The following is a 54,082-nucleotide window of genomic DNA, read 5'->3' on the forward strand; positions in this document are numbered from 1 at the left end:
GGCGCCTTCTTATCGGCCATTTCCACGAGGCTGACTTGTCGCTCATTGCCAAGGGCGTGACGTTCTCTGCCAGGGCCTGACGAGATATCTAAGTGAATGTTTTTACAAGCTTTAGCGCGTAAGGCACGTCTCTAAATGGTGAGAGTTTTGTTAGTTAACGCTGTAGGAAATTTCGTGAGAAAGCCGTTAATCGCGGCGGCGAGAACATTGGCTGCGGTCTGTTGATGGGTGTGGGCGGGGAGAGTTTTTCGCGAGCACGCTCGCCCCTACAGAGGAGCGGCTGCGGCGGGCTCAGGGCTTGTTCTGTTCCAGCGGGCGCCAGTCGAAATGCTGGCGTTCGCCGACGCCATTGAAGTCGACGCGATAGGTGTGTTGCTTGCCGCCGATATCGCAGATGCCGATCAGGTCGTGGTTGTGCTGTTCGCGGGGTGGAGGAAGCTGAATACGCACGGTGCCGTGACAGTTCTCGTAGTTGCAGGGCGCGGTGTTGCGGTACAGCAGGTAATCGCCGCTTTCGTCCCGTTCGACCCAGCGCCCATCGATGAAACGTGCCTGGTCCGGTGGAATGCTGGCAGTGGCCATCTTGCGTTTGCCATTGCCCAGGATCAGCCCGCCCATGGCGATGGCCAGGATGAAGTAGGCCAGGACCTTCGATTCGACGCTGAAGTAGGAAAGGATGCCCAACGCATCGGCCACGATCGACATGACCGCCAGCGCCAGCGCCGGCAGCGACAGGAAAAACGCCACCGTGCCTTTGACGACGCTGCCCCGGCTCACTCGTTCGACACTTTTGGGGTCGATGACAAACTGGATGCTGCTGCGTTCGGGCGCTTGATTCTGCGCAATGTTGATGTGGTTGGCGTCGCCGATGGAGCCAATGTTGATGCGGTTGCCGTCAGACATGAACCTGAGCCCTCTCCGGTGATGGGTGGGTCGCGCTAGCTACAAGATTATGCCGAGATAAGCGTCGGTGCTTGAAAAGATCAGTGCACGCCCCTCCATCACCGGCTATTAATAGCCATCTTCACTCAAGGACCCGAGCCTCCATGAAATTCGACACCGCCTACTGCATCGGCCTCGACGACAAGCTGTCGATCTATGACGTGCGCGACCTGAATTTCGACGAGACCACGGCCTTCGACTCGGCCAAAGAGCAGTTCCAGTGCCCCAACGATGCCTGTCGCGCCGTCTTCGCCGCGGACAATCAGCTCGGCACGTTCAATGCCAAGAATGTCAATTACATCCGCACCCCGCACTTCAAGAACCTGCCCGGCACCCGCCACATCGAGGGCTGCCTCTATGCCAGCAACAAAGCCTCGGCAAGCGCAAAGGACAGCGCCGAGGCCGAGGATGATCGCGAGGAGCATTTTCCCTCCGAGTTGCTGCTGACCCGCCGCGAATATGTACGCAGGCCCGCCAATCCCGCTGTGGATAGCCAGGCGCCAAGGGCTGCGACGGCAGCCCCCTCCTCCGGCCCGCACCCGTCTCATCCGCCCCAGGCCGACACCCCGGACAAGACCAGCGTCTTCGCCCACCCGGTGGAGTGTTTTGTGTCGAACATCGACGACAAGGAGCTGCTCAAGCGCATGCCGTTGAAAGTCGGCGAGCACAGCGCCTCCTATGCCTCGTTTTTCAAGAAAATTGAGTACCTGCAAGACAACAAGGGCCTGATCTACTGGGGCAAGATCAAGGAGATCAAGGACTACACCCAGAGCTTTCGCGTCGACTTCGAACAGAAGGTCTGGTTCAAGCAGGCGGACGAGGCCAAGAAGAAGCCCTATTCGGTGAATGTCTACCTGAGCAAGAAGCTGATCGAGAATTACCGCAAGCGCAAAGCTTTCCTCGAAGAGATCAAGCATGCCATCGACAGCGGGCAGGAGCTGTACTGCTTCTTCTATGGCGTGACCCCGGAGCTGAAGCAGGTGCCGAGCAAGAAAACCCCTGAACAGACCTTCGGGGTCTTCAGCGCCAATATCGAGAACCTCGACCATTTCATCATTCGCGAAGCGCCGGGGTTGGCAGCAGGCTAGCCCTTAGCGGACCAGCATGCTGAACAGCACCAGCGTCAACAGGCCGATGTACACCCGCGCATGCAGCCGGTCGGGAATACGCCCGATCCATGGCGATGCCAGGCGCATGCCCAGCAATGAACCAAGGGTCAACAGGGCAAAGGCCAACAGGTCGACGTAACCGATAAACCAGGGCCCCAGGTCGCCTTGGCTGAAGCCGGCCAGGGCCATATAGGTCAGGGTGCCAGCCAGGGCCACCGGCAAGCTCAGCGGGTTGGCCATGGACGTGGCCAGGGTCATGCTCAGGCCACAACGGCGCAGCAGCGGCACGGTCATCACACTGCCACCGACCCCGAGGAATGTGGCGATGGCGCCGATGCTCAGGCCGCCGCCCAGCGTTTGCGCCGGCCCCAGGCGACGCGGCACGCGGGTGCCAGCCTGCTGCAGAAAACCGCGACGCAACAGACAGTCGGCAATGGTCAGCGCCAGGTAGGCGACAAAGGCATAACGCATCACCTCGCCGCTCACCGCCGTAGCCAGGACCGCCCCAGCTATGGCCCCCAACCCGATATAGGCCCCCAGCGGCCACAGGTAATGCCGGATCAGATTGCCGGCTCGCAGGTGTTTGCCAGTGGCCATCCCCGCATTGACGATCATCACGCAGGTCGAAGTGGCGACCGCGATATGCATGGCCGACTGGCCGCTGGCCGGATCAGCGCCGTGGCCGCCAAGCAGCATGTGGTACAGCAACGGCACCACGACAAAACCGCCGCCGAAGCCGAACAGCACCGCACTGATTCCGCTCATGCAGCCGAACAAGACCAACCACAGATAAAACATCGAAGACACTCCGTGAACAGAAGAGCTCGACGATAGAACGCCAGGGCTTGGCCGGCTTCAGCAAGTCAGCCAATACTGTTTGCATTTACGCCACTTCCTGGACGCCCGCCGCTATGCGCAACACCTCGATCGATCTGCTGGACCACACGCCCCGTGCCGTGGTGGCGATCGGCAACGATTACCCCTCGGGCCATCTGCTGCCCAGCCATTGGCATCGCCGCGCGCAACTGCTGTATGGCGCCACCGGGGTGATGCAGGTAAGTACGCGCCAGGGTCGCTGGGTGGTGCCGCCGCAGCACGCCGTATGGATCCCGCCGCTAGTGGCGCATGAGGTGTTGATGCTGGGCGTCAGCACTCGCAGCCTGTACATCGAGCCGGCGGCAATGCCGGCGCTGGGCGATGAATGCCAGGTGATCGGCGTGTCGCCGCTGATGCGTCAGTTGCTGATGGAGGCCGTGGACCTGCCGCTGGAATATGACCAGGGGGCACGCGATGGCGCGCTGGTCAGCCTGCTGCTGCACGAACTGGCCCGCACCAACCGCCTGCCCCTGCATATCCCCCTGCCCGAGGCGCCGCGCCTGCTCGCCCTGTGCCAGGCCTTCCTGCAACGGCCCGACGCCCATCAGGCCCCGGTTCAATGGGCGCAACAGCTGCACATCAGTCTGCGTACGTTCAACCGTCTGTTTCGCCAGCAGACCGGCATGAGTTTCGTCCAGTGGCGCCAGCGCGCCTGTGTGGTCAAGGCCCTGGCCCGCCTGGCCGCCGGCGAGACCGTCACACGCATTGCCCTCGACTTCGGCTACGACAGCCCTGGCGCTTTCTCCACCATGTTCCGCCGGGTGCTGGGACAAGCCCCCACGGCGTACCTGGCGATGGAGACCTAGGTATCGGGACAAGCCTTGTCACGAAGACATTGAGGCGATCGTCCAAATGGGTTTGCTCCGCAAGCAAAACAACTGTACAAATAAACAGTATTTTATCGAGTCACCTTTCCCAACTTCCGGAGAAAACCCATGGCCTCACTCGCGATGAAAGTCACCCTGGAACGTATCGCCCTCTTCCAGTTCACCCCGGAACACTGCCTCCAGGCCCGCGCCATGCTGGGCTGGAACCAGGAGCAGCTGTCCCGGGAGTCCGGCGTCTCGGCAGCCGCCATCCGGCGTTTCGAAGCCGGCGGCGAATTGCTCGACGTCACTCGCCTGGCCCTGGCGTTTCGCCTGGAGGCGGAGGGCCTGGTGTTCTTCCCCGGCTTTGCTCCGGGGCGCGGCATGAACATCAAGGGCGCCACGCCCAACCCGATGGAGCGGCCCGACTACACCCTGATCGAATGATCCAGGGCATCCAGGACCTCGTCCTGCAACGCCAACACCGAACGATGAGTGGCATCGAGGCGGATCACCGGGCAACCCAGTTCGGTGATCCAGCTTTCATGCCGGCGCAGGCTACGCGTACCTTGGCCACCGCAGTCATAGCCAGCAGCCCAGGCGAGGAAGGCCTGGGTAGCGGCATGGCGTTCACCGCCCTCATGGATATGTTCGCCGTAACGCTGAAACTCGCGCTGGCGCAAGCGCTGCAAGCGGATCTCGGGGTCGAGCCGCAGGAAAACGGCATGGGTGAAGGTCGGAATCATCGGGTCGCCCCAGCCACACAGCGAACCTGACAACACCCAGCTGTCCAGCCCCGCCACCTGCTGCTGCAACAACCGGATACGCTCGGCGCGCGGGCGTCGAAGGCTGAAGGGTTGCTCGCTGGGGCACCAAAAGAAGTCGTCCGAATCGAAATGAGCGATAGCCAGTCGCTGGGCCAGCGCTTGGCCCAAGGTCGTGGTACCGGAGCCGGATGCTCCAAACAGATGCAGCCGATAGGCCATCACACAAGTCCGCAGGTAACGGGGGAGTTTTCTAGATACTCCCCAGGTGCCGACACGACAACCCGGGCATGATCGGGGCCGATGAAGGGCCTACAGATCGCTTGCGGCCACCTGCTCGCTCGCCGGGTCGACTTCCATCCACCAAGCGTGCCCACGCTGCGGCTGCGCCAGGTTGAAGGCTTCGCCCATTTGTGGCGTGGCGATGGCGATACTGCGTTCCCAGGCCAGCGACAGGATGCGGTCGAACGGCTCATACCAGGCATGCATCGACAGGTCGAACGTGCCGTTGTGAATCGGCAGCAACCAGCGGCCCTTGAGGTCGATATGCGCCTGCAGGGTCTGCTCCGGCTGCATATGCACGCCCGGCCATTCGACGTTGTAGGCACCGGTTTCCATCAGGGTCAGGTCGAACGGGCCGTAACGCTCGCCGATCCGCTTGAAACCGTCGAAGTAGCCGCTGTCGCCGCTGAAGAAAATCCGCGTATCGCCGTCGATCATCACCCAGGACGCCCAGAGCGTGCTGTTGCCATCGAACAGGCCGCGGCCGGAAAAATGCTGCGAAGGCGTGGCGATGAAACGGATGCCGTCGATTTCGGTGCCTTCCCACCAATCCAGCTGGCGCACCTTGTCGGCCGGCACGCCCCACTTCACCAGGGTATCGCCCACGCCCAGGGGGGCGAGGAAATGCCGGGTCTTGTCCGTCAGCTTGAGCACGGTCTGATGGTCGAGGTGATCGTAATGGTCGTGGGACAGGATCACCGCTTCGATCGGCGGCAGTTCGTCCAGGCTGATGGGCGGTTGATGAAAACGCTTGGGACCGGCCCATTGCACCGGCGATGCGCGTTCGGCAAACACTGGATCGGTGATCCAGAACTTGTCGTGCAGCTTCAACAACAGCGTCGAGTGCCCCAGGCGGTAGACGCTCTGGTTCGGTGCCGCCAGCAGCTGTTCGCGGCTCAACGGTTGTACCGGGATCGCTCCTACCGGCCGGGTGTTACGCGGTTTGTGGAACAACATGCGCCAAAAGATGCCCAGCGTCTTGCCCAGCCCGGCCCGCCGGACCGGCGAGTGATTGCGGAAGGCGCCTTGTTCCTGCAAGGACGTTTCGGCACGCGAAGCATTGGCTGCGCGAGAAGAGAGAGTGGCCATGAATCAGTGACTCCAAGGAACCGGCAAGGCTCCGGTGATTCTCTGCGGGACGAGAAAGGCCAATGCACGCAAGCGTCAGCCAACCATCATTATTTGCGCCTTGAACTACACTGCACAGTGTAGTTTTTCTAGATTGCAACAAAGCCGGGACTAAGTAAACTGCCCCGGATAACTGCCAACGACCGTCCTCGAACCTAACTTATGACAGCTCCAAAGCGCCTGACCGACCTCAAACGCCAAGCCATCATCCAAGCGGCGATTACCGAATTCCACGCCAGTGGGTTCGATATCACCAGCATGGACAAGATCGCGGCGACGGCCGGAGTTTCCAAGCGCACGGTGTACAACCATTTCCCCAGCAAGGAAGAGTTGTTCACCGAGATCCTGCACAAGTTATGGGCCAGCATCAGGGCGCGACCGGACATTCTTTACCGTCCGGGATTAAGCCTGCGTGAACAGTTGCGCGAGTTGTTGATGGCCAAGCTGCAACTGCTGGCCGACGACAATTTCCTCAACCTGGCACAGGTTGCCATTGCCGCCACCCTCCACTCCCCCGAGCGCGCCCAGTACATGGTGGCGCGCATGGGCGAGCGCGAGGAAGGCCTGATGGTGTGGATTCGTTCGGCCCAGGCGGACGGCCAGCTCAAGCCGCTCGACCCGGATTTCGCCGCCCAGCAGATCCACGGCATGCTCAAGGCCTTTGCCTTCTGGCCGCAGATCACCATGAACCGGCCGCCTCTCGACGCGGAAGAACGGTACCGTGTCGTCGAATCCGCGATAGACATGTTCCTGGCTACCTATCAGGCCTGATCCCCCTCTCGACAGCGAATCCGCCGTGCTGCAACGGTGCTGATCGACCGCTCTGCAATGGGCGTTTGCGTACGCCCGTGCCATTAAATGGCCTGCAAGGACACTGATTATTCTTCCTGGAATAAATGACAATGTTCGCCGCCTCGCCCGCGGAAGGACGGCGGCCAGTAAAAACATCACAAGGTATTTCAATACCGGCTGACACGGAATTTTATGGATAACCAACAAGGCAAAGGGCTGTCGTTTGCCAAACGTATTTACCTGCCCAGGGTGGTCGGGATGGGAATCGGCTGCCTCAGCGTATTCGCCGGCCTGTACCCGGTGCAGCAACCGTCCTGGGTCTGGGCGCTCCTGCTGTTCAACGGTTTTCTCTGGCCGCACCTGGCGTACCTGATCTCGACCCGGGCCGCGTTTCCCTACCAGGCTGAACGCCGCAACCTGTGGTGCGACTCGCTGTTCGGGGGCATCTGGGCGGCAGCGATGCAGTTCAATCCGCTACCCACGGTGACCATCCTGGCGATGATGGCCATGAACAACCTTGCGGCCGGAGGGCTGCACTTGTTCATCCGCGGCTTTTTCGCCCAGCTCGGCGGTGTGCTGCTCGCTTGGTTGCTACTCGGCCCGGCCTTCACCGGGCACACCACTCAGTGGCAGATCTATGCTTGCCTGCCCATGCTGATCCTCTACCCAATGGCCCTGGGCATGGTCTGCTACCAGTTGGCGATCAAACTGTTCGAACACAAGCATGCCTTGCGTGCATTGAGCCGCACCGACAGCCTCACCGGCTTGCTCAACCACGGCGCCTGGAAAGATCTGCTGCACCTCAAATTCACCAAGTGCCAGCAGCAACGCTGCCAGGGCACCATTGCCTTGATCGACATCGATCATTTCAAACGCATCAACGACAGCCACGGGCATATCCTGGGCGATACCGTGCTGCATCAGTTGAGTTGCGACCTCAAGCACAACCTGCGCCAAGGCGACCTGACCGGTCGCTATGGCGGCGATGAGTTCTGCGTGATCCTCCCCGCGACCTCGCTCCAGCAGGCCCGCGAAGTCATGGAACGGCTACGTGAGGTCTTCAGCCACTATCGCCATCCGGACATACCGCAACTCAGGGTCAGCCTGAGCATTGGCCTGGCCGCCTGGCACCCGGGGCTGAGCGATGCGGCGATGTGGCTCATCGAAGCCGACAAAGCCTTGTATGCCGCAAAAAACTCCGGGCGTAACAAAGTCGCAAGCGCCAGCCAGGAAAGCCACGCCTTCCTCGCCGCAATGAATGACTCCTGAGAAGTTGTACAAAAAAATATTCTGTATAAATTTACTCAGCATCATTCAGTTCATTTCGGAATAATTGTTCTTAACGCTATTCAAAAAACCAGATAAAACCCTTCGGTCACAAAAAATAAACCCTCTACACTCAAAGTCACAGTGTCTTTCCAAGTGTTCAGCAAGGGTCTATCCCAGATACCCAAACGTACGCACGTATCACTTAAGCGTTTATCTGCCAGTCATGGAATGCTGGTATTGAGCGGAAAATGCCGAGGTCCCTTGGCTTTCGGCATTCAGGCGCGCAACAGGGACTGCCTTCAGGTTTTTCCCACGGAGTACCGGCCATCATGCTATTTAGCCGCCAGAATAAAACGATCGACGCCTTGCAACACACCATCGCCCAACAAGCCAGCCTGCTCGATGCCATCGAACGCTCAATGGCGGTGATCGAGTTCGACCTGGAGGGCATAGCCTTGCGGGCCAACGACAATTTCCTCAAAACCATGGGCTATCGCGCAGAACAAGTCGTCGGCCATCACCACCGCCAGTTCTGTCGCCCCGAGTTTGCCCGCAGCAACGAATACCGCGAACTCTGGGCACGCCTGAAAAACGGCCAGTTCGAAGCGGGCACCTTCGAACGCATCGATGCCAAGGGGCAATCGGTATGGCTGGAGGCCAGCTACAACCCGATCAAGGATTCCGACGGCAACGTCGTCAAGGTGGTGAAATACGCCCTCGACGTCACTCTGAAAGTCCAGCAGGAGAGCGAGTCCAAAGGCAAGTTGCATGCGATTGACCGCGCCATGGCGATGATCGAATTCAATCTCGACGGCAGCATCATCACCGCCAACCAGAACTTCCTCAATCGCCTCGGCTATACCCTCGCCGAACTCAAGGGCAAACATCACCGGATTTTCTGCAAGCCCGAGCTGGTGAACAGCAGCGCCTATCAGGATTTCTGGCGGCGTCTCAATCAGGGCGAGTTCTTCAGCGGCCAGTTCGAGCGCATCGACAAATACGGGCAATCGCTGTGGCTCGAAGCCAACTACAACCCGGTGTACGACGCCGCCGGGCGCTTGTGCAAAGTGGTCAAGTACGCCTCCGACGTCACCGCGATGGTGGAAAAACATGCCCAGGACGCCCAGAGCGCAACCCAGGCCTATCACATCTCGGTCGAAACCCGGCATGTCGCCGAACAGGGCACCGAGGTGATCCAGCAGGCGGCCAGCGAAATGCGCCAGATTGCCGCCAACATCGAAGCGTCATCGACCCTGATCGCCAAGCTCGGCGAGCGCTCCGAACAGATCACCGCGATCGTCAACACCATCCGGGCGATCGCCGACCAGACCAACCTGCTGGCGCTCAATGCCGCGATCGAAGCCGCGCGCGCCGGCGAACAGGGACGCGGCTTTGCCGTAGTCGCCGACGAGGTCCGGCAACTGGCCGCCCGTACCAGCGGTTCGACGGCGGAAATCTCCGAGATGATCGACATGATCCAGACCGAAACCCAGCAGGCCATCAAGAGCATGGACGGCACCCGGGACCGAGCGGCCAAGGGCGTCGACCTGGCGGATCAGGCCGGCACGGTGATCCTGCAGATTCGTGACGGTACCAGCGAAGCGGTACAGGCCGTGAGCATGTTCGCCAACGAGCGTGCGGCGTTCTGAACCGGCGTTTCTGAATCGATGCCAGGGAAGGCGTCGACGCCGACAGGGCTCTATAGTGACCGGCAGTTCCCCTGCCCCGAGTCCGCCATGAACCCAACCCCGTCCGAAACAACCTCTCCCGCGCCTGTCGACCACCTGCGCTTTCACCGTTCCCATGCCCATCTGGCCCCGACCTTCGGCAACGACAGCTTCGCCCTCAAGGCCGAAGCCTTTGCCCGGTTTTTCGGCACGCCGGCCTTTCTGGGCGCACAAACCCTGATCGTGCTGGTCTGGGTCGGCCTCAACCTGAACGGCGCGACGCACTTCGACGTCTACCCGTTCATCCTGCTCAACCTGGCCTTCAGCCTGCAATCGGCCTACGCCGCACCGCTGATCCTGCTGGCCCAGACCCGCCAGGCCGCGCGCGACAAAGCCCAGACCGACGCCGATGCCCAGCATCGCGAAGCCATTGCTGTCGCCAACAGCGAACGCCAGGCCCAAGCCGCGCAGCATGCCGCGCAACTGCTCGAACTGCTGGAGCAGAACACCCGCCTGACTGAAATGACCAAGCAACTGACCGAGCGCATCGAGAACCTGACCAGCGAAATGCACCAGCACTTTGTGCTCAAGGATCAACCACCGGCGTAACTCACTGCGGGGCGCGAAGGCGCAGGCTCAATTCGTCGAACAGCGTCACCACCGCACGCAGCGCCCGACAATCGGGCCGGGTCAGCAACCAGAGCGCGGTGTCGCAGCCCGGCAGCGGGTCGCTCAAGGGTTGCAGGTCGTGGCTGCGATCGAGGAGGAAATCCGGCAACACCGCCACGCCCAGTCCGGCTTTCACCAGTTCGCTGACTGCCAGCATGCTGTTGCAGCGATAGCCCGGTATCACCCCCGGCAACGCCTGGCGGCGCCAGGCCACTGTGGCGTGGTCCGGGAGGAAATCGTCCGGGGCGATCCAGGTCAGCTCGGCCAGCTGTGCAGCGGCCGCCGACCGGGCATAGCTCGGACTCGCGCAGACCCGGTAGGACACCGCACGCAATTGGCGGCCCACCAGATGCTCGGGCGGCGAACGGGTCAGGCGCAGGGCAAGATCGGCGTCGCGCCGGCTGAGGTTGGCGAAATCGTTGGACGTGCTGAGCTCCAGGGCCAGCGCCGGGTAACGCGACATGAACTGCGCCAGTGCCGGCAACAGCACGCCCTGCAACACCGAATCGGTACAGGTCAGGCGCACCGTGCCGCTGACCACCGCGCCACCCTGCTCCACCCCGACCCGCGCCGCGTCCAATGCCTGTTCGGCGCGCTCGGCCTGCTCGGCCAACGTACGGGCCAGGCCCGTGGGCAAGTAACCGGCGCGGCTCTTGTCGAATAGCTGCTGGCCCAGCGCGGCCTCCAGGCGCCGCACGGCACGGAATACCGTGGACACATCCACCTTCAGCAGCGCCGCCGCACGGGCCAGGGAGCCGCCGCGCACCAGGGCGAGGATCAGCGACAGGTCGGGATAGTCGAGCTGATAGTGCACAGCTGCATTGATCACTTGGATAAACGCCAATATTGAATGCGTGGGCGCCAATCTATAGTGGCCTTCGCCGATCGACAAGCGCCGGCCCATAGGGAGACGTCCATGCCTCATCTCGCACCCACCCTGCACATCGCCCTGGTGGGCGACTACGACCCGCACGTCACCGCGCACCAGGCCATTCCCCTGGCGCTGCAAATGGCGGCCGAGGAAACCAGCCTCAAGGTGCACTACCAATGGCTGGCCACCGACAGCCTGGCCAGTAGCGAAGCGCTGCAGCCTTTCGACGGGATCTGGTGCGTGCCTGCCAGCCCCTACCGCTCCATGGACGGCGCCCTGCGTGCCATCCGCTTTGCCCGCGAACAGCAGCGGCCCTTCCTCGGCACCTGCGGCGGCTTTCAGCATGCGGTGCTGGAATACGCGCGCAACGTGCTGGGCTGGGCCGACGCCGAACATGGCGAAACCCATCCCGAAGCCGAGCGTGCCCTGCTCACCCCGCTGACCTGCGCCCTGGTGGAAGCCACCGACAGCATCCGTCTGTGCGCAGGCAGCCGCATCGCCGCCGCGTATGGCGAGCACGTGATCAGCGAAGGGTATCGATGCCGCTACGGGGTCAACCCGGCGTTCGCGGCGCAACTGCTCAAGCACGACTTGCACCCCAGCGGCTACGACTCGGCCGGCGACCTGCGGGCGGTGGAACTGCGCGACCAGCCATTTTTCGTCGCCACCCTGTTCCAGCCGGAGCGGGCCGCGCTCAAAGGCGTGGTCCCGCCCCTGGTCAGCGCCCTGCTCGCCGCGTGCCTGGAGCGACGCGCATGATCGCCCGCACTCCGGAGCCGCCCTACTACGCGGTGATTTTCAGCGCACAACGCAATGCCCCGGACCCGGCCTACGAGCAGGCCGCCGAGCGCATGGTCGAACTGGCGCAGCAGCAACCGGGATTCCTCGGCATGGAGTTCGCGCGCAACCCGGACGGTTTCGGCATCACCGTGTCCTATTGGCAGGATCAGGCTTCGATCCTCGCCTGGAAGCAGCACGCCGAACACCGCATCGCTCGCGAGCGCGGGCGCAGCGACTGGTACGCGGCGTGCCAGACCCGGGTGTGCAAGGTCGAGCGCGCTTATCTGTTCGAGGGCTGAAAATCTTATCGCAAGCACACTCGCGCCTACAGGATGAACACCGTCCTGTGTAGGAGCGAGCGTGCTCGCGATAGCGTCAGCCCGCCCCCCTACAGTTCGCGGACCAGGTTGCGCTGCGCCGAAATTTCCGGCAGGTCGCTGCGGCGCATGTACACGCGCAAGGGTTCGCTGATGTTGATGCGCTCGTCGATGTTCTGTTCCAGCAGCAACTGGATCAGCTCGCGCTTGAGCACCATGAGCTGGCCTTCGGCGGCGGCCCAGACGAACTCGCTGGCGGGAATGATGGCGTCGTCGGCGACGTCCATGCCGAAGGAGTCTTCGCTGAACCGCACGATGTGCTGGCCGCTCTTGCGGTTGAAACCGACAAAGCCCTTGAGCTGGTCGGCGGCCTGGCAGATGAGTTCGGATGTGATACGCATGGTAAACCTCACTGGAAGTCCCGCGGGACAGGTGATCGATGGTTTACACGCCGGGCAAGGGTGGAAATGTGTGGCTGGCTTCCCTCTGCCGGGGAAACTTCAGGACGCAAGCGTACTGCAAAGCGCCCGGCAAAAGCGTCGGAAAATTTGCCGCATGCGCAGATTTATGTCGGTTTCGCGATAGCACAACGGCCCTTCAATTGTTAAAAGGTAATCCTTTGAAAACCGCTCTCCACGAAAGGACCTCGACCATGCCTGCCACCTTCACCAAAAGCGCCCTGTTGCTGAGCCTGATGCTTGGCCTGAGCCAGGCACAGGCCGCCAGCCCGAGCCCCACCGCGCTAGCCATCAGCCAGGGCATCCCGCACCCGGCGGTGATCGCGCACCGCGGCGCGTCCTTCGATGCGCCGGAGTCCACCGCCGCCGCCTACAAGCTGGCCCGCGACCTGGGTGCCGACTACCTGGAAATGGACCTGCAACGCAGCAAGGACGGCGTGCTGTTCGCCCTGCACGACAACAACCTGCAACGCACCACCGACGTCGCCAGCAAGTTCCCGGAGCGCAAGGACAGCCCGGCCAACGCCTTCACCATGGCCGAACTGAAAACCCTCGATGCCGGCAGTTGGTTCAACCAGGCCTATCCCGAGCGGGCCCGCCCGAGCTACGTCGGCCTGAAGATCCTGACCCTCGACGAAATCATCGACATTGCCCAGAGCAGCCCGCAGCACAAGCCGGGCCTGTACATCGAGACCAAGGAACCCAAGCAGTTCCCTGGCATCGAGCGCGACCTCAAGGAAAAACTCCAGGACCGCGGCTGGCTCAGCCCGGCCGGTTCCAAGCTGGCGAAAAGCGAGCTGGCGGTAGGCCAGGGCAAAGGCAAAGTGGTGTTGCAGACGTTCGAGAAGAGCAGCCTGGAACTGCTGCAGAAAGAAATGCCGAAAGTGCCGAAGATTCTCCTGCTGTGGGTCGGCGAAGGCAGCATCGAACCCAAGTCCAAGGTGACCTTCGCCGAGAGCGGCGAGAAAACCAAGGCCGCCTACTACGCCAAGCAAGAGCCCAAGGACGAAGCCGAATTCAAGCAATGGGTCGACTACGCCAAAGCCCAGGGCGCTATCGGCACCGGCCCTTCGGCGTTGCTGACCGAGCTGGGCGACCAGAGCTATTCGGACCTGGTCAAGCCCTGGATGAACCAGTACACCCACGACCATGGCTTGCTGGTGCACGTGTACACCATCGACGAACCGGTGGACTTCAAGAAGGTGCTGGACGCTGGCGTCGACGGCATTTTCACCAACCGCGCCGCGGAGCTGCTCAAGTACGTCAAGCGCCCGGCCAGCGCCAGCGTGACCCAGTTGCTCGAGGCCAACGGCTACTGAGCCCACCGCCGTGCACACGCCCGAGTGGACAGGCCAGTTGTGGCTCGGGCCTGACTACGGACTGATCCAGGGGGAGTTGGGGCGCACCGCGCCCCATGCCCACTACGCCCACCAACTGATCCTCGCCCCCGACACACCCGTCACCGTCAGCCTCGACGGCCAGCCCTGCACTGCCCGGCAAGTGTTTATCCCGGCCCTGCAACGCCATGCGATCCTCGATGCGCCTGGAACCCTGTTCACCCTCTACGCCGAACCGCTGACGATCGACGCCCAAGACCTGCAACGCAGCCTGCTAGGCGTCGAACTATCGCTACCGGCGCTGGCCGAGGCACTGCGGCGCTGCCCACGCCGGACCTTGCAGGATCGACGCGTGGAAAAGGCCCTCGCCGCCCTCGACCGGCAACTGACCGGCAAGGTCTCGGCCAGTGCCCTGGCAGCCCACGCGCACCTGTCCCTGAGCCAGCTGGAACGGCTGTTCAGCGGCCAGCTCGGGTTGCCGGTGCGGCGCCTGGTGCTGTGGCGGCGCCTGCGCCTGGCGATGGGCCTGGTGCTGGCGGGCCAGGCGGTCACCGAGGCGGCCCACGGTGCTGGCTTCGCCGATTCCGCGCACTTCTCCCGAACCCTGAAATCCCTGTTCGGCGTCACGGCGCGCCAAGCCCTGCAACGCATCGAACTGCACCTGCTGGACTGACTCAACGGCGCAACGGCAAGGGCACCGGCGGTTCCTCCTGAACGGCTTGCCTGCTGAAAGGAGCCAGCAACTGTCGCCCGTAGGACTGCGGATAATCCGGCTGGCTGCCGATGCCCAGGTCGCCCTGGCGGATCGGGTAGGCCGAGGAGTAGAACACCGTGCCGAGCAGCCAGTCCCAGACATTCAAGAACAGGCCGAAATTCACATTGCCGGCGGTGCCGTACTTCATGTGGTGAAAACGATGCATCGGCGCCCAGGCGAACACCCAGCCCAGGGGACCGGGCCGCAGGTCGACATTGGAATGCTGCAACAGCAGCTGGATAGCGATGGCGAACGCCAGCAACTGCGCCACCGGCAACGGGATGCCCAAAAACACCAGCGGCAACAGCCCGGCGCTGGCTTCCAACAATTGATGCAGCGGGTGCTTCATCAAGCCGTTGAAACCGTACAAGCGCTCCACGCTGTGATGCACCGCGTGCAAGCGCCACAGCCAGGGCAAGCGGTGGCTGAAGTAATGCGCCAGGGTCAGGCCACAGTCGGCGATGACAATCGCCAGCGCCAACTGCGCCCACAACGACCAGCCGCGCGGCCACAAGCCATCGAACGCCAGCAGGCTCACCAGCCCCGGCAACAGCAGCAGCCCCAGGGCGTTCAGGCTTTCGTTGACCAGTGCGTGCAGCACGTCGCGCAAGCGATCCTGCCGTGGACGGTTCCAGTCCACCTCGTAGGGCAACCACCACTCCGCGAGAAAGGACACCCCCAACGCCACGGTGAACACCAGCAGCAACCCGCCCGGGGCCAGCCCCGGCGAGCCCATGACCCACACACCCGTGCCGATGAAACCGAGAAAAAAGCCGGGGCCGTACACACCTTTGATCATGCGTTTCATCACTGCCTCTCCTGTTCGAGAGCACAGTTTGAAATACCCGAGGGCCAACGCAATTGAACAAACGGCGCAAAGCGTGCGCTGAATTAAGGGTGAATTAAGTTGCACCGGCTAATCTGAACCCACTTCAACGAATCACCCCAAGGAAAGACACCATGAAAACTCTGACTGCCCTGTTCGCCGCCACCGCCCTGACCCTGACCGCCGGCCTGGCCCAGGCCGACGTACGCCCGGACCTGATCCCGGGCCTGCTCAAGTCCGGCACCATCATGGACCTGGAAAAACTCAACCAGGCCGCGCTGGCCGTACACCCGGGCACCACCGCCGCCAACATCACCGACACCGAGCTGGAGCAGACCGCCGCCGGCGGCTACGTCTACCAGGTGGAACTGCGCGACGCCAAGGGCGTGGAATGGGACGTCGACCTGGATGCCAAGACCGGCAAGGTGCTGAGCAACAAGCAAGACCAGTAATTTTCCCCGCTACAAAAAAAGCCGCGCGGCCCACAGGCCCCGCGGCTTTTTCATTGCCCAACGCATCAGGCACTTAGGCGTGCCGTCACCTCGTTCAACTGGCCCGACAGGTCGTGCAGGTTGTGGCTGGCGCTCTGGGTGCGCTGCACGTTATCCAGGTTGGTGCTGGCGATGGTGGTGATCTCGGTCAGGTTGCGCGAGATGTCCTCGGCAACCGAGGTCTGCTCTTCCGCCGCCGTGGCGATCTGCCGGTTCATATCGCGGATGGCCTCGACCGCCTCGGTGATCCGCTCCAGCATCGCCCCGGCCTGGGTCACCTGCTCGACGCTGGCGTCGCTGCGCGCCTGGCCGCTCTCGATCGCGTGGGCGGCGTCCAGCGCGCCGGTCTGCACGCTCTGGATGATCTGGTTGATCTCGATGATCGACGCCGCGGTGCGTTGCGCCAGGCTGCGCACCTCGTCGGCGACCACGGCGAAACCGCGTCCCGCCTCGCCGGCCCGCGCGGCCTCGATGGCGGCGTTGAGCGCCAGCAGGTTGGTCTGCTCGGCGATCCCGCGGATCACTTCCAGCACCTTGCCGATGCGCCCGCTGTCGGTTTCCAGGCGGCGGATCACCTCGGCCGTATTGGCGATCTCGCCGCGCATCTGGGTGATGGTATGGATGGTGCCCTGCATCACCTGCTCGCCCTGCTGGGCCGACTGGTCGGCATCATCGGCAGCCCGCGCCGCGTCCGCCGCATGGCGCGCCACTTCCTGGGCGGTGGCGGACATTTCGTTCATCGCCGTGGCCACCTGGTCGGTGCGGTTGAACTGCTCGTTGGTGCCCTGGGACATCAGGGTGGCAATGGCATTCAGCTCGCCGCTGGCGCTGTCCAGGTCGGACGCGCTGCGCTGCAGGCGGCTGAAGGTTTCGGCGAGAAAGTCGCGCAGGGTATTGGCGGCGACCGCCAGCTTGCCCAACTCGTCCTGGCGCGTACTGGCCACGCGCTGGGCAATCCGCCCGCGGCTGAGTTGCGCCACATAGTCGATCAACTGGCGGATCGGCTCCACCAGGCTGCGGTTGACCAGCCACAGGCTCAACAACCCGATCAGCAGCCCCGAGGCCAGCATCACCAGAAGGCCGATCCAGACCGTGCGCTGCGCCCCGGCACTGATGGTTTGGGACTGCTCGCTGCCCTGTTTGCGCAACTCGTTCACCAGTTCGCTCATCTGCTCGCTGGTGGCACGGTCCACGCCCTTGACCGCGGCATCGCCGGCCGTCGGGTCGGCAGCGGCGGCGACAAAGGCATCGCGACCTTTCTGGTAGGCGCCGCCCAGCAGGCGGTGTTCTTCACGCAGGCGTTCGATCCGGCTCCTGAGCGCCGCGTCGATGCCGGGCTCGGTCGCCAGTTGGCCAAGAATGCCCTGCACATCGCGCTGGCGGTCCTCGAACTGCTGCCAGTATTTGTTCAGGTCGGCGCTCTGCTTGCCGCGCAACAGGACGTTTTTCCATTCCTGGACCTGGACCTTGAATTGCAGGTTGGCTTCATCGATCAACTGCGAGGTGCGCAGCGGCCCCTCGATCAACTCGCGATAACCTTGCACGCCATTGGACAGGAAGTGAAAACACGCCAGCGCGATCAACAGCATCGCCAACAGGCTGCCGCTCAACAGGGCCAGAACTTGCGCTCTCAGGGATTTTTGCAAGGACATCGAATGAGATCTCTCAACAGGGATAGAGCACGCCCGAGGCGGGCATGGGTAAACATCCGAACATCCCTGTCAGGCGCGCCGGGGCCAGCCGATCGCACAATTGCTGTATGCGTGATCGGCCTGCAAGAAGCTTTCTTTAGGGCCTCCGACAGCCGGTTGGAACGCCGGACAGGGCACTTCAAACTGTCACAAAATCGTCATGCGGCCTTGCGATGATCGGGCTCAAGTGAACCTGCGAAACCGCTTGCAGGCGCCTTCCCTCCAGCGAGCGTCCATGAACCACAGCCTCGACCATGCCCATCGCGATTCCGACCTGTTCGGCCTGCTCTACGGCTTTGCCTTTCGCCCCGGCGAACGGGGTCGTGAACTGGACTCGGCCAAGGCCCTGCAAGCCCTGCGACAGGCGGACGATAGCGACGAGTTTCTCTGGCTGCACCTGAACCTGGCGCATGCCGCTTGCGAACGCTGGATGCAGACCCACCTGGGGCTGCCGGAGGAGTTCTTCGAGGCGCTGCACGAAGGCTCGCGCTCGACCCGCATCGAACATGTGGACTCGGCCCTGTTGGCGGTGGTCAACGACGTGGTGTTCAACTTCGCCAGCATGGCCTCCTCGGACATCTCCACCCTGTGGGTCTGCGTGCGCAGCCGGCTGATCGTCAGCGCGCGCCTGCAACCGCTGCACTCGGTGGACAAGCTGCGCTCCTCGGTCAAGGCCGGCGAACGCTTTCGCTCGCCCCTGGAACTGCTGGTGCACCTGCTGCGCGACCAGGGCGAAGTACTGACCCAGATCGTGCGCAAGACCAGCCTCAACGTCGACCAGATCGAAGACCAGTTGCTGGCCGCGCGGATCTCCACCAACCGCGCGGAACTGGGAGCCATGCGCCGCGTGCTGGTGCGCCTGCAACGCCTGCTGGCACTGGAGCCGGGCTCGCTGCTGCGGCTGCTCAACCGGCCGCCGCAATGGTTGCAGAAGGAGGACGTCAAGGAGCTGCGCAAGTCCACCGAGGAGTTCGCCCTGATCATCAACGACCTCACCGCCCTCGGCGAGCGGATCAAGCTGCTGCAGGAAGAAATCGCCGCCAATATCAACGAGCAAGCCAACCGCACCCTGTTCACCCTGACCGTGGTCACGGTGCTGGCGCTGCCGATCAACATCATCGCCGGCTTCTTCGGCATGAACGTCGGCGGCATCCCTTTCTCCGCCGATCCGGAAGGCTTCTGGATCCTCGTCGCGCTGGTCGCCACCTTCACCGTCATCGCCGGCCGCTGGGCCTTTCGCAAGCGCCAGGATATGTAGGAGCGCCCTGTGACCGCTTCCACATGACTGCGCAGAGGGGCGCCGCTCTCGGGATCGCAGAGGTCCTGCGGATCTTGCGCAGCCTTCGGCAGCGGCTACTACATCGGTGTAGAGCGCCATCGCGTGGCAGATCTCAATCCCTGTAGCCGCTGCCGCAGGCTGCGCACGACCGCGTAGCGGGCGCCGCTCTCAGGGTCGCAAGAGGTCCTGCGGACCTTGCGCAGCCTGCGGCAGCGGCTACAGGGAAAGGCGAAGGGGATTTCGGATCGATGGTGCCGTCAATCGCCCAAACACTGACCTGACGCAGTCTCTCTGTAACATTTGGCAACGATCATGGGCGACACTCCTCCCCCCACAGGATTGTCCGGCAATGGCCACCCCTTCCCTGACCGCCTCAGCCTCCCCTTCGCCCGCCGCCGAAACCAGACCGCAGCTGGATAAGAAAAACAGCCCCTTCACCCTCGTGGTGTTCTTCGCGATCCTCGCCATGGGCCTGCTGTTCACCGCCTACAGCCTGATGCACGATATGCACGAACTGGGCACCGTGGTCACCACCTGGACCCCGTTCCTGCTGCTCGGCGTGGCGCTGCTGATCGCCCTGGGCTTCGAGTTCGTCAACGGTTTCCACGACACCGCCAACGCCGTGGCAACAGTGATCTACACCCACTCGCTGCCGCCGCATTTCGCCGTGGTCTGGTCGGGTTTCTTCAACTTCCTCGGTGTGCTGTTGTCCAGCGGCGCGGTGGCCTTCGGCATCATCGCCCTGCTGCCGGTGGAGCTGATCCTGCAAGTCGGTTCCTCGGCCGGCTTCGCCATGATCTTTGCCCTGCTGATCGCCGCCATCCTGTGGAACCTCGGCACCTGGTGGCTGGGCCTGCCGGCCTCGTCGTCGCACACCCTGATCGGCTCGATCATCGGCGTCGGCGTGGCCAACGCCCTGATGCACGGCCGCGACGGCACCAGCGGCGTGGACTGGAGCCAGGCCACCAAAGTCGGCTACGCCCTGCTGTTCTCGCCGCTGATCGGTTTCGCCTTCGCCGCCCTGCTGCTGTTGGCCCTGCGCCTGTTCGTGAAGAACCGCGCGCTGTACAAGGCGCCCAAGGGCAACACCCCGCCGCCGTGGTGGATTCGCGGCATGCTGATCGTCACCTGCACTGGCGTGTCCTTCGCCCACGGTTCCAACGACGGCCAGAAAGGCATGGGCCTGATTATGCTGATCCTGGTCGGCACCCTGCCCATGGCCTATGCCCTGAACCGCACCATGCCGGCCGACCAGGCCCTGCAATTCGCCGCGGTGGCCGAAGTCACCCAGCAGGCGCTGGTGAAGAGCGCCCCGCAGCCGGCCCCGGCCGACCCGCGCGCGGTGCTGTCCGAGTACGTGCGCAGCAAGCAAGACACGCCGCAGCTGGTGCCGGCCCTGGCGGCCCTGACCGGGCATATCGGCGATGAAGTGAAGGGCTACGGTTCGCTGGCCAAGGTGCCGGCCGAAGCCATGGGCAACGTGCGCAACGACATGTACCTGAGCAGCGAGACCATTCGCCTGATGGACAAGAACAAGGTCGGCAACTTCGACGCCGATACCAGCGGCAAGCTGCAACTGTTCAAGCAGCAGATCGACAACGCCACGCGCTTCATTCCGCTGTGGGTGAAGATCGCCGTGGCCATCGCCCTGGGCCTGGGCACCATGGTCGGCTGGAAGCGCATCGTGGTCACCGTCGGCGAGAAGATCGGCAAGACCCACCTGACTTACGCCCAGGGCGCCTCGGCGGAAACCGTGGCCATGCTGACCATCGGCGCCGCCGACATGTTCGGCCTGCCGGTCTCTACCACTCACGTGCTGTCCTCGGGCGTGGCCGGGACCATGGTCGCCAACGGCGGCGGCCTGCAGATGCAGACCATCCGCAACCTGTTGATGGCCTGGGTGCTCACCCTGCCGGCGGCGATCCTGCTGTCCGGCAGCCTGTATTGGCTGTTCACCCAACTGTTCTGAGTGCAGCCCTGTAGGAACGAAGCTTGCTCGCGATAGCGTTCGATCGGACAACGCGTATTTCAGGCCGCTGCGCGGATCGCGAGCAAGCTTCGCTCCTACACAAACTTCGCCCCCTGTAGCTGTTTCTTCCGCACGACCGCGCAGCGGGCGTCGTTCTCGGGATCGCCGGAGGTCCTGCGGACCTTGCGCAGCCTTCGGCAGCGGCTACAGGGTCGGCGCAGGATCGGGAAGCCTGCGCCGACTGGAAAGCCCCCACTGCAACACGAACGCCAGCACCCCGGTCAGCGGCGCGGAAAAACTCGCCAGCCCGCCGCCCGCCCACATCAGCACCAGGCCCAGCGCCGTGCCGCCGAACCAGGCACTCAGCCCCGCCGCGTTGAACGCCGCGACGCGCTCGATGGCTGCCGCCTCATTACGCCCGAACAGGATCTGCGCCAGCGCCACGCCGACCCAGGCGACGACGAAAATACCCTGGTAGGCCAGCGCCTTGAGCAGGTAGGCGAACACGTCCGCGAGCATCAACCCGTAGACAATGATCCCCACCACCACGGCCCACATCAGGTAGGAACCGCGCACGCCGAAACGACCGAAGAACGCCTGCATGTTCAGGGTCGCCAGGTAGTAGTTGGCGGTGTTGATCCGGGTCTGCGTGGCCCAGACGAACAACAACCCCCAGAGTCCCATCAACTGCAGGATCGCCATCACCACCGACACCTCGTTGAGCGCGCCTTCGTGGGGAATGCTGCTGACCAGGTAGATGCCCGCGGCGCCGTTGAGCAGGAAGGTCACCGCGTAGAACGGCATGCCGAAGTTCCAGCGGCCGTGGTAGGCGGCGTCCTCGGGTTTGCCGAAGCGCGCGTAGTCGAAGGTGAACAGCATCAGGATCCACACCCCCATGTACGCCACGAAGCAGTCCCACCAGCCCGAAGCCGTCGGGGTCGCCGGGCCGAAATCCAGCCATTGCGGCTGGTAGCCGTAACGCGCGATCGACAGCCCCACCGCCAGCAGCAAACCGCCCAGGTACACCGGCAACAGCACGCCGTTGAGCTTGTCCAGCCAGTGCTGCACGCTGCCCAGGATCAGCGGCACGCTGTACAGCACCACCAGCAGCGCGGCCAGTGGATACACCAGTTGCGGGTACAGGTGGTTGAGCGCCACGGCGATCACCGAGCCCTCGAATACCGCGTAGTAGATCGCCGTGGAAAAGAAGATCAACGTCGCCAGGCAGGCGCCGCTGCTGCCGAACAGCAACCGCGAAAACAGCGCCACCGACCAGCCGCTGCGCATGGCGAAACGGCTGAGCACGCTATTGACCAGGCCATAGCAGAACACCGACAGCAGCATGCCGATCAGGGCGTTGCGGGTACCGTAGGACAGTGCCAGCGACGCGCCGACCACGATGTAGAACATGGCGCTGCACACGGCCCACCAGGCCATGGTCAGCGACAGCTTGCCCATCCGCGCAGCCGCGGCGACAGGCAGATGGGCAGGGTCCTGCCCGGTTTGATTCGCTTGCGATAAAGCAGCCATAGACGTGAACTCCAGAACCAGTCGAAGGTTGTGGCGCGGGCAGCCGCCACCGCACCGGAATGCGGTGGCGACAAACCTCTTGGCATGACCCGCGCCGAGCGGCGGGCAGAATCAGGAAGGGAACAGCTTGCTCAGGCAGCCGAGCTTTTTCTTGTAGGAGCGCCGAGCCTCCAGCGCTTCTTCCAGGGTCACCGCGACGAAGCGCGCCTTCTGGTTGGGTTGCATCTGGCCGATCAGGTCGAGGTCGGCGCTGATCACCGTGCCGATCATCGCGTAGCCGCCGCCGGACACCGCATCGCGGTGCAGGACGATGGGCTCGAGCCCGGCCGGCACCTGGATCGAACCGATGGGGTAACAGCTGTCGACGATGTTCGACGGATCGGAACCGGCGCCGAACGGTTGCTCCCGCGGCTGGAAGCCCAGGGCGCTGCCACCCTTGAAGCGATAGCCGATGCGGTCAGCCTCCGAGCCCACGGTCCAGGGCTCGGCGAAGAAGCTGGCCTTGGCCGCGTCGGTCAGGCGCTCGTAGTACAAACCCGGGACCACCCGCAGGCTGATCTCGCCGCCCAGCGCTTGGCGCAGGGCCATGGGCAGGCTGGCCCCCGGCCGGCCCTTGCCGCTGGCGACGCCCACCGGCAACTCATCCCCCGCCGCCAGCCGCCGGCCCTGGAAACCGCCGAGGCCGCCCAGGGCGTAGGTCGAGCGGCTGCCCAGCACCAGCGGCACATCGATGCCGCCGGCCACCGCCAGGTAAGCGCGGGCGCCGGCCCTGGGAAAGTCGAAGCGCAACACTTGCCCGGCCTTGACCGCAAAGGCGGTGTCCAGGTGCATGTCCACGCCATCGACCTTGGGCGTCATGTGCGCGCCGCACACCGCTACCAGCGCATCGCTGGCAAATTCGAGCTCCGGGCCGAGCAGCGTGCACTCCAGCGCCGCCGCGCCGGCGGGGTTGCCCACCAGTTGGTTGGCGGCGCTCAGGGCGTACTGGTCCAGGGCCCCGGACGGCGGGATGCCCAGGTGGTAATAACCTTCGCGGCCCAGGTCCTGCACCGAGGTGGCCAGGCCAGGTTTGATGACCTTGATCATGCCAGCACCTCCTGCAACGACGTGGGGTAGCCGACCGGGTCGGCGAGAAACGCATCCAGGGAAAACTCCACCTCGCGGATACGCAGGTCGAAGCGCCCGGCCTCGACCTCGGCCACCGCATGGTCGTAAGCCTCACGGTCGATGGGCTTGAACTGCACGATGTCGCCCGGGCGGAAGAACACCATGTGCTGCTTGAGGTAGGCCAGTTGCTGCTGCGGGTCGTAGATCGGCGCCGGGGTGACGCCGAACATCTGGTAGCCGCCGGCGCCACGCACCGAGTAGATGCAGCCGAAGCAGCCGCCGTGGCCGAGGGTCAGCTTCGGCGTATCGGTGCGCGGTCGCAGGTACTTGGGCACCTGCAACTGACGCTCGCGCTCGACCATCTGGAACATGAACGGCAAGCCGGCGACGAAGCCCACCATCGACACGAACCAGGGCGCGCCACTGTGGGCGGCGATAAACGCCTCGACATCCGCCAGGCCGTTGATCCGCGCCGCGTACTCCAGGTCCGTGGCGCTCGGGTCCTGGTGGCGGTCGCGAAAACGCATCAGGGTTTCATGGGTCCAGGGGTCGTTGTACAGCACCGGGATCTCGATGATCCGGGTGTGCAGCGTACGCTCGGCCACCGCCTCGGCCTCGGCGCCGCGCACGGCGTCGAGCAGCGCCTGGGGAGCAATGCGGTCGGGGTCGAAACGGATCTGGAACGAGGCGTTGGCCAGGCACACGTCGAGCACCCCGTCGAGTTCCAGGCGTTCTACCGCGCGGGTCACCGCCATGCCCTTGAAGAAGGCTTCCAGGGACATGCTGTCGCTGACCTCGGCGAACAGGTGCTCGTCGGCGCCGAAGCTGTAGCGGATCGCGGCATTCATGCGGCACCTCCCATACGGCGCGCGGCCAACCAGGTTTCCAGGGTGCCGGTATGGAAATCGGCATGATGCAGCCAGGGTTCGGCGAGCAGCTCTCGGTGCAGGCCCAGGGTATTGGCCATGCCGGTCAGGGTGCTGTGTTCCAGGGCAACCCGCGCCCGGGCCAGGGCCTCGCCACGGTCGCGGCCGTGAACGATCAGTTTGGCCAGCAGCGAGTCATAGTACGGCGGCACGCGGTAGCCGGGGTACAGATGGCTGTCGACCCGCACCCCCTCCTCCTGCGGCCAGAGCAATTCTTGCACCACGCCGGGGCTGGGGAAGAAATCCCGCGCCGGGTCTTCGGCGTTGATGCGCATCTGCAAGGCCGCGCCATTGAGACGGATATCGCTCTGCCGCAAGCCCAGCGGCTCGCCGCCGGCAATGCGCAGCTGGGCCTGGACCAGATCGATCCCGGTCACCCACTCGCTGACCGGGTGCTCGACCTGGATCCGCGTGTTCATCTCGATGAAAAAGAATTCGCCGCTGGTCTCGTCGTACAGGTACTCCAGGGTGCCGGCGCCCTTGTAGCCGAGGGCTTCGCTCAGGCGTACCGCGCTGGCACACAGGGTTTCCCGCTGCAGGCCGTTGAGCACCGGCGACGGCGCCTCCTCGAAGATCTTCTGCCGCCGCCGTTGCAGCGAACATTCGCGCTCGAACAGGTGCACCGCGCGCACGCCGTCGCCCAGGACCTGCACCTCGATATGCCGGGCCTTGCCGATAAAGCGTTCCAGGTACAACGCGCCGTTGCCGAAGGCGGCCTGCGCCTCGCGCTGGGCCCGGGGAAATTCCTCGGCCAGTTGCGCGGCATTTTCCGCCAGGCGAATCCCGCGTCCGCCGCCACCGGCCGAGGCCTTGATCAGCAGCGGATAGCCCACGGCCGCCGCCGCTTGCAGCGCCGCCTCAAGCTCGAACAGCTCACCCGGCGAACCCGGTACCACCGGCACCCCGGCGGCCTGGGCGGTGCGTCGGGCTTCGGCCTTGTCGCCCATGCGCCGGATCGTCTCCGGGCTCGGGCCGACGAAGATCGCCCCCGCCGCCGCGACCGCTTCGGCGAACTCGGCGTTCTCCGAAAGAAAGCCGTAGCCGGGGTGCACCGCATTGGCGCCGCTGGCCTGCAAGGCGCCGAGCAGGGCCTGCACGTTCAGGTAACTCTGGTCGGCGCGGGCCGGCCCCAACACCTGCACTTCGTCGGCCAGGCGCGCGGCCATGGAGTCGACGTCCGCTTCGCTGCACGCGGCCACCGTGGGGATGCCCAGCGCCTTGGCCGCGCGGATGATGCGCACGGCGATTTCGCCGCGGTTGGCAACCAGCAGTTTATGGATGGATCGAGTCATGGGTCGGCCCTCACTGGTCGTCGAGCGTGGCAACGACCTGACCCGGCTCCAGCGGGTCGCCGTCTTGTACCGCGAAGGCCGTGACGCGACCGGCCGTCCCGGCGGTCAGTTCGGAAAACTGCTTCATGACCTCGATCAGGCCGATGACGGTGTCGGCGTCAACGCGCTCGCCAACCTCGACGAAGGGCGCCGACTCGGGCGTGGCCTTGCGATAGAACGTGCCCGGCAAGGGGCTGATAACGGAGTGTTCGGCCATGTCTGTTCCTCTTGGAATAGTTGTAGAAAGGCAGGCAAAAAAAGTTGGGCGAACCCCGGCGTCTGTGCGCCCGGTATCGCGGCTCGCTTCAACGCGGCGGGCGCACCTCGATCCCGGCCCGATCCAGGGCGGCGCGGGTGGCTTCCACCAGGTCCAGGGCCCCGGGGGTGTCGCTGTGCAGGCAGATGGAGTCGAACTCGATCTTCAGGTCCTCGCCCTCCACCGTGCGCACCACGCCTTGCTGGCAGGCCCGTACCACGCGGGCGGCGACCGTGGCTGGGTCGAGGGCCCGGACGTTGCGGGTAAAGACGATGGAACCGCTCAGGTCGTATTCGCGGTCGGCGTAGAACTCGCGCACCACCGGCTGGCCCAGCTCCCTGGCCACCTGCCAGATCACCGAACCGGGCATGCAATACAACAGCAGCTCAGGCTCCAGCTTGCGCAGGTTTTCCACCAGCAGCCGGGCGGCTTCTTCGTCCCGCGCCAGGTGCATGTAGAGCGCGCCGTGGGGCTTGATGTGTTGCAACGCCACACCCTGCACCCGCGCCAGTTCGCGCAGCGCGCCGAGCTGATAGAGCATGTCGTCCACCAGTTCCTGGGCCGGGGCATTGATATGCCGGCGGCCAAACCCCACCAGGTCACGGAACCCTGGATGGGCGCCGACGGCCACGCCCAGGCGCTTGGCCTGTTCGACGGTGCGGCGCATGGTGCCGGGGTCGCCGGCGTGAAAGCCGGTGGCGACGTTGGCCGAACTGATGAACGCCATCAGCTCGTTGTCGACGCCGTCGCCGATAGTCCAGGGGCCGAAGCTTTCGCCCATGTCCGAATTGAAATCCACTGCCTGCATCACTGTTGCTCCAACGTCTCGTGACTTCGTGCAGTGGAAATTACGGCGGCCCTTGACCCCTTGGGAAGATCTATTATCAGATAGACCATCTTCTGAAAAACAGATAATAGTCCCGTAGCCGCTGCCGCAGGCTGCGCACGACCGCGCAGCGGGCGCCGCTCTTGAGATCGCAGAAGGTCCTGCGGACCTTGCGCAGCCTTCGGCAGCGGCTACAGGTTTAGTGCTTCATTACCAGGAATTCGCGATGTCCCTCACCCTGCGCCAGGTCCGCTACTTCGTCGCCACCGCCGAGATCGGACAGATTTCCCAGGCGGCGATCCACCTGAACATCTCCCAATCGGCGGTGACCACGGCGATCAAGGAACTGGAGGCGATGCTCGGCGTGCAGCTGTTCCTGCGCTCGGCCCAGGGCATGAACCTGACCGACGCCGGGCGGCATTTCCTCAACCGCGCCTACGTGATCCTGCGCAGCGTCGACGACGCCCTGAACAGCCCGCTGCCGGACTACCGCGCCAGCGGCGTGCTGCACCTGGCGGCCAGCTACACGGTGATCGGCTACTTCCTGCCGCACCACCTGCAACGCCTGGAACACTGGCACCCGGACGTGACCATCGAGGTCCACGAACAAGAACGCCAGGCCATCGAACAGGGCCTGCTCGAAGGCCGTTTCGACATGGCCGTGGTGCTGACCGCCAACCTCACCCACCCGGACATCGTCTCCGAAACCCTGTTCAACTCCGAACGCCGGCTATGGCTGCCCAGCCATCACCCGCTGTGCGAGCGCGCCACCGTCAGCCTCGCCGACGTGGCCCAGGAACCCTACATCCTGCTGACCGTCGACGAAGCCGAACAGAGCGCCATGCGGTATTGGGAAAATGCCCGGCAGACGCCCCGGGTGCGGGTGCGGACCAGTTCGGTGGAAGCGGTGCGCAGCATGGTGGCCAACGGCAGCGGCGTGGCGATCCTCTCGGACCTGGTACACCGCCCCTGGTCGCTGGAGGGCAAGCGCATCGAAACCCTGACCGTGAGCGACCCGGTGACGGCCATGAGCGTCGGCCTGGCCTGGCACCGCGAACGCGCGTTCACCCCGGCGATGCAGGCGTTCCGCGATTACTTCCACGATGCCTTCCTGGCGCCGCAACAGCTGTCGGCAAGACGCTGACCTTGTAGCCGCTGCCGAAGGCTGCGCAAGGTCCGTATGACCTCCGGCGATCCCAAGAGCGGCGCCCGCTGCGCGGTCGTACGCAGCCTGCGGCAGCGGCTACAGGGATCGCAGTGCGATCAGGAGCAACCGCTGGCGGGGTTGCGTACCCAATGGCGGGCCGTGCCGGCGATACGCTTGGCGAGTTCGTCGATGGCCCGCTGATGGGCCTGGACCAGGCTCGACAGCTCGACGCTGGCCGGCTGGCTGATCCGACTGCTGCACGTCAGGCTGCGGCGCTCGACGCCGTCGCCGCGCAAGCGCAGGTTCCACACCACGTCGATCAGCGCATAGCGCCCCGGCACCGATTCGAAGCGGCGCACATCGGTCTGCAACGACAGCACCGGCTGCCCCGCCGCCTTGGGCAGGCCTTCGAGGTTGCGCGTGCCTAACTGCTGCTCCAGCTGGCTGGCCAGGGCGTCGTGGAACTCATCCACTAGCGGCGCGCTCCAGCGCGCGGTTTCCAGGATCGCCAGGGTGCCGCTGTCCTGGCGCACGACCAATTGCGGCTGGTCGACCTGCACCGGAATCCGTACCGCGGCCATCTCGAACTGCAGGCCCGCGGCCACGACCGCCGGCGGCGCCGGCTCGGGTGCCGGCGGCAGCAGCGTGTAGTAATGGGTCGGCGCCGAACTGCAGGCCGCCAGGCCCAGGGACGCGATCAGCAAGGCTAGAGTTTTTTTCATGGCTGGACTTCCGATTCAGGCTCACGAGAAGACGAGGTCGAGGATTTGTAGGCGTCCGGCTGGTTGTCCTTGAGCCGTCCACGGATCAACGCTTCGGGATGCCGGCCGAGGAAATCGGTGAGCACCCGCACCGAACGTGCGGTGCGCTGCACTTCGTCCATCGCCTGGCCCAGTTGCAGGCGCTGCGGCGAATCCTCGGAGAAGCTGTCGTTGGCCGTGACCAGGGTTTTCTTGGTCTGTTCCAGGGTGTCGCGCATCTCCGGCAGGACCTTGCCGTTGACATTCTGCAAGGTTTTCTGCATTTCGCTCAGGCTGCCGTTGAGGTTGTTGGCGATGGCATCGATCGGCAACTTGCTGATCTTCTCCACGACCCGTTGCAACTGCTCCTGCAACTTGTCGAGGCCGCCCGGCACGGTGGGAATCTCCAGCGGCCGGGTGGTCGGGTCGAAAGCCACAGGCTTGGCGTTGGGGATGAAATCCATGGAGATATACAGCTGGCCGGTCAGCAGGTTGCCGCTGCGTGCCTGGGCCCGCAAGCCGCGCTGGACGAAGCCGCCGATCAGGTAGCCGGCGCGGCTTTCGTCGGCACCGCTGATCTTCTCCAACTGTTCGTGCACCTTGCCCAGCCGCGCCGGGTAGATCACCACCCCGACCACGGTGGAGAAGGTTTTTTTCTGCGCGTCGTAATCCAGGTCCATCGACACCACCTTGCCGAAGTTCACGCCGAGGAACTCCACCGGGGCATTGAGCGCCAGCCCGCGCAGGGTCTGGTCGAAACGCATGCGCATGTAGTACGGGTCGCCGTCGGGCGGCGCCAGCGCGGTGTCCTGGTCGGCGAACAGCTGGTAACCGGCGTTCTCGTCGGCCGGCTTGGCGTTGGGGCTGTACTTGGGCTCGACGAAGGCGACGCCGCCGGCGAGGATCGACGACATGGATTCGGTGTTGACCTTCAGGCCGTTGGCGCCCAGGGTCACGTCCACGCCGCTGGCGTTCCAGAAGCGCGAGTCGGTGGTGACGAACTTGTCGTTGGGGGCGTTGACGAAGATTCGTACATCCACGCCCTTGCCGTCTTCCGACAGCTTGTAGGAAATCACCTGGCCGACCTCGATGCGCCGGTAATAGACCGGCGAGCCGACGTCCAGCGAGCCCAGGTCGTCGGTACGCAGGGTAAAGCGCTTGCCCTTTTGCCCATAGGTCACCGCGGGCGGCGTTTCCAGGCCGACGAAACTCTTCTTGCGCTTCTCATCCTGGCCAGCGTCGGCGCCGATGAAGGCCCCCGACAACAGGGTATCGACCCCGGACACACCGCCGGCGCCGATGCGCGGGCGCACCACCCAGAACGTCGAGTCGGCGGCGGTGAAGGACTCCGCCGACTGGTCGAGCTCGACCTTGGCCACCACCTTGCTGCGGTTCTTGCTCAAGGCGATGGACGTGACCTTGCCGATCACCACGTTCTTGTATTTGACCTGGGTCTTGTTGGCTTCCAGGCCCTCGGCGGTCAGGAAGCTGATGGAGATTTCGGGCCCGGCCGACAGCGACTTGTGCACCAGCATCGACAGGCCGACCAGGGCCGCGACTATGGGCACGATCCATACCAGCGAAACGTTGAACCGGCGTGTCCTGACCGCGGGCATGCCCGGCGTTACCGGCGCGCTTGAAGCGTTGGAACCTGGATGATCAGACATCTTCAACCTCTACGTCCCAGATAAGCCGGGGATCGAAACTCATGGCCGCGAACATCGTCAGGACCACGACCAAACCAAAGAACAGGATGCCCATGCGTGGCTCGATCGAGCTCAGGGCGTGGAATTGCACCAGCGCCGCCACCAGGGCGACCACCAGCACATCGAGCATCGACCAGTAGCCGATCACCTCGATAAAACGGTACAGCTTGGCGCGCTCGCGCATGGCCCAGTGACTGCGGCGCTGGCAGGTGACCAGCAACATGCCCAGGACGAAGAACTTGATGCACGGCACCACCACGCTGGCGATGAAGATCAGCAGGGCGATATCCCAGGAGCCGTGCTGCCAGAACTCCAGCACACCGCTGAGAATAGTGTTTTCACTGCCGCTGCCGAAGATCTGGGTGTACATCACCGGCAGCGCGTTGGCCGGGATATAGAGAATCAGGCTGGCCAGGAGAAAGGCCCAGGTGCGAGCCAGGCTATTGGGTTTGCGCGCATGCACCACCGCGTCGCAGCGCGGGCAGAAGTGCACGTCCTGCGTACAGGTCTGGCCGCAGGTATGGCACAGCATCAGGCCCACGTCGCGGGCATAGGGCGGTCGGCTCATCAGTAGCGGCCCTCCAGGTCGTCCCAGAGGCGGCGGATGCCCTTGCCGGAAATCAGGATGATCAGCACCGTCAACATCGACAGCGACCACAGCCCCAGGCCGGGGTGCACGTCGAGCATGCCGGCCAGCTTGACGATGGCCACCAGGATGCCCAGCAGACACACCTCCAGCATGCTCCAGGGGCGCAGGTGCTCCAGGGCGCGCATGCAGGCCTTGAAACCCGGCGCCGCGCGCCCGACGTTGGCAAACCCCAGGACCCAGCACAGCAGGGCGATCTGCAGGCCCGGCGCGAGGATGATGGCCAGCCCGCTGACCGCGGCGATCAGGCTGATGCGCCCCTGGGCCAGGGCCTCGACCGACTGCCAGAGGGTGGCTTCGTTGCTCAGGCCCTGGAGGCTGATACCGATCACGGGAAAGGCATTGGCGAAGACGAACAGCAGCGCCGCCGTGATCGACAGGGCGAACAACTGCTGCACGTTCAGGTGCTGGGCCCGCTCCAGCACGGCGCCGCAACGCGAGCATTGCGCCGTCTGGCCTTTGGCAAGCGGCACGGACTCGTAAAGCGAGTCGCAATGCTCGCAAATGATCCAATTAGGGGGACGTGTCATGGTTTTCGAGTCAGGTGACGCAGCGGTAGGCGCTGATCCATGGCGCATATTCTCTGCAAAAGTAGAGGAATGTGTCTAGTTTTACCTCAGGACTGCAAACGCTCTGCTGCGCCATAATGTAAGCCCCTTGTCGCCACTTCGACCATGAACGATTCAAAAATGCTCCCGGCTAAAAATCCGCGTTCGCCGAAACAACCCCGTGGCCACCAGCGGGTCACGGCGATTCTCGACGCCTGCGCGCGTTTGCTGGTCAGCCAGGGAGTGGCCAGCCTGACCATGCATGGCCTCGCACGCGAGGCCGGCACCTCGATCGGCTCGCTGTACCATTTCTTCAGCGACAAGCAAAACGTGCTCGACGCCCTGGGCCAGCGCCATATCGACGCCATCGAGCACATCAGCGCCAACCTCCTGGCTATCGATCCGGCCACCTGGATCGAGTCGAGCAGCCAGGGGGTGATCGAGCGGATGATCATGCCGATCATGGAATACCTGGAGACCCATCCCGACCTGTTGCAGATGATCAGCCCCGCCTTCGCTCCTGGCCAGCTCCAGGCCCCGCAAGTGCGCGAGCGGCTCCAGGACACCTACGCCCGGATGCTCGCCCTGCGCTTGCCCGGCGCCAGCGCCGAGCAGCGCGAAACCTACGTGACCGCGCTGCTCGGACTGCCCATCGGCCTGTTCCAGGCTGCTCTGGAGAATAGCCAGCTCAAGAGCATTCTGCTGTTGCAAGAAGTGCCGCGGGCAATAAAGGCCTACCTGGACGCCATCGAACACCTGCACGCCGGGCATTGAGCCCGGCGCTTTTCAGCTGGCGCGGTTGAGCGGGCGGCGCAGCACCAACCGCTCCCGAACCAGGTCGTAGCCCCAGTGGTAGACATAGGTGTACGGCAGGAAAAACAGCAACACGCCGATGTCCAGGATCAACGCCTGCAACAGGCTGACCTGCAGCCACCAGGCGATCAGCGGCACACTCGCCGCCACCAGGCCGCCCTCGAACAGCAGCGCGTGGACCACGCGGGTCCAGCCGTTGTGCGCAAGGCCCAAGCGTTTGAGCAGGCGGTCGAACAGGCCATTGAAGACCACGTTCCAGGCCAGGGCGATCAGACCGATCGCCAGGGTCGCCATGCCCATGTCGACAAAGGGTTTGTCCATGATCCAGGCCAGCAGTGGCGTACACAGGGCGAATGCCAGCAGCTCGAAGCCCACGGCCTGGCAAACGCGTTCGGTCAAGGATTTGGTGCTGCTCATGATCCGGCTTCCTCAAGTGAATGTGGTTGCCATGATCACCCTACAGATCGATACTTCATAATCATTAACCATCGATCAAGGCGATAGTTCATGGCCTCACACGAAGTACTGCTGGCCTTTGTCCAGGCGGCCACCCAGGGCTCGTTTTCCGCGGCCGCGCGCAAGCTCGGCAAAAGCCAGTCGACCATCAGCGCGGCGGTGGCGAGCCTGGAGATCGACCTCGACCTGCCACTGTTCGACCGCAGCAGTCGCAAGCCCACGCTCACTCCGCAGGGGCACGTCATGCTGCGCCGCGCCGAAGACATCCTGGCCGCCACCAGCCGCCTGGAAATGGCCGCCAGCCAATTGGCCCAGGGCGTGGAAGCCAAGCTGACGGTGGCCCTGTCCGACACCTATCAGTCGGATCGTTTCGAAACCTCGCTGAGCGCCTTCGAGCAACGCTATCCGGACCTGGAACTGGAATGCCTGATCGCCGAATGCGACGACCTGATCGAACTGGTGCAACGCGGGCGGGCGCAGATCGCCTTTGCGGAGATGCAACCCGACTACCCGGCAGACCTGGAGCACTCGACCGTGGACGAGCGCACGGAAATCGCCCTGTTCGTGTCACGCAACCATCCACTGGCGATGCTGAAAAATATCGATGAGGCGGGCCTGCAACAGCACCGCGAACTGCGTCTGGCGACCATCGTCAACCCGTACGAAAGCCGCGCCCGAGGCCGGGTATGGTCGGCGCCGAGTTACCTGATGCTGCTGGAAATGGCCCAGGGCGGTTTTGGCTGGGCGCCCTTGCCGCGCTGGCTGGTGGAGCGCTTCGGCGCCGGCAGCCTGGTGGAACTCGATGCCCGCGGCTGGCCGCGCGACGTCGCGGTCGACGCCCTGTGGTCGCGCCTGCATCCGCCCGGCCCGGCGGGGAGCTGGCTGTTGGGGCAGATGCTGGAATGACCGTCGGCGGACGCTACGCGTCCGTACGCAGCCTGCGGCAGCGGCTATAGGATTGAGGTACACCGCGCGATAACGCCCGCCACCGAACGATGTAGCCGCTGCCACAGGCTGCGCACGACCGCGCAGCGGGCGCCGCTTTCAGGATGAGGAATCAGAGGGCCTGGAGGCGCTTTTCGATAAAGCGCCGTTCGGGCTCTTGGCGGGTCAGTTCCAGGGCGCGTTGATAAGCCTGGCGCGCCTGCTCCAGCCGGCCCAACTGTCGACAGAACTCGGCCCGCGCCGAATGGGCCAGGTGATAATCCTGCAATTCGCCGCGGGCCAGGATCGCTTCGACCCGCTCCAGCCCGGCCAGCGGGCCGTCGCGCTGGGCGATGGCCGCCGCGCGGTTCAGCTCGATCACCGGCGAAGGCATGGCGCGCAGCAGCACGTCGTACAAGCCGACGATCTGTTGCCAGTCGGTTTCCCCGGGGGTCGCCGCTTCGGCATGCACCGCGGCGATCGCCGCTTGCAGGCAATACGGGCCAAAACGCCGGGTACCCAGGGCGTGTTCCACCAGGGCGCAGCCCTCGGCAATCAACCCGGCGTCCCACAAGCCGCGGTCCTGCTCGTCCAGCAGCACCAACTCGCCGCTGGCCGAGGTCCGCGCCGGGCGCCGCGACTCATGCAGCAGCATCAAGGCCAGCAAGCCCATCACTTCCGGGTCCGGCAGCAACTCCAGCAACAGGCGCCCGAGACGCATCGCTTCGCGGGTCAGGTCCTGGCGGGTCAGCTCGGCGCCCATCGACGCCGAGTAACCTTCGTTGAAGACCAGGTAGATCACCCGCAATACGCTGTCCAGGCGCTCGGGCAGCTCGCCCAGGGACGGCACCTGATAGGGGATTTTCGCGTCGCGGATCTTCGCCTTGGCGCGCACGATGCGCTGGGCGATGGTAGCTGGCGCGCAGAGAAAGGCTCGGGCGATTTCCTCGGTGCTCAGGTCGCAGATCTCGCGCAGGGTCAGGGGTACCTGGGCGTCCGCCGCCAGCGCCGGGTGGCAGCAGGTGAAAATCAGGCGCAGGCGGTCGTCTTCCACGTCGTCCTCGCTCCAGTCGACCTGCTCCAGTGCCTCGAGCTGGCTGACCAGCGCCGCCTGGGACGCGGCGAAGCGCGCCCGGCGACGCAAACCGTCGATGGCCTTGAAACGCCCGGCCGACACCAGCCACGCCCGCGGGTTGTCCGGTACACCGTCGCGCTGCCAGCGTTCGACCGCGACGAAGAACGCCTCGTGCAAGGCTTCTTCGGCGAGGTCGAAATCCCCCAGCAGGCGAATCAGGGTCGCCAGAATCCGCCGCGACTCGTTGCGGTAGACCGTCTCCACCAGCGCCTTGACGCCGTCCTGCGCCGTCGTCGGCATCAGTCCGGCATGCCTTGGGTCACCAGGCTTTCCAGGCGATCCAGGCTTTGCCCCCAGCCCTCGTGAAACCCCATGGCTTCATGGGCCTGGCGGTCCTCTTCGCTCCAATGCATGGCGCGCGCGGTGTAGAGGGTCTTGCCCTGCACGTCGTCGAAGGTCACCTCGGCGCTCATGAACGCCTTGCCCGACGGAATCCAGCCCGGCAGGAAGGCATCGGTGAACACCAGCCGCCGCGGCGCGACTATCTCCAGGAACACGCCCATGGTCGGGTATTCGCTACCGTCCGGCGCGCGCATCAGGGTGCGAAACTGGCCGCCCACCCACAGGTCCATTTCACACTCCGGGGTGGTCATGCCGTGGGGGCCCCACCATTGCGCCAGCAACGCAGGTTCGGTCCAGGCGCGGAACAGCTTGCCGCGCGGCGCGTCGATCAGGCGGCTGATGGACAACTCGTAGGGGGCGGGCACACGGCCCTTGGTTTGTTCGGTCATCGCGAAACTCCTGCTTGTGATTATTGTTCAGGGGGTCGTCAAGCATCGTCGGCCAACGCCGGAGTCAGGGGTTCAGTTCACGCACCGGGCGCACCTCGACGCTGCCGACCCGGGCCGCCGGAATATGGCCGGCGACCTGGATGGCATCGTTGAGGTCCTTGGCGTCGATCAGGTAGAACCCGGCCAATTGCTCCTTGGTTTCGGCGAACGGGCCGTCGGTGATCGACAGCCGGCCGCCGCGCATGCGCACCGTGGTCGCGGTCTGCACCGACTCCAGGGCCTCGGCGGCAAGCATCCGGCCACTGCCCTGCACCGACTCGGCGTACGCCATGCATTCGGCGTCCTTCGGGCTGTCCGGCAGGCTGTGCAACAGCTGTTCGTCGCTGTAGACCAGGCATAGGTATTTCATGGCGCTCTCCTTTATCGAGCTGATCAACTATGGCCGCAGTTCCAGGCTTTGGCGAAAAACCCGACGATCAGGGTTGCAGGTCGAACAACGCGCTGCCGCTCTGCATGTCGAACGGCGCCGACCAGTGTTCGTGCACCACCTTCCACTGCCCGCCCAGGCGCTGGTAACCCGCGGTCACGCGCATCCAGCAGGCCTTGGATTCGCCCTTGTCGTCGGTGCCGCCGCAGTGGGCCAGCCAGTGGGCGAAGGCGCTGTCGCCGGCCGGGACTATCTGCAGTTGCTCGAAGTCGAAGATGCCCGGGCCGGGGCAGAATTCCATGCAGGCTTTCCAGTGCGCGCGATAGGCCTCCTTGCCCTTGAATTGCAACGCGCCCACGGCGTCGAAGGCGGTGATGTCGTCGGCGTAATAGCTGACGATGCGCTCGATGTCCTTGGCCATCACGGCCTGACGCCAGGCGTCGATCAGGCTGCGGATTTCGTTTTCGCTGGCTTGCGTGTTCATGGCGGATCTCCTTGCGAGGTGAGTGACACAGGCTCAGGACGGTGCCGAAGGGCGCTGCCGAATCCTGAAGACACCCTTAGTCGTCTGGCCGCCGGGCGAATCGACAAGGCCAGGAAAAAAAACCGCCGTCGTGGACAAATCGCTAGAATCGCCACTTCTGCAACTCGCCCAGTAGTACTCGGATATGGATACCCCAGCGACCGCTCGACTCGTGCCCTACGAACAGCTCGACGCCGCGCAACTGCAGCTGCTCGACGCGCTCGAAGTGCACCCGCGACAGAAGAGTTTTTCCGGCGACATCTACACCGCGCTGCACACCCTGCTCAAGGCGCCCGAGCCCGGCATCAAGGGCTTCGCCCTGCTGGCAGGCGAAACGCCGGTGGCCTTCCTGCTGCTCAAGCGCCCGCCGTTCCTGCCCCATTGGGCCGACCCCGATACCGCCACCCTGCATGCCTTGCAGGTCGATCGCCGAGTCCAGGGCCAGGGCTACGGCAACGCCTGCCTGCAAGCCTTGCCCGCCGCCGCACGCCAGGCCTGGCCCGACATCAGGGGGCTGATGCTGTCGGTGGACGCGGACAACGAAGCCGCGTTCGCGCTCTACCTGAAACACGGTTGGGTCGACAGCGGCGAAGCCTATATGGGCCGCATCGGTTACGAACGCCGCCTGGCCCTGATGTTCTGACGCCCCCGGGAGAAGCCCCATGCTGACCACCCTCGAACAACTGGAAGCGATCTACGGCCAGCCCCTGGAGCGGGCCGTACGCAAGGAAATCCCCTTCCTCAACCCGGACTACCAGGCCATGGTGCGAGCCTCGCCGCTGGTGATCCTGAGCACCGTCGGCCCAGACGGCATGGACGGCTCGCCCCGGGGCGACCTGCCGGGTTTCGTGCGAATCGTCGACGACCGCACCCTGGCCATTCCCGACCGCCCGGGCAACAACCGCATCGATAGCCTGCGCAATATCGTCAGCGACCCGCGCGTGGCGCTGCTGTTCATCATTCCGGGAATCGGCGAGACCCTGCGGGTCAACGGCCGAGCGCGCATTTCGGCGGAACCGGAACTGCTGGAAAGCTTCGCGATCAATGGCAAGGCAGCGCGCACGGTGATCCTGGTGGACGTCGAGGCGGCCTACTTCCACTGCTCCAAGGCCATGGTGCGCTCGGACCTGTGGAACCCAGAACGCTACCTGGAACGCTCGGCCCTGCCCTCGACCGGCGCCATCCTCAAGCGCCTCAACGGCGAGCCGTTCGACGCCGAGCGCTACGACCGGGAAATGCCGGAGCGGGTGCGCAACAGCCTGTACTGAGTACGTCTGTAGGAGCGAAGCTTGTTCGCGATGAACGGTAACGCGGTGCACCGGCCAGGCCGCGGTGCCTTTATCGCGGGCAAGCCTCGCTCCTACAGGAGGCGATATGGAGTAATGGGACCGACGGGGAGGTAGGCGAGGAACCATAAGGCTTGCATATCGATTGCCGGCAACACCGTAAAACCTGCGTAGAGTCGCTGTCATCCGTACGCCGACCCGGCTATTTATCGAGGCCCAATCCATCCGGGTCGAGTACGGAATTCACCATGAGCAATGTTCAGATCGGTTTGCTGGTGCTGTTCGGCATCACTGCGTTCGGTTTCGTCAGCCTGTCCATCGACCTGTGGCGCGCCCGCCGGCCCGGCAAGGGCAAATAGCCGGGCCGGGGCGCGGCTACTTGTCCTTGAGCGGCAACCAGACTTCCAGCGCGCCGCGCCCGGTATCGGGGTTGAAGTCGGCGCTGTAGCGCTCGAATTCCGGTGCGTCGGCGGCTTCCCGCCCGGACTGCGGCAGCCAGGTCTTCCAGATGTACTGGAAGGTCTGCGGCAGGCTCGCCAGCGGCCCCCGGTGCTCGAACACCGCATAGTGCTGCGGCGCCAACTCGACCCAGCGGTACAGCTCGGGCAGATCATCGAGCTTGCTGATCTCGACCCCGGCGATGTACTCGAAGCCACCCTGGCCGTCGGGGTTGCAACAGATGCCGTAGGTCACCTCTCCCACCTGGCCGGGGACCTTGCCGATATGGGGTATGAAGCGCTCCCAGAGCTCAGGAATGCGTTGCGTCGTCTCGGCGGTGAAACGTCCGCCCAGACCGGCCACCAACAGAAAATGCCCCTTCTCGAAGCGCGGTACCGGCCCCGCCGCCTGTTTGTGCTCGTCCATGGTGCAACTCCTGGCTGAAAAATTGGGTTCGGCAGGGAGTATAGAAGCCAAATCCGACTCGTTGGCTCAAAGCGCGGGAAGTTCCGCGACCGCCGCGCCAACGATGAACTCCTGATAGCCGGACAGGATCACGTAGACCGCGAAATAGCAGAAGATCGCCGCAGATGCCAGGTAGGAATAGCGCAACAGCTTGTCGCCCAGGAGCTTGCCGCCCTGGGTCGCGGCGAGGCACAGGCCCAGGGTCCAGGCCAGCCCGGCGCAGAAGAAGCCGCTGAGGAACAACCCCGAGCTGGCCACGTCGCCGCCCCCGGAACGGGCAATCAGGGTGCCGCCCACCGCGGCGAACCAGAGGATCGCGCTGGGCGACGACATGGCGAGGAAGATGCCGCGGAAGAACTCCTTGCGCGGCGAACCGTTGTCGGCCTCGCCGACCTCGGCCAGCACCGCGCTGTGGTGGATCGCCGAATAGATCATCTTCGCCGCGAAGTACACCAGCAGCGCCGAGCCGCCGATCCACAGCACCCAGCGCACCGCCGCGTACTGCAGCAGCACGGTCATCCCGGCCAGCGCCAGCACGGCGTAGATCAGGTCGCCGACACAGGTGCCCAGGCCCAGGCAGAAGCCCTGGAAATAGCCGCGCTGCATGGCCAGGGTAATCATCGCGATATTGGCCACGCCGATGTCCAGGCACAGCGAAAGGCTCAGCAGAAAGCCGCTGGTAAACTCCATCGTTCATCCCGTTTGATGCGGTTATTCGAGTGGGGGGTATTTAACGCGGGCGGGCCGGGCAAAGACAATGCGCGGCACACGGATCCGCGCACAAGGATGCAAAACCCTGTCCAGGCCGAGTCGATGCCGGCAAAAAAATTGCCGCGCCCCTCTGGACAGCCCCGCGCGCCAGCCCTTATCGTCTGCCCCCAGGCCACCGCAGTGGCCGACGTCGCTCGGACGGTTCCGGGCGCTCACGTACTCCGAGGCAACAATGGCCGAACAAGGTTCGCCGCGCCGCTTTGCGCGCATCGATCGACTCCCCCCCTACGTTTTCAATATCACTGCCGAGCTGAAGATGGCTGCGCGTCGGCGCGGCGAAGACATCATCGACTTGAGCATGGGTAACCCCGACGGCGCGACTCCGCCGCACATCGTCGAGAAACTGGTCACCGTCGCCCAGCGCGAAGACACCCACGGCTACTCCACCTCCAAGGGCATTCCGCGCCTGCGCCGGGCGATCTCGCACTGGTACAAGGACCGCTACGAAGTCGATATCGACCCGGAAAGCGAAGCCATCGTCACCATCGGTTCCAAGGAAGGCCTCGCGCACCTGATGCTCGCCACCCTGGACCAGGGCGACACCGTGCTGGTGCCCAACCCCAGCTATCCGATCCACATCTACGGCGCGGTGATCGCCGGCGCCCAGGTGCGTTCGGTGCCGCTGGTGCCGGGCGTGGACTTCTTCGAGGAACTGGAACGGGCCATCCGCGGCTCGATCCCGAAACCGAAGATGATGATCCTCGGCTTCCCGTCCAACCCCACCGCCCAGTGCGTGGAGCTGGACTTCTTCGAGCGGGTGATCGCCCTGGCCAAGCAGTACGACGTGCTGGTGATCCACGACCTGGCCTACGCCGACATCGTCTACGACGGCTGGAAAGCCCCGTCGATCATGCAGGTGCCGGGGGCCAAGGACATCGCGGTGGAGTTCTTCACCCTGTCCAAGAGCTACAACATGGCGGGCTGGCGCATCGGTTTCATGGTCGGCAACCCGGAGCTGGTCAGCGCCCTGGCGCGGATCAAGAGCTACCACGACTACGGCACCTTCACCCCGCTGCAAGTGGCGGCCATCGCCGCGCTGGAAGGCGACCAGCAGTGCGTGAAGGATATTGCCGAACAGTACCGCCAGCGCCGCAACGTGCTGGTCAAGGGCCTGCATGAGCTGGGCTGGATGGTCGAGAACCCCAAGGCCTCGATGTACGTCTGGGCGAAGATTCCCGAAGCCTACGCGCACCTGGGGTCGCTGGAGTTCGCCAAGAAGCTGTTGGCCGAGGCCAAGGTCTGCGTCTCGCCGGGCGTGGGGTTCGGCGAGTACGGCGACGACCATGTGCGCTTCGCCCTGATCGAGAACCAGGACCGCATCCGCCAGGCCGTGCGCGGTATCCGCGGCATGTTCCGCGCGGACGGGCTGGTGCAGAAAGGCGGCTGATCCAACGCGCTGGCGCGCTATCGCGAGCAAGCTCGCTCCTACAGAAGAGCAGGCACAAAAAAACCGCAGCGATGCGGTTTTTTTGTGCTTGCGAACACCGTGTAGCCGCTGCCGCAGGCTGCGTACGACCGCGCAGCGGGCGCCGCTCTTCAGCTCGCAGGAGGTCCTGCGGACCTTGCGCAGCCTTCGGCAGCGGCTACAGGAACCCCATCAGACCACCAGCGACAACAGCAGGATAAAGATCAGGCCGACCACCGAGAGGATGGTTTCCATCGCGGTCCAGGTCTTGAAGGTTTCCGCCACGGTCATGTTGAAGTACTGCTTGACCAGCCAGAAACCGGCGTCGTTGACGTGGGACAGGATCAGGGAACCGGCGCCGGTGGCCAGCACCAGCAGCTCGCGGTTGACCCCCGGAATCATGCCGACCACCGGCACCACGATGCCCGCGCCGGTGATGGTGGCCACGGTCGCCGAACCGGTGGCGATACGAATCACCGCCGCCACCAGCCAGGCCAGCAGGATCGGCGAGATCTGCGCATTGACCGCCATGTGGCCGATCACGTCGCCCACGCCGCTGGTCACCAGCATCTGCTTGAAGCCGCCGCCGGCGCCGATGATCAGGATGATCGCCGCGGTCGGCGCCAGGCTGGCGTCGAGCAGCTTGAGGATCTGCTTGGAACCGATGCCCTGGCGCGAGCCGAAGGTGTAGAGCGACAGCAGCAAGGCCAGCAGCAGCGCGCTGATCGGGTGGCCGATCATGTCCATCCAGATGCGGAAGAAATGCCCGTCCGGCAGCGCCACGTCGGCGAAGGTCTTGAGCAGCATCAGGAACACCGGCAGCAGCACGGTGATCAGGGTCACGCTGAAGCTCGGCAGGTTCTGCGACGTGTTCTCGCGCGCCAGTTGGTCCACCAGTTCCTGGTTAGGATGCCCCGGGATGTACTTGGCGATGAAGGTGCCGTAGATGGGACCGGCGATGATCGCGGTCGGCAGGGCAACGATCAGGCCGTAGAGAATGGTCTTGCCGATGTCGGCGCCGAACACGCCGATGGCCAGCAACGGGCCCGGGTGCGGCGGCACCAGGCCGTGTACCGCGGACAGGCCGGCCAGCAGCGGGATGCCGATCTTGATGATCGACACGCCGGTGCGCCGGGCGACGATGAACACCAGCGGGATCAGCAGCACGAAGCCGATCTCGAAGAACAGCGGGATGCCCACCAAGAATGCAGCGAACATCATCGCCCACTGCACCCGCTCCTTGCCGAACGCGCGGATCAGGGTCTGGGCGATCTGATCGGCGCCGCCGGACTCGGCCATCATCTTGCCGAGCATGGTGCCCAGGGCCAGGATGATGCCGACGAAACCCAGCACCCCGCCGAAGCCGTCCTGGAACGCCTTGATGATCTTGTCCACCGGCATGCCCGAAGTCAGGCCGAGGAAGCCCGCGGCGATGGTCAGGGCAATGAAGGGATGCAGCTTGAATCGGGTGATCAAGACGATCAGGCCGATGATGGTGACCACTGCATCTACCAGCAGATAGGTCTCTTGGGACATGCCAAACATGGGGGGTTGCCTCCGGTTTGTTGTTTTTATTCGCTTAAAAACGTGAGCCGAGTGGGATAGCGCTATCTATGGAAGCCAAGCTTAGCGGGACGAATCCAGCCCGTGCTCCTGCCACCAGCCATGGGCCTGTTCGGCCAGGCGGTCAACGCTGTGGATGGTGGCGTCCAATGCCAGGGTCAGCGGTTCGCCCACGGGAGATTCGAGGGTGGCGAACTGACTGTCGATCAGGGTCGAGGGCATGAAATGCCCCGGCCGGTGGGCCACGCGTTCGGCGGCCACCTGGGGTGTCAATTGCAGGAAGACGAAGCCCAGGCCCGGCGTGGCGCTGCGCAGGCGGTCGCGGTACTTGCGCTTGAGCGCCGAGCAGGTCAGCACCGGACGCTGGCCGGCGGCCAGGGCGCGGCGCAACTCGTCGCACAGGCTGTCGAGCCAGCCGGCACGGTCGTCGTCGTCCAGGGGAATACCGGCACTCATCTTGGCGATATTGGCGGCGGGGTGGAACGTATCGCCTTCAATGGCCGTGGCGCCGCTGCGCTGGCACAGCGCGTCACTGACGCTGGACTTGCCGCAGCCGGCAACGCCCATGATGACCAGGGCGGTGATGGGTTGACTCATGTAACACCTCAGCGCGCAGACAGCGCTACCTTCGCTCTTGGAAATGCTAGTGCAAAAATAGTTTCTGCCGACGCCTTCTTGTCATTTTTGTGGGTTGCCGCGTATATAGGCCGCGAAACCAAAGAGTGCGGGTCAGGCCGACCGCGCTCACGCATTGCAGCTGTTTCGAGACAGCGCTACCTTAGTGACTTGAATTTTGTTTGGCAAGCCGTCTGATGACCTCCTCCAAGAACGATAAAAATACCCGCACCACCGGGCGCCCTACCCTCAACGAAGTCGCGCGCCTGGCGGGCGTCAGCCCGATCACCGCCTCGCGCGCGCTGCGCGGCATCGACACGGTGGCCGCCGAGCTGGTGGAGAAGGTGCAGAAGGCCGCCCGCGAGCTCAACTACGTGGTCAACCCCGCCGCCCGCGCCCTGGCTTCGGCCCAGAGCCATTCGGTGGTGGTGCTGGTGCCGTCGTTGTCCAACCTGCTGTTCATCGAAACCCTGGAAGCCATTCATCAGGTCCTGCGGCCCAAGGGTTTCGAAGTGCTGATCGGCAACTTCCACTACTCCCCCGACGAAGAAGAAAACCTGCTGCGCAACTACATGGCCTACCAGCCGCGCGGCTTGCTGCTGACCGGTTTCGAACGGACCGACAGCGCCCGACGGATGGTCGAAGGCAGCAACGTACCGTGCGTCTACATGATGGACTTGAACCCCGGCGCCGGCCTGAACTGCGTGGGTTTCTCCCAGCACAACGCCGGCGAGACCGCCGCCGAGCACCTGATCTCCCGCGGCCGCAAGCGCCTGGCCTATATCGGCGCCCAGCTCGACCAACGCACCCTGATGCGCGGCGAAGGCTTCCGCCGCGGCCTGGAGAAAGCCGGGCTGTACGACCCGAGCCTGGAAATCCTCACCCCGCGTCCGTCGTCGGTGGGCCTGGGCGGCGAGCTGTTCCTGCAACTGATGCACAGCCGCCCGGACGTCGACGCGATCTTCTTCGGCAACGACGACCTGGCCCACGGCGCCCTGCTCGAAGCCATGCGCTGCGGGATCAAGGTCCCCGAACAAGTGGCGGTGATGGGCTTCAACGACCTGCCCGCCTCCGCGCACATGGTGCCGCGCCTGAGCAGCATCAGCACCCCGCGCGAAGCCATCGGCCGGCGCGCCGCCGAGCAGTTGCTGACGCTGATGGCCGGCAATGCGGTGACCCGCCCGGTGGTCGACATGGGCTTCGAGCTCAAGGTCCGCGAAAGCACCTGAGCTGCGTTCAGGCGCGCAGGCTCAGGGCGCTGAGCAACACGCCGAAGCCCACCAGCACCACGCCGAACACCTGGTCGATGCGCCGCTTGTAAGCGATGAGCCGGGCGCGGATACCCGGCGCGGAAAAGAACAGCGCCACGGCCACGAACCACAGCACGTGGGCCAGGACAATGATCGCGCCATAGCCGACCTGCACTGCCAGCGCGGTGCCCGGCTGCATCACCTGCATAAACAGGCTGACCACGAAAATCATCGTCTTGGGGTTCAACGCGTTGGTCAAAAAGCCGGTACGCAAGGCCGCCCAGGCCGAAATATGGCGCCCATCGCCCACCGCCTCCAGCGTCTCGTCGGCCGGCATGCGCAGCATCCGTACCCCGAGATAGACCAGGTACAGCGCGCCGGCGATTTTCAGCACGTTGAACAGCAGCAGCGACTCCTTGACCAGCAGCCCGACGCCGAACAGCGTGTAACCGATATGCAGCATCACCCCGAAGCCGATCCCCAGCGCCGTGAGCACGCCGTGGCGACGCGACAGCACCAGGCTGTTGCGGGTGACCATGGCGAAATCCGGCCCCGGGCTAAGTACCGCGAGAAAGGTGATGGTGATTACCACTAACAGTTCAGTCATTTTCAAACGCCTTCGCTATAGAATCCGGCCCATACTTTATGGGCACCCATAGCCACAGGGCGAACGATGAAAACTGACACTCCTGGTGATAAAAACTCACAAACAATTCATCGACGCCTGCCGCCCCTGAGCGCCCTGCGCTGTTTCGAGGCCGCCGCCCGCCTGGAGAGTTTCACCCGCGCCGGCGAAGCCCTGCACCTGACCCACGGCGCCATCAGCCGCGCCGTGCGCGCCCTGGAGGACGACCTCGGCACCCGCCTGTTCGAGCGCCGCAGCCACCGGGTGTTTCTCACCGACGCCGGCCGCGAACTGCTGCACAGCGTGGCGAACGCCTTCGACCTGATCGACGCCGCCGCGCGCAAGCTGCGGGCGCCGGCCCAGCGCGCGCCATGGGTGCTGTCCTGCGAGCCGACCCTGCTGATGCGCTGGCTGATTCCGCGGATCCCGGCCTTCTTCGCCGCGCACCCGGATATCCCCCTGCAACTGGTGGCCGGCGGCGGCCCCTTCGATTTCGGCCAAGGCATTGACCTGGCGATCCGCCGCAACGATTTCCCCTGGCAGCGAGGCACCCAGGCGCAGTGGCTGTTCGACGAGGCCATCGGCCCGGTGTGCCGCCCGGAGCAGGCCGCCCGCTGGACCCGCGACGACAGCGCCAGCGTGCAACTGGCGGACCGCGCGCCGCGCCTGCACAGCGCGACCCGGCCGCAGGCCTGGGATCGATGGTCGGACCTCAAGGGGCAGCAACAGGCGCCGGGGTCGGAGCAGGTCTTCGAGCATTTCTACTTCAGCCTGCAAGCGGCGGTCGCCGGCCTGGGGCTGGCCATCGCCCCCTGGCAACTGGCGCGCGACGACCTTGAGTCGGGGCTTTTGGTCGCGCCCTGCGGTTTTATCGCCGACGGCAGCGCCTACTATCTGCTGTCGCCCGAAGCCATCGAGCCCGACTCGCCCGTCGCCTGCCTGCTCGACTGGCTACGCGAGCAAGCCGCCTGAGAAGCGTGGCTCAGCCCCGCCCGTCGGCCAGCGCCGGGTCCTGGCCGCCGAGCAATTGCACGAAAGCCTGGGCGGCCTTTTGCAGCGGCTGGTTCTTCAGCCACACCGCGTGCACCGGCAGCAACAGGCCGTTGTCGATGTTCTTGAAGGTCAGCCGCCTGAACCGTCCGGCCTCGAGCAGCGGCGCGATCACCGACAACGGGAAATTGCCCCAGCCGATGCCCGCCTCGACCATATCCAGGGCCATGGCCAGGCTGTCGGTGCGCCAATAGGACTCGGCGATCAGCGGCCGGGTATCGCGGATCGGCAGGTCGCGGCTGGCAACCACCACCTGGCGCACATTAACCAGCTCCTCCAGGTAGAGGGTGGCATCCGGCGCCATGGGCAGCGGATGGCGCGCGGAAATGCAGGCGATCATCCGCTCGCTGCCGACGTACTGGAAATACTCCAGCACGTTCAGGTTGACCCCGGCGAAAGCCACGCCGACCGCGATCCGGCCGCTGTGCAACAACTGCAACACATCGTCCTGGGGCGCGCTCAGCACTTCGATGTCGAGCAGCGGATGGCGCTCGGCGATCAGCTTGATCGCCGCCAGCACCCGGGCCTTGTCGAGATCCTCGACCACGCCGATGGACAGCCGGCTTTCCAGCCCCAACGACAGTTCCACCGCATGCACCTGCAAATGCTTGAGCTGCTCGGCGATCAGCCGTGCATGGGGCGCCAGGGCGTTGGCCATGGCGGTGGGCACCGGCTCGCGATGGCGGCGATCGAACAAGGGGTAGCCCAGCTCGGCCTCGAGGTTGGCGATACCCATGCTCACCGCCGAAGGCACCTTGCCCAGGGCCCGCGCCGCCGCGGAAAACGAGCCGCGCTCGAGCACGGCAAGAAACAACTGGATGCTGTCGCTGGAGAAATTCATAGGCCTTTATCTATCAATAAAACTGAAAGCTACTGACTTTTTCTGTCAGCCATATTGAAGCTATCTTCTGCCGCCTTCGCCAGCCCTTCCTGCAACAGGACCGGCCCGGGCCCATGTACGCAGAGGAAAGCACCATGCAAGGCATCAAGCGCAAACTGGTTTACGTATCGTTGTTCGAGGTGTTCGGCATGACCTTCTCGGCCCTCGGCCTGGCCTTGCTGTCGGGCGCCTCGCCGAGCAGCACCGGCCCACTGGCGGTGGCGATCACCAGCATCGCGGTGACCTGGAACCTCATCTACACCAGCCTGTTCGAGCGCTGGGAAAGCCGCCAGGCCTCGCGCACCCGCACGGTCAAGCGGCGCATCGCCCACGCCGTGGGGTTCCAGCTGACGCTGATCCTGTTCCTGATCCCGTTGATCGCCTGGTGGATGCACATCAGCCTGGTGCAGGCCTTCCTGCTGGACCTGGCGCTGATCCTGTTCATCCCCTGCTACACCTTCGCCTTCAACTGGCTGTTCGACCGGGTCTTCGGCTTGCCGGCGTCGGCGCTGCCGGACCCGGCCTGAGCCGCGGGGGCAAAATCGCCGTCGCCGCCGCCGGGCGACACTGCTAAATTCCGTGGGCCTCCCCAACCGCCAAGGAACGTCCCATGGGCCCCCTGAGAATTCTCGGTAGAGCGTCATCGATCAACGTCAGAAAAGTACTGTGGACCTGCGAAGAACTGGCGCTGCCCTACACCCGCGAAGAGTGGGGCAGCGGCTTCCAGTCGACCCACAGCCCCGAGTTTCTCCAGCTCAACCCCAACGCCCAGGTGCCGGTGCTGATCGACGATGCCGGCGTGCTCTGGGAATCCAACAGCATCTGCCGCTACCTGACCAGCAAGGTCGCCGGGCAAACCCTGCTGCCCGGCGAACCCCGGGCCCGGGCACTGGTGGAGCAATGGATGGACTGGCAAGCCACGGAGCTCAACCCGTCCTGGGGCTACGCCTTCCATGCCCTGGTGCGGCAGAACCCGGACTACCAGGACCCGCAGCGGATCGCCGTCGGCGTTCGCGGCTGGAACGACAAGATGGGCCTGCTCGAACAACAGTTGGCGGGCAGCGGCGCCCATGTGCTCGGCGCCCGGTTCAGCCTGGCGGATATCGTGCTCGGCCTGTCGGTGCACCGCTGGATGATGGCGCCCATGGAACGGCCGGACTACCCCGCCGTCGCCGCCTACTACGAACGCCTCAGCGAACGGCCGGGCTTCCTGCTGCATGGGCGCAATGGTATTCCCTGAGCCCTCTCGTTCTTCTGTAGGAGCGGGTATTGCCTGCGCCGCGGCACAAATCGGCAAGATGTAACGAAATACGACAATAAATTGCCCCGCCGCGGTCTTTCCGGACCCGCATTCACAATCATTGATTTCCGTTAGCCCGCTAAGATTCCTCTTCACCAAAACCTGGAATCCGCTCATGTCGTCACTCGCCCCCACAGTCGCCACCGACGGCCTCGACCCGCTCCGCGCCGCCGAGATTTCCGCGCGCATCGATCGCCTGCCCGCCGTCGCCAGCGTCTGGCGCCTGATAGCGCTGCTGTCGATCGGTGGTTTCTTCGAGCTCTACGACCTGTTCCAGACCGCCTACATCAGCCCCGGGCTGATCCGCGACGGCCTCTTCGCCACCGGCAGCGGCGGCGTGTTCGGTTTCTCCGACCAGGCCGCCTTTGCTTCGGCGACCTTTCTCGGCCTGTTCCTCGGTGCCAGCCTGCTGAGCCCGATCGCCGACCGTTTCGGGCGCCGGGCGATCTTCACCTTCGCGCTGATCTGGTACACCGTGGCCACGGTGCTGATGGGCGTGCAGACCTCGGCCCTGGGCATCATCGGCATGCGTTTTCTGGTGGGCATCGGCCTGGGCATCGAACTGGTGACCATCGACGCCTACCTGTCCGAGCTGGTGCCCAAGCACATGCGCAGCTCGGCCTTCGCCTTTGCCTTCTTCGTGCAGTTCCTCTCGGTGCCGGCGGTGGCGCTGATGTCCTGGTGGCTGGTGCCGCAGGACCCGTTCGGCATTGCCGGCTGGCGTTGGGTGGTGCTGGCCAGCGCGGTGTTCGCGCTGTTCATCTGGTGGCTGCGCTCGCGCTTGCCGGAGTCGCCGCGCTGGCTGGCCCAGCACGGGCGCTTCGCCGAGGCCGAGCGGATCATGGACGGCCTCGAGGCACGCTGCGTCAAGGATCACGGCAAGCCGCTGGACACTCCGCGCCCCGAACCCCTGGGCGTCCAGGGCACGGGGCGTTTCGCCGATATCTGGCAACCACCCTATCGGCGCCGGGCGCTGATGCTGATCGTGTTCCATGTGTTCCAGGCCATCGGTTTCTTCGGTTTCGGCAACTGGCTGCCGGCGCTGCTCTCGGGCCAGGGGGTGAGCGTCACCCACAGCCTGATGTACGCCTTCATCATCACCCTGGCCTATCCGCTCGGGCCGCTGCTGTTCGTCAAGTTCGCCAACCGCTTCGAGAACAAATGGCAGATCGTCGGCTCGGCCCTGGGCGCCATGACCTTCGGCACCCTCTTCGCCTGGCAGAGCACGGCCCTGGGGCTGATCGCCTGCGGGGTCATGATCACCTTCTGCAACGCCTGGCTGAGCTTCAGCTACCACGCCTATCAGAGCGAGCTGTTCCCGACCCCTATCCGCGCCCGGGCGGTGGGGTTCTGCTATTCGTTCAGCCGCTTGTCGACGGTGTTCAGCAGCTTGCTGATCGGTTTTTTCCTCGACCATTTCGGCACGCCCGGGGTCCTGACGTTCATCGTCAGCAGCATGTTGATCGTGATGTTCACCATCGGCCGCTTCGGCCCGCGTACCCGCAACCTGGCCCTGGAAAGCATCGCCCACCGTTGAGCGGTCGCCGCTGGCCGCCAGCGGCAAAGGTTGTCCGCCGCGGGCCGCCGGCCTGCCGGGCGACCCGCGCAAAGCCTCGGCACAGAGCCCTCGCCGGCAGCGGCATGCAAATTGCTGCACAACGCGCGTCAACCCTTAGCCACAGGTACCCAATCATGTTGGTCAGTGCCCAGAAAAGCTCGGCGATCCAGCCCAGCCAGCGGTCCGATACGGACCCGTCCACCGCTGCCGCCAGCGCGCTGTACAGCGGTTTGATGCAAAACGTGCAGAACGCGGCGAACGCCCAGGCGTCGCAGACCGTGCAACAAGCCAGCAACACCGTCAGCGACAACGTCTCGGCCGCCTTCGCCAAGACCCGCGTGCTGTTGCAGGCCACCCCGCCGACCACCAGCAGCGCGCAGACCACCAGCGCCACCCAGGGTTCGGCCCTGGACGAGTTCAAGGACTACATGAGCAAGTCCCCGGAGCAGCGCCTGCGCGACCAGATCCTCGAGGAGATGGGCATTACCGAGGAAGACCTGAAAAACATGCCGCCGGAGAAGCAGCAGGCCGTGGCTCAGGAAATTGCCCAGCGGCTCCAGGACAAGATGCAGATGGCACAGGTCGAGAAGGACGCCAACGGCGTCGATAAGCAAGTCGTCGACAAGTTCCTCGCCGCGCTGTAAACGGCCGATTGAAACCGGGCTCCCCCCGCCTGAGCCCGGTTTCAGGGCCCCACTGCGGCGGCCGCGCTCAATCCTGGCCCAGCATCTCGAGCAAGGCCCGCAATGCCGGCGACGGCTCGCTGCCCTCGGCCAGCACCAGGGCAAACGAGCGATGGACAGGCACGTCCAGGGGCAGCACGCACAGGCCCTGGCGCTGCTCCGGCAAGGTCATCTGCGGCACCAGGGTCACCCCCACCTGCTCGCGCACCAGGGTGAACGCACTGCTCCATTCCCGTACCTCGACCCGCACATCCTGCAACACCAGGCCGGCCTCCGCCGCCAGGCTGCGGGCATTCACCGAACAACCGCCGGTGGCCAGCACGAAGGGTTGGCTCACCAGTTCCTGCAAGCTCACGCCCTGCTCCTGGGTGCGCCGCGCCAGGGCATGCCCCGCCGGCAGCACCGCCACCCAGGTGTCGCGCCCCAGCAGCCCGACACTGCGCCGGGGCGCGGGGTTGAGGACCACGCCGACATCGATCAGCCGCGCTTCGAGCAAGGCTTCGACCTCGTCGTCGCTGACCTCCAGCGCCACCACCTGAATGCCCGGGTACAACTGCTTGAAACGCCGCAACAGCGGCGGCAGGAAGGCCGCCAGCACCATGGGAAAACTGGCCAGGCGAATGGTCCCACGCTGAATGTCCCGGCTGGCGTCCGCGGTGTCGCGGATGGTCTGCAACGCCGCGAGCATCAGCCGCGCCTGCTCCACCACTTGCCCGCCGATAGCCGTGGGCAGGGTCTGCCGGCCTTCGCGGCTGAACAGCTGCACGCCCAGGTTGTCCTCGAGCAACGCCAACGCCTGGCTGGCGCCGGACTGGGTCATGCCGACCCGCTCGGCGGCGCGGGTGATGTTGCCGGTGTCCGCCACCGCCACCAGCATGCGCCAGTGCATCAGGTTCATCATGGCAGTAGCTGTCCTTATGGGAATTTTCTGAAAGAGTAATTTTACTGCGGGCAGCGCGAACTATGACACTGGCGTCCCCTTTCCGGAGAGTCCCCCATGAAGTTGTATTTCTCGCCCGATGCCTGCTCCCTGGCCCCGCATATAGTGCTGCGCGAGCTGGCCCTGCCGTTCGAGCTGATCCGGGTCGACAACCGCAGCAAGACCACCGCCGACGGCGCCGATTTCCTGGCGATCAATCCCAAGGGTTATGTGGCGGCGCTGCAACTGGACGACGGCCAGGTGCTGAGCGAAGGCCCGGCGATCCTGCAATACCTGGCCGACCTCAAGCCCCAGGCGGGCCTGGCGCCGGCCAACGGCAGCTGGTCGCGGGTGCGCCTGCAAGAGATGCTCAACTTCGTTTCCAGCGAGATCCATGGCGGCCTCGGCTGGCTGTTCAACAGTGAGTTTCCCGAGGCCACGAAGGCGCAGATCCGGCAAAAGCTGTTCAAGCGCCTGGGGTTCCTCGACCAGACCCTGGAACAACGGAGCTACCTGCTGGGCGAAACCTTCGGCGTCGCCGACGCCTACCTGTTCACCGTGCTGCGCTGGACCGCCGGCTTCGCCATCGACCTGCAGCAATGGCCGGCGCTGGCGCGTTTCCAGGCCAAGATCGCCCAGCGCGAATCGGTGCAAGCGGCGCTGACAGCCGAAGCCGCCCTGTCGTAGGCGCCTACGGGAACCCCAGCCCGCCGTCCTCGATAAACCGGCTCAGCGCCAGCACATCCACCGAGCCTGGCCGGTCCTGATCGAGGAAGGCCACCTGGCTGCGCACCGCGCGGTGGATGCGGGCGCTGCCAACCCCCAACCGCAGCGTGCCACGCAGGTCGACGGCCTGGGCCGCGACGATCAGCTCGATGCTCGCCAGCCAGCCCAGGCGCTGGGTCAGTTGTCGGGTTTTCTCCACCACCGCCAAGGCCTGGCCAGCGTAGTCCTCGACCCGGTCGGCCACCGGCACGCAGACCGCCGGCAGCGGATTGGCCAGATGGCCGATCTCCGCCAACAGCGCCGCGGCGGTACGTTGCAGGGCAGCCATGCCAACATGCCCGGGTTGCTCGATCAAGAAGCGCGGCAGCTCGCTGGACGAAGGCGACAGCAGCTTGGCGATGCGCTCGGCACTGCACGCCGCCGCCCGGCTCAGGGCCAGCCCCAGGCTTTCCCCGGCAAGGGCCAGATGGGTGCTGTCGAAATTGGCGGTGGCCAGGACTTGGCGCTCCTCGTCGATCAGCGCCGGGTTATCGGCGCCGCTGGCCAGCTCCAGTTCCAGGTGCTCGCGCAGCTGCGTCCAGGCCTGCCGCGCCGCGCCCTGGACCGCGCCGGCACAGCGAAAACTCAGCGGGTCCTGCAAACGCCGGGCGCTCTGCGGCTGCTCCAGCTCGCCGCCGGCCAGCAAGCCCAGGAGCGCCGCCGATTGCTCGGCCTGGCCGGCGGCCGGGCGCAGCCGCGAGGCCCAGGGCTGGAACGGGCTGAGGTTGGCCCGATAGCCTTCGCACGACAGCGCCAGCGCTGCCAGCAAACTGTCCAGGACACAGTCGGCTTCAGCCAGCAACAAAGCGCCCAGGCCGACGCTCGCGGCATTCGCCGAGACCAGCGCCAGGCCGTCCTTGTCCGTCAGCCGCGCCGCTGGCAAGCCATTGCGCCGCAAGGCCTCGAGGGCCGGCAACCGCTCGCCGCGCCAGTGCACCCAACCCTCGCCCACCAGCGCCAGGCTCAGGTGCGCCAACGGTGCCAGGTCGCTTTCGCCCAGGGAACCGAGCAACGGCACCTCGGGCTCGATGCCGGCGTTGAGCAAGGCCAGCAGGCTGTCGGCGCTGGCCGGGGAAATCCCCGAACGGCCCTGGGCCAGCCCGGCCAGCCGCGCGGCGATCATCGCCCGCAGCTCCTGGCCTGTGGCCAGGCGCCCGACGCCCACGGCGCGACCCAGGGGGATGCGCCGTTGCAGATCGCTGTCCGGCTGGGCCAGGGTCACGTCCACCGCCGCACCCAGACCAGTGGTCACGCCATAGATCGAATCGCCTGCGGCCATCCGCTCGCGCAACAGCCCATGACCGGCGGCGATCCGTTGTCGGGCGGCCGGGGTGAATTGCAGCGCCGCGTCCTCGCGGGCCACCCGCAGCAGGTCGGCCAGCGCCAGGCCTTCGGGCCCCAGGCCGATCATGCGAAACGCAGCCGCTGGCCAATGCCCAGGCGCCGGGCCTTTTGCAGCAGCGCGTGGCCCAGGGCGATATCGCTGAGGCTCAGGCCGCGGTGCCAGAACAGGATGGTTTCATCGGCGCTCTGCCGGCCGCTGCGCACGCCGGCGACGATCTGCCCAAGCTCGGCGTGCAGGGTCCGTTCGCTGAGTTTGCCGGCCTCGACGTGGGCCCGCAGCGCACCGAACATCCCACCCTTGCACTGGCCCCAGTCG

Annotated in this window: 58 protein-coding genes and 2 pseudogenes (1 of these 60 only partly in view); 28 read left to right on the plus strand and 32 right to left on the minus strand. The window is 64.8% G+C overall.

Annotation, left to right across the window (positions count from 1 at the left end; translation table 11 throughout):
• Positions 1–291: 291 nt before the first annotated feature.
• Positions 292–903, minus strand: coding sequence for a hypothetical protein (locus BTN82_RS22010; RefSeq protein WP_075121192.1), 612 nt, complete (start codon positions 901–903; stop codon positions 292–294).
• 143 nt (positions 904–1,046) lie between these two features.
• Here BTN82_RS22010 and BTN82_RS22015 point away from each other — a divergent pair, with 143 nt between their 5' ends.
• On the plus strand, positions 1,047–2,030 hold the full coding sequence (locus tag BTN82_RS22015) for a hypothetical protein (protein ID WP_075121193.1): 984 nt from the start codon (positions 1,047–1,049) through the stop codon (positions 2,028–2,030).
• A 3-nt stretch (positions 2,031–2,033) separates the two neighbouring features.
• Here BTN82_RS22015 and BTN82_RS22020 read toward each other — a convergent pair whose 3' ends face one another.
• Positions 2,034–2,849: a sulfite exporter TauE/SafE family protein gene (locus tag BTN82_RS22020; RefSeq protein WP_075121194.1), complete on the minus strand. Its 816-nt coding sequence runs from the start codon at positions 2,847–2,849 to the stop codon at positions 2,034–2,036.
• Positions 2,850–2,962: 113 nt separating this feature from the next.
• Between BTN82_RS22020 and BTN82_RS22025 the strand changes: the two genes are divergently transcribed.
• Together BTN82_RS22025 and BTN82_RS22030 are read left to right on the plus strand one after the other, a co-directional pair.
• The gene (locus BTN82_RS22025; protein WP_075121195.1) at positions 2,963–3,733 is read left to right on the plus strand and encodes an AraC family transcriptional regulator; all 771 of its coding nucleotides are present in this window, start codon (positions 2,963–2,965) and stop codon (positions 3,731–3,733) included.
• A gap of 129 nt (positions 3,734–3,862) precedes the next feature.
• Positions 3,863–4,180 carry a helix-turn-helix domain-containing protein gene (locus tag BTN82_RS22030; RefSeq protein WP_075121196.1) on the plus strand — a complete coding sequence of 106 codons (318 nt, stop codon included), beginning with the start codon at positions 3,863–3,865 and terminating at the stop codon, positions 4,178–4,180.
• Here the strand turns inward: BTN82_RS22030 and BTN82_RS22035 are convergent.
• Both BTN82_RS22035 and BTN82_RS22040 read right to left on the minus strand, forming a co-directional pair.
• Positions 4,162–4,719 carry an AAA family ATPase gene (locus BTN82_RS22035; RefSeq protein WP_075121197.1) on the minus strand — a complete coding sequence of 186 codons (558 nt, stop codon included), beginning with the start codon at positions 4,717–4,719 and terminating at the stop codon, positions 4,162–4,164. The genes BTN82_RS22030 and BTN82_RS22035 overlap by 19 nt on opposite strands.
• Positions 4,720–4,809: 90 nt before the next feature.
• A complete protein-coding gene (locus BTN82_RS22040; protein WP_075121198.1) occupies positions 4,810–5,868 on the minus strand; it encodes an MBL fold metallo-hydrolase in 1,059 nt (352 codons plus the stop codon).
• Between the two features lie 201 nt (positions 5,869–6,069).
• On the opposite strand from BTN82_RS22040, the gene BTN82_RS22045 reads away from it, so the two are divergent.
• The 5 genes and pseudogenes from BTN82_RS22045 to BTN82_RS22060 all read left to right on the plus strand — a co-directional run bounded on the left by BTN82_RS22045 (position 6,070) and on the right by BTN82_RS22060 (position 10,244).
• On the plus strand, positions 6,070–6,678 hold the full coding sequence (locus BTN82_RS22045) for a TetR/AcrR family transcriptional regulator (RefSeq protein ID WP_075121199.1): 609 nt from the start codon (positions 6,070–6,072) through the stop codon (positions 6,676–6,678).
• Between the two features lie 213 nt (positions 6,679–6,891).
• Positions 6,892–7,968 carry a diguanylate cyclase gene (locus BTN82_RS22050; protein WP_075121200.1) on the plus strand — a complete coding sequence of 359 codons (1,077 nt, stop codon included), beginning with the start codon at positions 6,892–6,894 and terminating at the stop codon, positions 7,966–7,968.
• A 329-nt stretch (positions 7,969–8,297) separates the two neighbouring features.
• Positions 8,298–9,062: pseudogene (locus tag BTN82_RS31930) on the plus strand (PAS domain-containing protein); the annotation flags it as partial.
• Positions 9,063–9,179: 117 nt separating this feature from the next.
• Positions 9,180–9,617: pseudogene (locus BTN82_RS31935) on the plus strand (methyl-accepting chemotaxis protein); the annotation flags it as partial.
• Between the two features lie 87 nt (positions 9,618–9,704).
• On the plus strand, positions 9,705–10,244 hold the full coding sequence (locus BTN82_RS22060; protein ID WP_075121202.1) for a DUF1003 domain-containing protein: 540 nt from the start codon (positions 9,705–9,707) through the stop codon (positions 10,242–10,244).
• A 1-nt stretch (position 10,245) separates the two neighbouring features.
• Here the strand turns inward: BTN82_RS22060 and BTN82_RS22065 are convergent, their stop codons facing one another.
• A complete protein-coding gene (locus BTN82_RS22065; RefSeq protein ID WP_075121379.1) occupies positions 10,246–11,133 on the minus strand; it encodes a LysR family transcriptional regulator in 888 nt (295 codons plus the stop codon).
• Between the two features lie 87 nt (positions 11,134–11,220).
• Here BTN82_RS22065 and BTN82_RS22070 point away from each other — a divergent pair, with 87 nt between their 5' ends.
• Together BTN82_RS22070 and BTN82_RS22075 are read left to right on the plus strand one after the other, a co-directional pair.
• Positions 11,221–11,934 (plus strand): CTP synthase, encoded by a 714-nt coding sequence (locus BTN82_RS22070; protein ID WP_075121203.1) that lies wholly within the window; start codon positions 11,221–11,223, stop codon positions 11,932–11,934.
• Positions 11,931–12,254 carry an antibiotic biosynthesis monooxygenase family protein gene (locus BTN82_RS22075; protein ID WP_075121204.1) on the plus strand — a complete coding sequence of 108 codons (324 nt, stop codon included), beginning with the start codon at positions 11,931–11,933 and terminating at the stop codon, positions 12,252–12,254. The genes BTN82_RS22070 and BTN82_RS22075 overlap by 4 nt, the downstream gene beginning before the upstream one ends.
• 89 nt (positions 12,255–12,343) lie before the next feature.
• Here BTN82_RS22075 and BTN82_RS22080 read toward each other — a convergent pair whose 3' ends face one another.
• Positions 12,344–12,673 carry a DUF2025 family protein gene (locus BTN82_RS22080; protein ID WP_075121205.1) on the minus strand — a complete coding sequence of 110 codons (330 nt, stop codon included), beginning with the start codon at positions 12,671–12,673 and terminating at the stop codon, positions 12,344–12,346.
• 251 nt (positions 12,674–12,924) lie between these two features.
• Between BTN82_RS22080 and BTN82_RS22085 the strand changes: the two genes are divergently transcribed.
• Positions 12,925–14,049: a glycerophosphodiester phosphodiesterase gene (locus tag BTN82_RS22085; RefSeq protein WP_075121206.1), complete on the plus strand. Its 1,125-nt coding sequence runs from the start codon at positions 12,925–12,927 to the stop codon at positions 14,047–14,049.
• A gap of 10 nt (positions 14,050–14,059) precedes the next feature.
• Positions 14,060–14,740: a helix-turn-helix domain-containing protein gene (locus tag BTN82_RS22090; protein WP_075121207.1), complete on the plus strand. Its 681-nt coding sequence runs from the start codon at positions 14,060–14,062 to the stop codon at positions 14,738–14,740.
• Between the two features lies 1 nt (position 14,741).
• On the opposite strand, the gene BTN82_RS22095 is transcribed toward BTN82_RS22090, so the two are convergent.
• Positions 14,742–15,629: a sterol desaturase family protein gene (locus BTN82_RS22095; RefSeq protein ID WP_075121208.1), complete on the minus strand. Its 888-nt coding sequence runs from the start codon at positions 15,627–15,629 to the stop codon at positions 14,742–14,744.
• Positions 15,630–15,781: 152 nt separating this feature from the next.
• Between BTN82_RS22095 and BTN82_RS22100 the strand changes: the two genes are divergently transcribed.
• Complete coding sequence (locus BTN82_RS22100; protein WP_075121209.1) at positions 15,782–16,099, plus strand: PepSY domain-containing protein; 318 nt, start codon at positions 15,782–15,784, stop codon at positions 16,097–16,099.
• A gap of 65 nt (positions 16,100–16,164) precedes the next feature.
• On the opposite strand, the gene BTN82_RS22105 is transcribed toward BTN82_RS22100, so the two are convergent.
• On the minus strand, positions 16,165–17,790 hold the full coding sequence (locus tag BTN82_RS22105) for a methyl-accepting chemotaxis protein (protein WP_075121210.1): 1,626 nt from the start codon (positions 17,788–17,790) through the stop codon (positions 16,165–16,167).
• A 274-nt stretch (positions 17,791–18,064) separates the two neighbouring features.
• Between BTN82_RS22105 and BTN82_RS22110 the strand changes: the two genes are divergently transcribed.
• Positions 18,065–19,087, plus strand: coding sequence for a transporter (locus BTN82_RS22110; RefSeq protein WP_075121211.1), 1,023 nt, complete (start codon positions 18,065–18,067; stop codon positions 19,085–19,087).
• 370 nt (positions 19,088–19,457) lie between these two features.
• Positions 19,458–21,077: an inorganic phosphate transporter gene (locus BTN82_RS22115; protein ID WP_075121212.1), complete on the plus strand. Its 1,620-nt coding sequence runs from the start codon at positions 19,458–19,460 to the stop codon at positions 21,075–21,077.
• 204 nt (positions 21,078–21,281) lie between these two features.
• On the opposite strand, the gene BTN82_RS22120 is transcribed toward BTN82_RS22115, so the two are convergent.
• From BTN82_RS22120 to BTN82_RS22145, 6 genes are all read right to left on the minus strand, one after another.
• A complete protein-coding gene (locus BTN82_RS22120; protein ID WP_075121213.1) occupies positions 21,282–22,607 on the minus strand; it encodes a purine-cytosine permease family protein in 1,326 nt (441 codons plus the stop codon).
• A 111-nt stretch (positions 22,608–22,718) separates the two neighbouring features.
• The gene (locus BTN82_RS22125) at positions 22,719–23,693 is read right to left on the minus strand and encodes a biotin-dependent carboxyltransferase family protein (protein WP_075121214.1); all 975 of its coding nucleotides are present in this window, start codon (positions 23,691–23,693) and stop codon (positions 22,719–22,721) included.
• The gene (locus BTN82_RS22130; protein ID WP_075121215.1) at positions 23,690–24,562 is read right to left on the minus strand and encodes a 5-oxoprolinase subunit B family protein; all 873 of its coding nucleotides are present in this window, start codon (positions 24,560–24,562) and stop codon (positions 23,690–23,692) included. Before BTN82_RS22130 ends, BTN82_RS22125 begins: the two co-directional genes overlap by 4 nt.
• Positions 24,559–25,932, minus strand: a complete 1,374-nt coding sequence (locus BTN82_RS22135; RefSeq protein WP_075121216.1) for an acetyl-CoA carboxylase biotin carboxylase subunit — start codon at positions 25,930–25,932, stop codon at positions 24,559–24,561. The genes BTN82_RS22130 and BTN82_RS22135 overlap by 4 nt, the downstream gene beginning before the upstream one ends.
• Positions 25,933–25,942: 10 nt before the next feature.
• Positions 25,943–26,188, minus strand: coding sequence for an acetyl-CoA carboxylase (locus BTN82_RS22140; protein ID WP_075121217.1), 246 nt, complete (start codon positions 26,186–26,188; stop codon positions 25,943–25,945).
• A gap of 88 nt (positions 26,189–26,276) precedes the next feature.
• Positions 26,277–27,035 (minus strand): 5-oxoprolinase subunit PxpA, encoded by a 759-nt coding sequence (locus BTN82_RS22145; RefSeq protein ID WP_075121218.1) that lies wholly within the window; start codon positions 27,033–27,035, stop codon positions 26,277–26,279.
• 244 nt (positions 27,036–27,279) lie between these two features.
• Between BTN82_RS22145 and BTN82_RS22150 the strand changes: the two genes are divergently transcribed.
• Entirely contained in the window at positions 27,280–28,197 is a 918-nt protein-coding gene (locus BTN82_RS22150) for a LysR family transcriptional regulator (RefSeq protein ID WP_075121219.1), read from the plus strand.
• A gap of 119 nt (positions 28,198–28,316) precedes the next feature.
• On the opposite strand, the gene BTN82_RS22155 is transcribed toward BTN82_RS22150, so the two are convergent.
• The 4 genes from BTN82_RS22155 to BTN82_RS22170 are packed head-to-tail and all read right to left on the minus strand — an operon-like array spanning position 28,317 to position 31,822.
• A complete protein-coding gene (locus tag BTN82_RS22155; protein WP_075121220.1) occupies positions 28,317–28,922 on the minus strand; it encodes a membrane integrity-associated transporter subunit PqiC in 606 nt (201 codons plus the stop codon).
• Positions 28,919–30,607: an intermembrane transport protein PqiB gene (locus BTN82_RS22160; RefSeq protein ID WP_075121221.1), complete on the minus strand. Its 1,689-nt coding sequence runs from the start codon at positions 30,605–30,607 to the stop codon at positions 28,919–28,921. Before BTN82_RS22160 ends, BTN82_RS22155 begins: the two co-directional genes overlap by 4 nt.
• Positions 30,600–31,214 carry a paraquat-inducible protein A gene (locus BTN82_RS22165; protein ID WP_075121222.1) on the minus strand — a complete coding sequence of 205 codons (615 nt, stop codon included), beginning with the start codon at positions 31,212–31,214 and terminating at the stop codon, positions 30,600–30,602. The genes BTN82_RS22160 and BTN82_RS22165 overlap by 8 nt, the downstream gene beginning before the upstream one ends.
• Entirely contained in the window at positions 31,214–31,822 is a 609-nt protein-coding gene (locus tag BTN82_RS22170; RefSeq protein WP_075121223.1) for a paraquat-inducible protein A, read from the minus strand. The genes BTN82_RS22165 and BTN82_RS22170 overlap by 1 nt, the downstream gene beginning before the upstream one ends.
• Positions 31,823–31,981: 159 nt before the next feature.
• Here BTN82_RS22170 and BTN82_RS22175 point away from each other — a divergent pair, with 159 nt between their 5' ends.
• Positions 31,982–32,614, plus strand: a complete 633-nt coding sequence (locus BTN82_RS22175; protein WP_261793009.1) for a TetR/AcrR family transcriptional regulator — start codon at positions 31,982–31,984, stop codon at positions 32,612–32,614.
• Between the two features lie 12 nt (positions 32,615–32,626).
• Here the strand turns inward: BTN82_RS22175 and BTN82_RS22180 are convergent, their stop codons facing one another.
• The gene (locus BTN82_RS22180; protein WP_075121225.1) at positions 32,627–33,070 is read right to left on the minus strand and encodes a multidrug/biocide efflux PACE transporter; all 444 of its coding nucleotides are present in this window, start codon (positions 33,068–33,070) and stop codon (positions 32,627–32,629) included.
• 90 nt (positions 33,071–33,160) lie between these two features.
• Here BTN82_RS22180 and BTN82_RS22185 point away from each other — a divergent pair, with 90 nt between their 5' ends.
• The gene (locus BTN82_RS22185; protein WP_075121226.1) at positions 33,161–34,015 is read left to right on the plus strand and encodes a LysR family transcriptional regulator; all 855 of its coding nucleotides are present in this window, start codon (positions 33,161–33,163) and stop codon (positions 34,013–34,015) included.
• Between the two features lie 151 nt (positions 34,016–34,166).
• Here the strand turns inward: BTN82_RS22185 and BTN82_RS22190 are convergent, their stop codons facing one another.
• From BTN82_RS22190 to BTN82_RS22205, 4 genes are all read right to left on the minus strand, one after another.
• A complete protein-coding gene (locus BTN82_RS22190) occupies positions 34,167–35,408 on the minus strand; it encodes an RNA polymerase sigma factor (protein WP_075121227.1) in 1,242 nt (413 codons plus the stop codon).
• The gene (locus BTN82_RS22195) at positions 35,408–35,899 is read right to left on the minus strand and encodes an SRPBCC family protein (protein WP_075121228.1); all 492 of its coding nucleotides are present in this window, start codon (positions 35,897–35,899) and stop codon (positions 35,408–35,410) included. The genes BTN82_RS22190 and BTN82_RS22195 overlap by 1 nt, the downstream gene beginning before the upstream one ends.
• 64 nt (positions 35,900–35,963) lie before the next feature.
• A complete protein-coding gene (locus tag BTN82_RS22200; protein ID WP_075121229.1) occupies positions 35,964–36,308 on the minus strand; it encodes a YciI family protein in 345 nt (114 codons plus the stop codon).
• Positions 36,309–36,375: 67 nt separating this feature from the next.
• Positions 36,376–36,810 carry a YybH family protein gene (locus tag BTN82_RS22205; RefSeq protein WP_075121230.1) on the minus strand — a complete coding sequence of 145 codons (435 nt, stop codon included), beginning with the start codon at positions 36,808–36,810 and terminating at the stop codon, positions 36,376–36,378.
• Positions 36,811–36,994: 184 nt separating this feature from the next.
• Here BTN82_RS22205 and BTN82_RS22210 point away from each other — a divergent pair, with 184 nt between their 5' ends.
• Both BTN82_RS22210 and BTN82_RS22215 read left to right on the plus strand, forming a co-directional pair.
• A complete protein-coding gene (locus BTN82_RS22210; protein ID WP_075121231.1) occupies positions 36,995–37,492 on the plus strand; it encodes a GNAT family N-acetyltransferase in 498 nt (165 codons plus the stop codon).
• A gap of 19 nt (positions 37,493–37,511) precedes the next feature.
• The gene (locus BTN82_RS22215; RefSeq protein ID WP_075121232.1) at positions 37,512–38,117 is read left to right on the plus strand and encodes a pyridoxamine 5'-phosphate oxidase family protein; all 606 of its coding nucleotides are present in this window, start codon (positions 37,512–37,514) and stop codon (positions 38,115–38,117) included.
• Between the two features lie 393 nt (positions 38,118–38,510).
• Here the strand turns inward: BTN82_RS22215 and BTN82_RS22220 are convergent, their stop codons facing one another.
• On the minus strand, positions 38,511–38,999 hold the full coding sequence (locus tag BTN82_RS22220) for a GyrI-like domain-containing protein (RefSeq protein WP_075121233.1): 489 nt from the start codon (positions 38,997–38,999) through the stop codon (positions 38,511–38,513).
• Between the two features lie 66 nt (positions 39,000–39,065).
• Positions 39,066–39,728, minus strand: a complete 663-nt coding sequence (locus BTN82_RS22225; protein ID WP_075121234.1) for a LysE family translocator — start codon at positions 39,726–39,728, stop codon at positions 39,066–39,068.
• Between the two features lie 253 nt (positions 39,729–39,981).
• Between BTN82_RS22225 and alaC the strand changes: the two genes are divergently transcribed.
• The gene (gene alaC, locus BTN82_RS22230) at positions 39,982–41,196 is read left to right on the plus strand and encodes an alanine transaminase (RefSeq protein ID WP_075121235.1); all 1,215 of its coding nucleotides are present in this window, start codon (positions 39,982–39,984) and stop codon (positions 41,194–41,196) included.
• A 210-nt stretch (positions 41,197–41,406) separates the two neighbouring features.
• Here the strand turns inward: alaC and BTN82_RS22235 are convergent, their stop codons facing one another.
• Complete coding sequence (locus tag BTN82_RS22235; protein ID WP_075121236.1) at positions 41,407–42,759, minus strand: GntP family permease; 1,353 nt, start codon at positions 42,757–42,759, stop codon at positions 41,407–41,409.
• An 81-nt stretch (positions 42,760–42,840) separates the two neighbouring features.
• Positions 42,841–43,374, minus strand: coding sequence for a gluconokinase (locus BTN82_RS22240; protein WP_075121237.1), 534 nt, complete (start codon positions 43,372–43,374; stop codon positions 42,841–42,843).
• Between the two features lie 215 nt (positions 43,375–43,589).
• Here BTN82_RS22240 and BTN82_RS22245 point away from each other — a divergent pair, with 215 nt between their 5' ends.
• Positions 43,590–44,621, plus strand: coding sequence for a LacI family DNA-binding transcriptional regulator (locus BTN82_RS22245; RefSeq protein ID WP_075121238.1), 1,032 nt, complete (start codon positions 43,590–43,592; stop codon positions 44,619–44,621).
• A 7-nt stretch (positions 44,622–44,628) separates the two neighbouring features.
• Here the strand turns inward: BTN82_RS22245 and BTN82_RS22250 are convergent, their stop codons facing one another.
• Entirely contained in the window at positions 44,629–45,249 is a 621-nt protein-coding gene (locus BTN82_RS22250; protein ID WP_075121239.1) for a LysE family transporter, read from the minus strand.
• 66 nt (positions 45,250–45,315) lie between these two features.
• Here BTN82_RS22250 and BTN82_RS22255 point away from each other — a divergent pair, with 66 nt between their 5' ends.
• Positions 45,316–46,239, plus strand: a complete 924-nt coding sequence (locus BTN82_RS22255; protein ID WP_075121240.1) for a LysR family transcriptional regulator — start codon at positions 45,316–45,318, stop codon at positions 46,237–46,239.
• Positions 46,240–46,249: 10 nt separating this feature from the next.
• Here BTN82_RS22255 and BTN82_RS22260 read toward each other — a convergent pair whose 3' ends face one another.
• On the minus strand, positions 46,250–47,158 hold the full coding sequence (locus tag BTN82_RS22260) for a LysR family transcriptional regulator (protein ID WP_075121241.1): 909 nt from the start codon (positions 47,156–47,158) through the stop codon (positions 46,250–46,252).
• Between the two features lie 134 nt (positions 47,159–47,292).
• Between BTN82_RS22260 and BTN82_RS22265 the strand changes: the two genes are divergently transcribed.
• The 4 genes from BTN82_RS22265 to BTN82_RS22280 all read left to right on the plus strand — a co-directional run bounded on the left by BTN82_RS22265 (position 47,293) and on the right by BTN82_RS22280 (position 50,699).
• On the plus strand, positions 47,293–47,724 hold the full coding sequence (locus BTN82_RS22265; protein WP_075121380.1) for a PACE efflux transporter: 432 nt from the start codon (positions 47,293–47,295) through the stop codon (positions 47,722–47,724).
• 83 nt (positions 47,725–47,807) lie between these two features.
• Entirely contained in the window at positions 47,808–48,437 is a 630-nt protein-coding gene (locus BTN82_RS22270) for a glutathione S-transferase family protein (RefSeq protein WP_075121242.1), read from the plus strand.
• Between the two features lie 175 nt (positions 48,438–48,612).
• On the plus strand, positions 48,613–50,034 hold the full coding sequence (locus tag BTN82_RS22275) for an MFS transporter (RefSeq protein ID WP_075121243.1): 1,422 nt from the start codon (positions 48,613–48,615) through the stop codon (positions 50,032–50,034).
• Between the two features lie 155 nt (positions 50,035–50,189).
• Positions 50,190–50,699: a hypothetical protein gene (locus BTN82_RS22280; protein ID WP_075121244.1), complete on the plus strand. Its 510-nt coding sequence runs from the start codon at positions 50,190–50,192 to the stop codon at positions 50,697–50,699.
• A 67-nt stretch (positions 50,700–50,766) separates the two neighbouring features.
• Here BTN82_RS22280 and BTN82_RS22285 read toward each other — a convergent pair whose 3' ends face one another.
• Positions 50,767–51,639 (minus strand): LysR family transcriptional regulator, encoded by an 873-nt coding sequence (locus tag BTN82_RS22285; RefSeq protein WP_075121245.1) that lies wholly within the window; start codon positions 51,637–51,639, stop codon positions 50,767–50,769.
• A gap of 96 nt (positions 51,640–51,735) precedes the next feature.
• Here BTN82_RS22285 and gstA point away from each other — a divergent pair, with 96 nt between their 5' ends.
• The gene (gene gstA / locus BTN82_RS22290) at positions 51,736–52,344 is read left to right on the plus strand and encodes a glutathione transferase GstA (RefSeq protein WP_075121246.1); all 609 of its coding nucleotides are present in this window, start codon (positions 51,736–51,738) and stop codon (positions 52,342–52,344) included.
• A gap of 4 nt (positions 52,345–52,348) precedes the next feature.
• On the opposite strand, the gene hutH is transcribed toward gstA, so the two are convergent.
• Together hutH and BTN82_RS22300 are read right to left on the minus strand one after the other, a co-directional pair.
• Positions 52,349–53,833, minus strand: coding sequence for a histidine ammonia-lyase (gene hutH, locus BTN82_RS22295; protein WP_075121247.1), 1,485 nt, complete (start codon positions 53,831–53,833; stop codon positions 52,349–52,351).
• On the minus strand, positions 53,830–54,082 hold the end of the coding sequence (locus BTN82_RS22300) for an ornithine cyclodeaminase family protein (RefSeq protein WP_075121248.1). It continues 752 nt past the right edge of the window; only the last 253 of its 1,005 coding nucleotides appear in the window; its start codon lies beyond the right edge, outside the window — the gene reads right to left on this strand; the stop codon is at positions 53,830–53,832. Before BTN82_RS22300 ends, hutH begins: the two co-directional genes overlap by 4 nt.

The sequence above is a fragment of the Pseudomonas chlororaphis genome, from assembly GCF_001921865.1.
GTDB lineage: Bacteria > Pseudomonadota > Gammaproteobacteria > Pseudomonadales > Pseudomonadaceae > Aquipseudomonas > Aquipseudomonas chlororaphis_D.

Coding starts and splice junctions, on each gene's coding strand:
- BTN82_RS22010 (WP_075121192.1), bottom strand. CDS start 903: ATGTCTGACGGCAACCGCATCAACATTGGCTCCATCGGCGACGCCAAC.
- BTN82_RS22015 (WP_075121193.1), top strand. CDS start 1,047: ATGAAATTCGACACCGCCTACTGCATCGGCCTCGACGACAAGCTGTCG.
- BTN82_RS22020 (WP_075121194.1), bottom strand. CDS start 2,849: ATGTTTTATCTGTGGTTGGTCTTGTTCGGCTGCATGAGCGGAATCAGT.
- BTN82_RS22025 (WP_075121195.1), top strand. CDS start 2,963: ATGCGCAACACCTCGATCGATCTGCTGGACCACACGCCCCGTGCCGTG.
- BTN82_RS22030 (WP_075121196.1), top strand. CDS start 3,863: ATGGCCTCACTCGCGATGAAAGTCACCCTGGAACGTATCGCCCTCTTC.
- BTN82_RS22035 (WP_075121197.1), bottom strand. CDS start 4,719: ATGGCCTATCGGCTGCATCTGTTTGGAGCATCCGGCTCCGGTACCACG.
- BTN82_RS22040 (WP_075121198.1), bottom strand. CDS start 5,868: ATGGCCACTCTCTCTTCTCGCGCAGCCAATGCTTCGCGTGCCGAAACG.
- BTN82_RS22045 (WP_075121199.1), top strand. CDS start 6,070: ATGACAGCTCCAAAGCGCCTGACCGACCTCAAACGCCAAGCCATCATC.
- BTN82_RS22050 (WP_075121200.1), top strand. CDS start 6,892: ATGGATAACCAACAAGGCAAAGGGCTGTCGTTTGCCAAACGTATTTAC.
- BTN82_RS22060 (WP_075121202.1), top strand. CDS start 9,705: ATGAACCCAACCCCGTCCGAAACAACCTCTCCCGCGCCTGTCGACCAC.
- BTN82_RS22070 (WP_075121203.1), top strand. CDS start 11,221: ATGCCTCATCTCGCACCCACCCTGCACATCGCCCTGGTGGGCGACTAC.
- BTN82_RS22075 (WP_075121204.1), top strand. CDS start 11,931: ATGATCGCCCGCACTCCGGAGCCGCCCTACTACGCGGTGATTTTCAGC.
- BTN82_RS22080 (WP_075121205.1), bottom strand. CDS start 12,673: ATGCGTATCACATCCGAACTCATCTGCCAGGCCGCCGACCAGCTCAAG.
- BTN82_RS22085 (WP_075121206.1), top strand. CDS start 12,925: ATGCCTGCCACCTTCACCAAAAGCGCCCTGTTGCTGAGCCTGATGCTT.
- BTN82_RS22095 (WP_075121208.1), bottom strand. CDS start 15,629: ATGAAACGCATGATCAAAGGTGTGTACGGCCCCGGCTTTTTTCTCGGT.
- BTN82_RS22100 (WP_075121209.1), top strand. CDS start 15,782: ATGAAAACTCTGACTGCCCTGTTCGCCGCCACCGCCCTGACCCTGACC.
- BTN82_RS22105 (WP_075121210.1), bottom strand. CDS start 17,790: ATGTCCTTGCAAAAATCCCTGAGAGCGCAAGTTCTGGCCCTGTTGAGC.
- BTN82_RS22110 (WP_075121211.1), top strand. CDS start 18,065: ATGAACCACAGCCTCGACCATGCCCATCGCGATTCCGACCTGTTCGGC.
- BTN82_RS22115 (WP_075121212.1), top strand. CDS start 19,458: ATGGCCACCCCTTCCCTGACCGCCTCAGCCTCCCCTTCGCCCGCCGCC.
- BTN82_RS22120 (WP_075121213.1), bottom strand. CDS start 22,607: ATGGCTGCTTTATCGCAAGCGAATCAAACCGGGCAGGACCCTGCCCAT.
- BTN82_RS22125 (WP_075121214.1), bottom strand. CDS start 23,693: ATGATCAAGGTCATCAAACCTGGCCTGGCCACCTCGGTGCAGGACCTG.
- BTN82_RS22130 (WP_075121215.1), bottom strand. CDS start 24,562: ATGAATGCCGCGATCCGCTACAGCTTCGGCGCCGACGAGCACCTGTTC.
- BTN82_RS22135 (WP_075121216.1), bottom strand. CDS start 25,932: ATGACTCGATCCATCCATAAACTGCTGGTTGCCAACCGCGGCGAAATC.
- BTN82_RS22140 (WP_075121217.1), bottom strand. CDS start 26,188: ATGGCCGAACACTCCGTTATCAGCCCCTTGCCGGGCACGTTCTATCGC.
- BTN82_RS22145 (WP_075121218.1), bottom strand. CDS start 27,035: ATGCAGGCAGTGGATTTCAATTCGGACATGGGCGAAAGCTTCGGCCCC.
- BTN82_RS22150 (WP_075121219.1), top strand. CDS start 27,280: ATGTCCCTCACCCTGCGCCAGGTCCGCTACTTCGTCGCCACCGCCGAG.
- BTN82_RS22155 (WP_075121220.1), bottom strand. CDS start 28,922: ATGAAAAAAACTCTAGCCTTGCTGATCGCGTCCCTGGGCCTGGCGGCC.
- BTN82_RS22160 (WP_075121221.1), bottom strand. CDS start 30,607: ATGTCTGATCATCCAGGTTCCAACGCTTCAAGCGCGCCGGTAACGCCG.
- BTN82_RS22165 (WP_075121222.1), bottom strand. CDS start 31,214: ATGAGCCGACCGCCCTATGCCCGCGACGTGGGCCTGATGCTGTGCCAT.
- BTN82_RS22170 (WP_075121223.1), bottom strand. CDS start 31,822: ATGACACGTCCCCCTAATTGGATCATTTGCGAGCATTGCGACTCGCTT.
- BTN82_RS22175 (WP_261793009.1), top strand. CDS start 31,982: ATGCTCCCGGCTAAAAATCCGCGTTCGCCGAAACAACCCCGTGGCCAC.
- BTN82_RS22180 (WP_075121225.1), bottom strand. CDS start 33,070: ATGAGCAGCACCAAATCCTTGACCGAACGCGTTTGCCAGGCCGTGGGC.
- BTN82_RS22185 (WP_075121226.1), top strand. CDS start 33,161: ATGGCCTCACACGAAGTACTGCTGGCCTTTGTCCAGGCGGCCACCCAG.
- BTN82_RS22190 (WP_075121227.1), bottom strand. CDS start 35,408: ATGCCGACGACGGCGCAGGACGGCGTCAAGGCGCTGGTGGAGACGGTC.
- BTN82_RS22195 (WP_075121228.1), bottom strand. CDS start 35,899: ATGACCGAACAAACCAAGGGCCGTGTGCCCGCCCCCTACGAGTTGTCC.
- BTN82_RS22200 (WP_075121229.1), bottom strand. CDS start 36,308: ATGAAATACCTATGCCTGGTCTACAGCGACGAACAGCTGTTGCACAGC.
- BTN82_RS22205 (WP_075121230.1), bottom strand. CDS start 36,810: ATGAACACGCAAGCCAGCGAAAACGAAATCCGCAGCCTGATCGACGCC.
- BTN82_RS22210 (WP_075121231.1), top strand. CDS start 36,995: ATGGATACCCCAGCGACCGCTCGACTCGTGCCCTACGAACAGCTCGAC.
- BTN82_RS22215 (WP_075121232.1), top strand. CDS start 37,512: ATGCTGACCACCCTCGAACAACTGGAAGCGATCTACGGCCAGCCCCTG.
- BTN82_RS22220 (WP_075121233.1), bottom strand. CDS start 38,999: ATGGACGAGCACAAACAGGCGGCGGGGCCGGTACCGCGCTTCGAGAAG.
- BTN82_RS22225 (WP_075121234.1), bottom strand. CDS start 39,728: ATGGAGTTTACCAGCGGCTTTCTGCTGAGCCTTTCGCTGTGCCTGGAC.
- alaC (WP_075121235.1), top strand. CDS start 39,982: ATGGCCGAACAAGGTTCGCCGCGCCGCTTTGCGCGCATCGATCGACTC.
- BTN82_RS22235 (WP_075121236.1), bottom strand. CDS start 42,759: ATGTTTGGCATGTCCCAAGAGACCTATCTGCTGGTAGATGCAGTGGTC.
- BTN82_RS22240 (WP_075121237.1), bottom strand. CDS start 43,374: ATGAGTCAACCCATCACCGCCCTGGTCATCATGGGCGTTGCCGGCTGC.
- BTN82_RS22245 (WP_075121238.1), top strand. CDS start 43,590: ATGACCTCCTCCAAGAACGATAAAAATACCCGCACCACCGGGCGCCCT.
- BTN82_RS22250 (WP_075121239.1), bottom strand. CDS start 45,249: ATGACTGAACTGTTAGTGGTAATCACCATCACCTTTCTCGCGGTACTT.
- BTN82_RS22255 (WP_075121240.1), top strand. CDS start 45,316: ATGAAAACTGACACTCCTGGTGATAAAAACTCACAAACAATTCATCGA.
- BTN82_RS22260 (WP_075121241.1), bottom strand. CDS start 47,158: ATGAATTTCTCCAGCGACAGCATCCAGTTGTTTCTTGCCGTGCTCGAG.
- BTN82_RS22265 (WP_075121380.1), top strand. CDS start 47,293: ATGCAAGGCATCAAGCGCAAACTGGTTTACGTATCGTTGTTCGAGGTG.
- BTN82_RS22270 (WP_075121242.1), top strand. CDS start 47,808: ATGGGCCCCCTGAGAATTCTCGGTAGAGCGTCATCGATCAACGTCAGA.
- BTN82_RS22275 (WP_075121243.1), top strand. CDS start 48,613: ATGTCGTCACTCGCCCCCACAGTCGCCACCGACGGCCTCGACCCGCTC.
- BTN82_RS22280 (WP_075121244.1), top strand. CDS start 50,190: ATGTTGGTCAGTGCCCAGAAAAGCTCGGCGATCCAGCCCAGCCAGCGG.
- BTN82_RS22285 (WP_075121245.1), bottom strand. CDS start 51,639: ATGATGAACCTGATGCACTGGCGCATGCTGGTGGCGGTGGCGGACACC.
- gstA (WP_075121246.1), top strand. CDS start 51,736: ATGAAGTTGTATTTCTCGCCCGATGCCTGCTCCCTGGCCCCGCATATA.
- hutH (WP_075121247.1), bottom strand. CDS start 53,833: ATGATCGGCCTGGGGCCCGAAGGCCTGGCGCTGGCCGACCTGCTGCGG.